At 56.7% G+C, this 57,671-nt stretch carries 50 protein-coding genes and 3 tRNA genes (2 of these 53 running past the window's edge); 26 read left to right on the top strand and 27 right to left on the bottom strand.

From position 1 onward, the window contains the following. Positions 1 to 800, bottom strand: partial view of a DMT family transporter gene (locus tag E5180_RS02035; protein ID WP_138922928.1) — the 5' portion only. Its footprint begins 103 nt before the window's first position; the window shows 800 of its 903 coding nt (coding positions 1-800); it begins with the start codon at positions 798 to 800; its stop codon lies beyond the left edge, outside the window. A 22-nt stretch (positions 801 to 822) separates the two neighbouring features. Next, positions 823 to 2,019: a signal recognition particle-docking protein FtsY gene (ftsY, locus tag E5180_RS02030; protein WP_138922927.1), complete on the bottom strand. Its 1,197-nt coding sequence runs from the start codon at positions 2,017 to 2,019 to the stop codon at positions 823 to 825. A gap of 111 nt (positions 2,020 to 2,130) precedes the next feature. Here ftsY and E5180_RS02025 point away from each other — a divergent pair, with 111 nt between their 5' ends. Continuing rightward, on the top strand, positions 2,131 to 3,015 hold the full coding sequence (locus E5180_RS02025) for a lytic transglycosylase domain-containing protein (protein ID WP_138922926.1): 885 nt from the start codon (positions 2,131 to 2,133) through the stop codon (positions 3,013 to 3,015). A gap of 46 nt (positions 3,016 to 3,061) precedes the next feature. Here E5180_RS02025 and E5180_RS02020 read toward each other — a convergent pair whose 3' ends face one another. After that, positions 3,062 to 4,774 (bottom strand): NAD(P)H-dependent oxidoreductase subunit E, encoded by a 1,713-nt coding sequence (locus tag E5180_RS02020; protein ID WP_138922925.1) that lies wholly within the window; start codon positions 4,772 to 4,774, stop codon positions 3,062 to 3,064. A gap of 169 nt (positions 4,775 to 4,943) precedes the next feature. On the opposite strand from E5180_RS02020, the gene E5180_RS02015 reads away from it, so the two are divergent. Next, the gene (locus E5180_RS02015; protein WP_138922924.1) at positions 4,944 to 5,957 is read left to right on the top strand and encodes an alkane 1-monooxygenase; all 1,014 of its coding nucleotides are present in this window, start codon (positions 4,944 to 4,946) and stop codon (positions 5,955 to 5,957) included. A gap of 32 nt (positions 5,958 to 5,989) precedes the next feature. Continuing rightward, a complete protein-coding gene (locus E5180_RS02010) occupies positions 5,990 to 6,385 on the top strand; it encodes a hypothetical protein (protein WP_138922923.1) in 396 nt (131 codons plus the stop codon). Between the two features lie 4 nt (positions 6,386 to 6,389). On the opposite strand, the gene xseA is transcribed toward E5180_RS02010, so the two are convergent. Beyond that, positions 6,390 to 7,925: an exodeoxyribonuclease VII large subunit gene (gene xseA / locus E5180_RS02005; RefSeq protein WP_138922922.1), complete on the bottom strand. Its 1,536-nt coding sequence runs from the start codon at positions 7,923 to 7,925 to the stop codon at positions 6,390 to 6,392. Between the two features lie 84 nt (positions 7,926 to 8,009). On the opposite strand from xseA, the gene purD reads away from it, so the two are divergent. Then, on the top strand, positions 8,010 to 9,275 hold the full coding sequence (gene purD, locus E5180_RS02000; protein WP_138922921.1) for a phosphoribosylamine--glycine ligase: 1,266 nt from the start codon (positions 8,010 to 8,012) through the stop codon (positions 9,273 to 9,275). A gap of 89 nt (positions 9,276 to 9,364) precedes the next feature. On the opposite strand, the gene E5180_RS01995 is transcribed toward purD, so the two are convergent. Next, positions 9,365 to 10,120, bottom strand: a complete 756-nt coding sequence (locus tag E5180_RS01995) for an FG-GAP repeat domain-containing protein (protein WP_254700512.1) — start codon at positions 10,118 to 10,120, stop codon at positions 9,365 to 9,367. Next, positions 10,117 to 10,440, bottom strand: coding sequence for a 2Fe-2S iron-sulfur cluster-binding protein (locus E5180_RS01990; RefSeq protein WP_005854231.1), 324 nt, complete (start codon positions 10,438 to 10,440; stop codon positions 10,117 to 10,119). The genes E5180_RS01995 and E5180_RS01990 overlap by 4 nt, the downstream gene beginning before the upstream one ends. Positions 10,441 to 10,672: 232 nt before the next feature. Here E5180_RS01990 and E5180_RS01985 point away from each other — a divergent pair, with 232 nt between their 5' ends. After that, positions 10,673 to 11,194 (top strand): peptidoglycan-binding domain-containing protein, encoded by a 522-nt coding sequence (locus tag E5180_RS01985; RefSeq protein WP_254700511.1) that lies wholly within the window; start codon positions 10,673 to 10,675, stop codon positions 11,192 to 11,194. On the opposite strand, the gene E5180_RS01980 is transcribed toward E5180_RS01985, so the two are convergent. Both E5180_RS01980 and E5180_RS01975 read right to left on the bottom strand, forming a co-directional pair. Continuing rightward, entirely contained in the window at positions 11,191 to 11,949 is a 759-nt protein-coding gene (locus E5180_RS01980; protein WP_138922920.1) for an ABC transporter ATP-binding protein, read from the bottom strand. The two genes, E5180_RS01985 and E5180_RS01980, sit on opposite strands and share 4 nt — an antisense overlap. Then, positions 11,946 to 12,938, bottom strand: coding sequence for a FecCD family ABC transporter permease (locus E5180_RS01975; protein WP_138925087.1), 993 nt, complete (start codon positions 12,936 to 12,938; stop codon positions 11,946 to 11,948). Before E5180_RS01975 ends, E5180_RS01980 begins: the two co-directional genes overlap by 4 nt. Positions 12,939 to 13,197: 259 nt before the next feature. Between E5180_RS01975 and E5180_RS01970 the strand changes: the two genes are divergently transcribed. After that, the gene (locus E5180_RS01970; RefSeq protein WP_138922919.1) at positions 13,198 to 14,301 is read left to right on the top strand and encodes an AI-2E family transporter; all 1,104 of its coding nucleotides are present in this window, start codon (positions 13,198 to 13,200) and stop codon (positions 14,299 to 14,301) included. On the opposite strand, the gene E5180_RS01965 is transcribed toward E5180_RS01970, so the two are convergent. The 3 genes from E5180_RS01965 to dctP all read right to left on the bottom strand — a co-directional run bounded on the left by E5180_RS01965 (position 14,287) and on the right by dctP (position 17,417). Then, the gene (locus tag E5180_RS01965) at positions 14,287 to 15,687 is read right to left on the bottom strand and encodes a TRAP transporter large permease (protein ID WP_138922918.1); all 1,401 of its coding nucleotides are present in this window, start codon (positions 15,685 to 15,687) and stop codon (positions 14,287 to 14,289) included. The two genes, E5180_RS01970 and E5180_RS01965, sit on opposite strands and share 15 nt — an antisense overlap. Positions 15,688 to 15,689: 2 nt before the next feature. Continuing rightward, positions 15,690 to 16,319, bottom strand: coding sequence for a TRAP transporter small permease subunit (locus E5180_RS01960; protein ID WP_138922917.1), 630 nt, complete (start codon positions 16,317 to 16,319; stop codon positions 15,690 to 15,692). Between the two features lie 81 nt (positions 16,320 to 16,400). Next, the gene (gene dctP, locus E5180_RS01955) at positions 16,401 to 17,417 is read right to left on the bottom strand and encodes a TRAP transporter substrate-binding protein DctP (protein WP_138922916.1); all 1,017 of its coding nucleotides are present in this window, start codon (positions 17,415 to 17,417) and stop codon (positions 16,401 to 16,403) included. A 381-nt stretch (positions 17,418 to 17,798) separates the two neighbouring features. On the opposite strand from dctP, the gene acs reads away from it, so the two are divergent. Continuing rightward, positions 17,799 to 19,754, top strand: a complete 1,956-nt coding sequence (acs, locus tag E5180_RS01950) for an acetate--CoA ligase (RefSeq protein ID WP_138922915.1) — start codon at positions 17,799 to 17,801, stop codon at positions 19,752 to 19,754. A 66-nt stretch (positions 19,755 to 19,820) separates the two neighbouring features. Here acs and E5180_RS01945 read toward each other — a convergent pair whose 3' ends face one another. After that, complete coding sequence (locus E5180_RS01945; RefSeq protein WP_138922914.1) at positions 19,821 to 20,336, bottom strand: DUF992 domain-containing protein; 516 nt, start codon at positions 20,334 to 20,336, stop codon at positions 19,821 to 19,823. A gap of 255 nt (positions 20,337 to 20,591) precedes the next feature. Between E5180_RS01945 and E5180_RS01940 the strand changes: the two genes are divergently transcribed. Then, entirely contained in the window at positions 20,592 to 21,110 is a 519-nt protein-coding gene (locus tag E5180_RS01940; RefSeq protein WP_138922913.1) for a flavin reductase family protein, read from the top strand. A 110-nt stretch (positions 21,111 to 21,220) separates the two neighbouring features. Here the strand turns inward: E5180_RS01940 and E5180_RS01935 are convergent, their stop codons facing one another. From E5180_RS01935 to acnA, 3 genes are all read right to left on the bottom strand, one after another. After that, positions 21,221 to 25,366 (bottom strand): translocation/assembly module TamB domain-containing protein, encoded by a 4,146-nt coding sequence (locus tag E5180_RS01935; RefSeq protein WP_138922912.1) that lies wholly within the window; start codon positions 25,364 to 25,366, stop codon positions 21,221 to 21,223. 8 nt (positions 25,367 to 25,374) lie between these two features. Next, positions 25,375 to 27,198, bottom strand: a complete 1,824-nt coding sequence (locus E5180_RS01930) for an autotransporter assembly complex protein TamA (RefSeq protein ID WP_138922911.1) — start codon at positions 27,196 to 27,198, stop codon at positions 25,375 to 25,377. Between the two features lie 298 nt (positions 27,199 to 27,496). Continuing rightward, a complete protein-coding gene (gene acnA, locus E5180_RS01925) occupies positions 27,497 to 30,271 on the bottom strand; it encodes an aconitate hydratase AcnA (RefSeq protein ID WP_138922910.1) in 2,775 nt (924 codons plus the stop codon). A 234-nt stretch (positions 30,272 to 30,505) separates the two neighbouring features. On the opposite strand from acnA, the gene E5180_RS01920 reads away from it, so the two are divergent. Continuing rightward, positions 30,506 to 31,204 (top strand): DUF1223 domain-containing protein, encoded by a 699-nt coding sequence (locus tag E5180_RS01920; RefSeq protein ID WP_138922909.1) that lies wholly within the window; start codon positions 30,506 to 30,508, stop codon positions 31,202 to 31,204. A 39-nt stretch (positions 31,205 to 31,243) separates the two neighbouring features. On the opposite strand, the gene E5180_RS01915 is transcribed toward E5180_RS01920, so the two are convergent. The 3 genes from E5180_RS01915 to purB form a co-directional block, all read right to left on the bottom strand. After that, positions 31,244 to 32,146, bottom strand: coding sequence for a lysophospholipid acyltransferase family protein (locus E5180_RS01915; protein ID WP_138922908.1), 903 nt, complete (start codon positions 32,144 to 32,146; stop codon positions 31,244 to 31,246). A gap of 123 nt (positions 32,147 to 32,269) precedes the next feature. After that, the gene (locus E5180_RS01910; RefSeq protein ID WP_138922907.1) at positions 32,270 to 32,794 is read right to left on the bottom strand and encodes a tetratricopeptide repeat protein; all 525 of its coding nucleotides are present in this window, start codon (positions 32,792 to 32,794) and stop codon (positions 32,270 to 32,272) included. A gap of 163 nt (positions 32,795 to 32,957) precedes the next feature. Further along, entirely contained in the window at positions 32,958 to 34,262 is a 1,305-nt protein-coding gene (gene purB, locus E5180_RS01905; protein ID WP_138922906.1) for an adenylosuccinate lyase, read from the bottom strand. Positions 34,263 to 34,516: 254 nt separating this feature from the next. Here purB and E5180_RS01900 point away from each other — a divergent pair, with 254 nt between their 5' ends. Further along, positions 34,517 to 35,665, top strand: a complete 1,149-nt coding sequence (locus tag E5180_RS01900; RefSeq protein WP_138922905.1) for a trans-sulfuration enzyme family protein — start codon at positions 34,517 to 34,519, stop codon at positions 35,663 to 35,665. A 69-nt stretch (positions 35,666 to 35,734) separates the two neighbouring features. Here E5180_RS01900 and E5180_RS01895 read toward each other — a convergent pair. Next, positions 35,735 to 35,820, bottom strand: a tRNA-Leu gene (locus tag E5180_RS01895). A gap of 175 nt (positions 35,821 to 35,995) precedes the next feature. On the opposite strand from E5180_RS01895, the gene E5180_RS01890 reads away from it, so the two are divergent. From E5180_RS01890 to E5180_RS01875, 4 genes are all read left to right on the top strand, one after another. Next, positions 35,996 to 36,664 (top strand): DsbA family oxidoreductase, encoded by a 669-nt coding sequence (locus tag E5180_RS01890; RefSeq protein WP_138922904.1) that lies wholly within the window; start codon positions 35,996 to 35,998, stop codon positions 36,662 to 36,664. A gap of 39 nt (positions 36,665 to 36,703) precedes the next feature. After that, the gene (gene lipB, locus E5180_RS01885) at positions 36,704 to 37,360 is read left to right on the top strand and encodes a lipoyl(octanoyl) transferase LipB (protein WP_138922903.1); all 657 of its coding nucleotides are present in this window, start codon (positions 36,704 to 36,706) and stop codon (positions 37,358 to 37,360) included. Between the two features lie 326 nt (positions 37,361 to 37,686). After that, positions 37,687 to 39,360: a cytochrome c oxidase subunit I gene (ctaD, locus tag E5180_RS01880; protein WP_138922902.1), complete on the top strand. Its 1,674-nt coding sequence runs from the start codon at positions 37,687 to 37,689 to the stop codon at positions 39,358 to 39,360. Positions 39,361 to 39,594: 234 nt separating this feature from the next. Then, positions 39,595 to 39,669, top strand: a tRNA-Gly gene (locus E5180_RS01875). A 765-nt stretch (positions 39,670 to 40,434) separates the two neighbouring features. Here E5180_RS01875 and E5180_RS01870 read toward each other — a convergent pair. Further along, on the bottom strand, positions 40,435 to 41,016 hold the full coding sequence (locus tag E5180_RS01870) for a hypothetical protein (protein WP_254700510.1): 582 nt from the start codon (positions 41,014 to 41,016) through the stop codon (positions 40,435 to 40,437). A gap of 397 nt (positions 41,017 to 41,413) precedes the next feature. On the opposite strand from E5180_RS01870, the gene E5180_RS01865 reads away from it, so the two are divergent. Next, positions 41,414 to 42,358, top strand: coding sequence for a response regulator (locus tag E5180_RS01865; protein ID WP_138922900.1), 945 nt, complete (start codon positions 41,414 to 41,416; stop codon positions 42,356 to 42,358). 3 nt (positions 42,359 to 42,361) lie between these two features. Here the strand turns inward: E5180_RS01865 and E5180_RS01860 are convergent, their stop codons facing one another. Beyond that, positions 42,362 to 42,697 carry a hypothetical protein gene (locus tag E5180_RS01860; RefSeq protein WP_138922899.1) on the bottom strand — a complete coding sequence of 112 codons (336 nt, stop codon included), beginning with the start codon at positions 42,695 to 42,697 and terminating at the stop codon, positions 42,362 to 42,364. Then, positions 42,694 to 42,933 carry an Lrp/AsnC ligand binding domain-containing protein gene (locus E5180_RS01855; RefSeq protein ID WP_093732457.1) on the bottom strand — a complete coding sequence of 80 codons (240 nt, stop codon included), beginning with the start codon at positions 42,931 to 42,933 and terminating at the stop codon, positions 42,694 to 42,696. The genes E5180_RS01860 and E5180_RS01855 overlap by 4 nt, the downstream gene beginning before the upstream one ends. Positions 42,934 to 43,083: 150 nt before the next feature. On the opposite strand from E5180_RS01855, the gene hisB reads away from it, so the two are divergent. Both hisB and hisH read left to right on the top strand, forming a co-directional pair. After that, the gene (gene hisB / locus E5180_RS01850; protein ID WP_138922898.1) at positions 43,084 to 43,671 is read left to right on the top strand and encodes an imidazoleglycerol-phosphate dehydratase HisB; all 588 of its coding nucleotides are present in this window, start codon (positions 43,084 to 43,086) and stop codon (positions 43,669 to 43,671) included. 2 nt (positions 43,672 to 43,673) lie between these two features. Beyond that, positions 43,674 to 44,312, top strand: a complete 639-nt coding sequence (hisH, locus tag E5180_RS01845) for an imidazole glycerol phosphate synthase subunit HisH (protein ID WP_138922897.1) — start codon at positions 43,674 to 43,676, stop codon at positions 44,310 to 44,312. A 15-nt stretch (positions 44,313 to 44,327) separates the two neighbouring features. On the opposite strand, the gene E5180_RS01840 is transcribed toward hisH, so the two are convergent. Both E5180_RS01840 and E5180_RS01835 read right to left on the bottom strand, forming a co-directional pair. Beyond that, positions 44,328 to 44,720, bottom strand: a complete 393-nt coding sequence (locus tag E5180_RS01840) for a DUF2147 domain-containing protein (protein ID WP_254700509.1) — start codon at positions 44,718 to 44,720, stop codon at positions 44,328 to 44,330. Positions 44,721 to 44,851: 131 nt separating this feature from the next. Further along, positions 44,852 to 45,241 (bottom strand): DUF2147 domain-containing protein, encoded by a 390-nt coding sequence (locus E5180_RS01835; protein ID WP_138922895.1) that lies wholly within the window; start codon positions 45,239 to 45,241, stop codon positions 44,852 to 44,854. Positions 45,242 to 45,384: 143 nt separating this feature from the next. On the opposite strand from E5180_RS01835, the gene hisA reads away from it, so the two are divergent. The 3 genes from hisA (at position 45,385) to E5180_RS01820 (ending at position 47,256) form a co-directional block, all read left to right on the top strand. After that, the gene (gene hisA / locus E5180_RS01830) at positions 45,385 to 46,101 is read left to right on the top strand and encodes a 1-(5-phosphoribosyl)-5-[(5-phosphoribosylamino)methylideneamino]imidazole-4-carboxamide isomerase (RefSeq protein ID WP_138922894.1); all 717 of its coding nucleotides are present in this window, start codon (positions 45,385 to 45,387) and stop codon (positions 46,099 to 46,101) included. 91 nt (positions 46,102 to 46,192) lie between these two features. Further along, positions 46,193 to 46,954: an imidazole glycerol phosphate synthase subunit HisF gene (hisF, locus tag E5180_RS01825; RefSeq protein ID WP_138922893.1), complete on the top strand. Its 762-nt coding sequence runs from the start codon at positions 46,193 to 46,195 to the stop codon at positions 46,952 to 46,954. After that, positions 46,951 to 47,256 (top strand): phosphoribosyl-ATP diphosphatase, encoded by a 306-nt coding sequence (locus tag E5180_RS01820; RefSeq protein WP_138922892.1) that lies wholly within the window; start codon positions 46,951 to 46,953, stop codon positions 47,254 to 47,256. Before hisF ends, E5180_RS01820 begins: the two co-directional genes overlap by 4 nt. Positions 47,257 to 47,345: 89 nt before the next feature. Here E5180_RS01820 and E5180_RS01815 read toward each other — a convergent pair whose 3' ends face one another. Together E5180_RS01815 and rlmB are read right to left on the bottom strand one after the other, a co-directional pair. Beyond that, positions 47,346 to 47,765 (bottom strand): CoA-binding protein, encoded by a 420-nt coding sequence (locus E5180_RS01815; RefSeq protein ID WP_138922891.1) that lies wholly within the window; start codon positions 47,763 to 47,765, stop codon positions 47,346 to 47,348. A gap of 554 nt (positions 47,766 to 48,319) precedes the next feature. Continuing rightward, positions 48,320 to 49,096, bottom strand: a complete 777-nt coding sequence (gene rlmB, locus E5180_RS01810; protein ID WP_138922890.1) for a 23S rRNA (guanosine(2251)-2'-O)-methyltransferase RlmB — start codon at positions 49,094 to 49,096, stop codon at positions 48,320 to 48,322. A 127-nt stretch (positions 49,097 to 49,223) separates the two neighbouring features. Here rlmB and E5180_RS15665 point away from each other — a divergent pair. The 3 genes from E5180_RS15665 (at position 49,224) to E5180_RS01800 (ending at position 51,851) form a co-directional block, all read left to right on the top strand. After that, positions 49,224 to 49,307 (top strand) — tRNA-Tyr (locus tag E5180_RS15665). Between the two features lie 122 nt (positions 49,308 to 49,429). Beyond that, positions 49,430 to 50,434, top strand: coding sequence for a hypothetical protein (locus E5180_RS01805; protein ID WP_138922889.1), 1,005 nt, complete (start codon positions 49,430 to 49,432; stop codon positions 50,432 to 50,434). A gap of 124 nt (positions 50,435 to 50,558) precedes the next feature. Continuing rightward, positions 50,559 to 51,851 carry an O-acetylhomoserine aminocarboxypropyltransferase/cysteine synthase family protein gene (locus tag E5180_RS01800; RefSeq protein WP_138922888.1) on the top strand — a complete coding sequence of 431 codons (1,293 nt, stop codon included), beginning with the start codon at positions 50,559 to 50,561 and terminating at the stop codon, positions 51,849 to 51,851. Positions 51,852 to 51,939: 88 nt separating this feature from the next. On the opposite strand, the gene E5180_RS01795 is transcribed toward E5180_RS01800, so the two are convergent. Then, positions 51,940 to 52,653, bottom strand: coding sequence for an SIMPL domain-containing protein (locus E5180_RS01795; RefSeq protein WP_254700508.1), 714 nt, complete (start codon positions 52,651 to 52,653; stop codon positions 51,940 to 51,942). A 223-nt stretch (positions 52,654 to 52,876) separates the two neighbouring features. Between E5180_RS01795 and E5180_RS01790 the strand changes: the two genes are divergently transcribed. From E5180_RS01790 to E5180_RS01780, 3 genes are all read left to right on the top strand, one after another. Continuing rightward, positions 52,877 to 55,549, top strand: coding sequence for a hypothetical protein (locus E5180_RS01790; RefSeq protein ID WP_138922887.1), 2,673 nt, complete (start codon positions 52,877 to 52,879; stop codon positions 55,547 to 55,549). A gap of 259 nt (positions 55,550 to 55,808) precedes the next feature. Next, entirely contained in the window at positions 55,809 to 56,267 is a 459-nt protein-coding gene (locus tag E5180_RS01785) for an Lrp/AsnC family transcriptional regulator (protein WP_138922886.1), read from the top strand. A 45-nt stretch (positions 56,268 to 56,312) separates the two neighbouring features. Further along, a protein-coding gene (locus E5180_RS01780; RefSeq protein ID WP_138922885.1) for a cation:proton antiporter domain-containing protein crosses the window boundary here: on the top strand, positions 56,313 to 57,671 show its 5' portion. Its footprint extends 576 nt past the window's final position; only the first 1,359 of its 1,935 coding nucleotides appear in the window; it begins with the start codon at positions 56,313 to 56,315; the stop codon falls past the right edge of the window.

The raw sequence follows: 57,671 nt of genomic DNA, 5'->3' as shown, positions 1-57,671 counted from the left end.
GCCGCAAACACGGTCGACGTTTCGCGCAGGACTGCGGCCTCGCCCACTTTGTCCAAACGCGTTGCCAGCATGATCGACCCAAAGCTGAAGAACGCGACAAAGCCCCCCGCGACGCCGCGGGTCATCAGCGGGCCAAGGTCGGGACGGTCTTCCATGCGCAGCCAGCGTCGGGAGGCGATCACGGGCATCACCAGACCGTCGATCATGAAAAACCACGCCAGAAAGGTAAACGGATCCCCTGTCGCGCGGATGCCGTATGCGTCAAAGGTCGTGTACAGCGCGACAAACAGCCCTGTTAGTACAGCAAGCCCCAAGGCGGCATTCAGCGTATCGCGTTCGGACACGAGGTACACAAAGTTGTAAAGCGCCAGCCCAAAGATCCCCGCGACGAGCACGCCAACCCCCAACCACTGTACGCCGGTAAAGCTCTCTTCGAAAATCAGATAGGCACCAATGACCGTGAACAAAGGCCCCGTCCCGCGCACCACCGGATAGACGACAGTATAAGCCCCTTTGGTATAGGCCCAAGCCTGCAACAGCTTGTAAACAATGTGAATTGCCCATGCGCCGGCAAAAATGGCCCACATGTGCGGCTCGGGCCATGGCACGACAAAAAGCGCGAAAGGCGCCGCCATCAGGCAATAGGAAAAGTCGATCGCGCCGCGGGTCAGCCACGGGTCATGCCGCCCTTTTTGCAATGCGCCAAACACCGCATGCAAAAGCGCCGCGGCCAACGCCAACCAAAGCGCCGCTTGGTGCCCCGCTTCGGTGCCTTCGATCTGGGTAATCCATTCGGTCATTTTGCCGACCCTTTATGGTGCGTCACTGCGGGTCCAACCCCAACAAGGCATCTGCAAATTCTTGTGGATCAAAAGGCTGCAGGTCATCGATCTGCTCGCCAACACCAATCGCGTGGATCGGCAACCCGAACTTATCTGCAAGTGCCACCAGAACGCCGCCCTTAGCGGTGCCGTCAAGCTTGGTCATGACCAGACCGGAAACATCTGAAATCTCTTGGAAAACCTTGACTTGGTTCAAGGCATTCTGTCCCGTCGTCGCGTCCAACACCAACAGGGTGTTATGCGGCGCGCTTGGGTCTTTCTTGCGGATCACGCGCACGATCTTGGCCAGTTCCTCCATCAGGTCGCCACGATTTTGCAGCCGCCCGGCCGTATCGATCAGCAGCAGGTCCGCCCCGTCACGTTCGGCCTGTGTCATCGCATCAAACGCAAGACTTGCCGGATCGGAGCCCTGCGCCGCCGTCAGCACAGGCACATCGGCGCGTTCACCCCAGACCTGCAACTGTTCGACCGCGGCGGCCCGAAACGTATCGCCCGCTGCGATGACCACGTTCTTGCCTGCAGCCTTGAACTGACTCGCGAGCTTGCCAATTGTGGTCGTTTTGCCCGAACCGTTTACGCCCACCACCAGCACGACCTGCGGCGTATTGGCATAAATCGGCAAAGGTTTCGCGATCGGGTCCATGATCCGTGCGACCTCTGTCGCCAGCAAGCGTTTGATTTCATCGACAGAAAGCCGCTTGCCGAACCGACCCTCGGCCATGTTCGCGGTGACGCGCAACGCGGTATCCACACCCATGTCGGTCGAAATCAGCAGCTCTTCCAGCTGCTCCAGCATTTCGTCGTCCAACACGCGCCGCACCACGGGGGCTGCGGCACTGCGACCCATCAACCGGCCCATCAGGCCCGGCTTTGCCGGTGCCGGCTGTTGTGGCGCTGGCTCCAGATCGGGGCCAGCGGGGGCGATGGTTTCGCGCAAAGGGACCGGTGCGGGGCGGTCGCCCTCATCCGCTGGCAATGGTGCAGGTTCATCAACCACCGCTTCGGGCAGGGCCTCGGCAGCGGCTTCGGGGGCGTCCATCACCTGATCCACAGGAACTTCGTCGATTGTTTCGGGCGTATCCGTGGCCCCGCCGTCTTCGACAATCGCCTCAAGCCCCTCGTCAATCTTGGACGAGGATTTGAACATTTTGGATTTCAGCTTTTGAAAAAAGGCCAAGCGCGCTCTCCGAATTGTCAGGCGTTTTCCATGATCTATAGGCTCAATAGACAGGATGGAAGGGCGACAACAGCAATTGACAGCGCAGAGCATGTCGCACACCAAGTCCCTATGCGATTTTTATGGATGCTCTGTGTGATAGTGTTGGCGGGAACGGCGCAGGCCGAACCGGATCGGCGGTACTGTTCCAGCACCAAATGGGGCCACGCCCACTGCATCCGGCCTGCGCATTTTGTTTATGACACCTGCAACGCGATCAAGGTTTTTTCGGATCGGCATGAGCTGGACAGCGGTTTTTTTGCGCGGTTAATCTGGCAGGAAAGTCGGTTTGATCAAAACGCGCTGAGCCACGCCAACGCGCGTGGGATCGCGCAATTCATCCCTTCAACCGCGGCGCTGCGGGGGCTGAAAGACCCGTATAACCCCGCCGATGCGCTAGAGCATTCGGCACAATATCTCGCTGAAATGAAACAGAAATACGGCAACGAAGGTCTGGCTGCGATCGGCTATAACGGCGGCGAACGACGCGCCGAAGGGTTTCTGGAAGGCAGGGGGCTTGCGCCCGAAACCATCGCCTACGTCCCGATCATCACCGGCCTCACAGCAGAGCAATGGCGCGACAGCCCTCCCAAGGCACCTGATTTCCGATTGTCCAAAACCCAACCCTTCTTGCCTGCCTGCTACGAGATGGCACGTAACCGCCGCGTCACCGCGCTTAGGGTCACGCCCCCTGCTCCGGTGATCAAACCCTGGGGGGTTCAGGTGTCGTTCGGGACCAGCAAAGCGCGTGCGCGCGATAAGGCCAACGCCCAAACCGCAAGTTGCCGCAGCGCGATCAATGGGAAGCGACTGGACTTTATATTCAAGAAAAACCGCGTCTCGCGCCGAAAGGGGTTCTTTTTCGGGCAATATGGCAGCGACACACGCACCGGTGCCCAGCGCCTGTGTGACAGGATGCGGACCACGGGATGCAGCTGTCTGGTGGTACAGAACTAGCGGCCTGCTTGGCTGGCGAGGTCAAGCGGGCCGCCGTGTTGCGTGGTCAAACCTCGTCGGGAAAGTGTTTGATAACCATGCGGATCGGGTTCGGCGCGGCCTGCCCCAGACCGCAGATGGACGCGTCGACCATGGCGGTCGACAATTCCTCAAGCAGCGGCTTATCCCATCGATCTGCCTGCATTAGCTTCACCGCTTTTTCGCAGCCAACGCGACAGGGCGTGCATTGACCGCAGCTTTCATCCTCGAAAAAGCGCAGCATGTTCAACGCAGCACCTTTTGCACTGTCACGGTCCGACAGCACCACGACTGAGGCGGACCCAATGAACGACCCATGCGGCTGCAACGTATCAAAGTCGAGTGGGATGTCATTCATAGAGGCGGGAAGCAGCCCCGATGACGGGCCGCCCGGCTGGTAGGCCTTGAACCGATGCCCGTCGGCCATGCCACCGGCAGCTTCGATCACATCCGTGATGGTTGAGCCAGCGGGCAGTTCATACATACCAGGTTTTGCCACGCGGCCCGACACTGAATAGCTGCGCAGCCCCTTGCGCCCATTCTTTTCCGTGCTGTTCAGCACCTGGGGCCCTTCGCGACAAATACGTGCCACCCAATGCAGTGTTTCGACATTGTGCACCAATGTCGGGCGACCGAAAATGCCCACTTGCGCCACATAGGGCGGACGATGACGCGGCAGCCCGCGCTTGCCTTCGATGCTTTCGATCATGGCGGATTCTTCACCGCAGATATAAGCCCCCGCGCCACGCCGCAGGTCGATATATCCCGCAGCGACAATCCCAGCATCCTCCAGCGCCGTAATTTCCCTGCGAAGCAGCGCAAGCACCTGCGGATATTCGTCCCGCATGTATAAGAACACTTTTTCTGCCTCGACGGCCCAGGCGGCGATCAGCATCCCTTCGAGGAACAGATGCGGTACCCGTTCCAGATACCAGCGGTCTTTGAATGTGCCCGGCTCGCCTTCGTCGCCGTTGACGGCCAAGTAGCGTGGTCCAGCGTTGTCACGGACAAAACCCCATTTCTTACCGGATGGGAAACCGGCACCACCAAGCCCGCGCAAACCGGCCCCCAACAGGCTTTCTTGGACTGCCTCCCAATCGCCATCACGATGCAGTTTCTTGAGCGTGTCATACCCCCCGCCGGCGGTATAAGCGTCAAAGCCTTCGTAGTCAGGCACATGCACATGGGTATCGCCTGCCACGATAACCTGTTTCACCTTGTCCAACGTCGCGTGATCGACAAAGTTATGCCCGATCTCGAGCGCCGGCGCGGTATCGCAACGCCCCATACAAGGCGCGCGTACGACACGTACCGCTGACGCATCCAACCCATCCTCTAGCGCGGCCTTCAGCGCCTGCGCCCCGGCGAGTTCGCATGATAGCGAATCGCAGACCCGTATGGTGAGCGCGGGCGGTGGTGTTTCCCCCTCCTTCACCACGTCAAAGTGGGCATAAAAAGTTGCGACTTCGTAAACTTCCGCCATGCTCATGCGCATTTCTTCGGCCAAAGCCCGCAAATGCGCGGCAGAAAGATGCCCGTATTTATCTTGAATAAGATGCAAATATTCAATCAGCAGGTCTGCACGACGGGGCTTGTCCTCCAGCAAGGCGCGGACGTCTTCCCATGGGCCATCCTGCAACTGACGCCCCTTGGGGTGGCTGCGCCCCTTCCCCTTACCGGATTTCCAGACGCCTTTTCGCGGCGCGTTTGCATCCGCCGTATCGTGATCATCCAACGCCATCGATCTGCCCTCTCGTATCGCTTTGACGTCACGCTACCAAAGCCGTAGCGGCTTGCGCAGGTAAAAAGCGACCAATCCGCTGCGCTTTACGCGGTGGGTGCGGCGCCGGATGCTCTTTTTCACGCGCGGTTTCACGTATATGAAACACATACCTTAGCGGAGCCGCCCTATGTTCTGGTATAGCATCGCCAGCCTGACCCCAGCGATACTTTTGATCGTCGCCTGTCTGCGGGGTGGTCCCTGGCCGCTATTCGCCGTGTTTTCGATCACTGTGGTGGTGTTCTTCCTCGACCGGCTGTCGCGCAGACTGCCAACGCTGGCCCATACAGGTCGCGCGCTCAGCCTAATGCTTGCAGCGGTGCATTTCATCCTTTTACCGCTTGGCGTTTGGGCGCTGGCGGACAGCCCCATTTTGAGTACGACGGACAAGGTACTGATCTATATCGGGCTTGGTCTGTTCTTCGGCCAGATCTCGAACTCCAACGCGCATGAACTGATCCACGCCTCGACGAAATGGCCCAGACGGATCGGCACCGCGATCTATTGCAGCTTGCTGCATGGGCATCACGTCTCTGCCCATCTGCGCGTACATCACATCCATGTAGCAACGGACAGCGATCCCAATTCGGCCAGATTGAGCGAAGGATTCTATGCCTATGCCCTGCGTGCACTGCGCGGGGAGTTCATGGCCGGCTTACATGCCGATAGCCGCCAACGGCGCGGCAAGCGGCATGTGCTGACACACCCTTATGTCGTATATATCTTGGGGGCGATATTTACGCTCGCCGCCAGCCTTGCGCTGGCCGGCTGGCGCGGGGTCGTCGCGATGCTGGCCGTAGCGGCCTACGCCCAGCTGCAACTGCTGCTGTCTGACTATGTGCAGCACTATGGCCTGCGTCGCACCGTCAAAGAGGATGGCAAAACCGAACCCGTGGGACCGCAGCACAGCTGGAATGCGCCCGCATGGTATTCCTCGGCGATGATGTTGAACGCGCCGCGCCATTCCGACCACCATATGCGGCCCTTGCGCGCTTTCCCGGCACTCGACCTGATACCGGGCACCATGCCTATGCTTCCGCGATCCCTGCCGGTGATGGCCGTTCTAGCCCTTGTACCACCGCTTTGGCGTCGGGTGATGGACCGCCGCGTGGCCCGCTGGCTGCCCCTAAGCGATCAAGACTAGATAACGCGCAGGGTTTCTGGCACGCTGCAGCAATGAAGCAATTTGCACTGATACTTGCCCTAGCATCCGCCACCCCTCTGGCCGCGCAGTCGACGATGTCAGCGGATGAGTTTGATACCTATACCCGCGGCAAAACTCTGTTTTATGCGCAGAACGGAGAGACCTATGGCGCGGAGCGGTATCTACGCAACCGCCGCGTCGAATGGTCATTTCTGGATGGAGAATGCAAATCCGGTAGCTGGTACGAAGATGACGGCAAGATTTGCTTTACCTATGACGAACGTCCCACGCCACAGTGCTGGCGTTTTCGCGAAGGGGCAGCTGGCCTGATCGCGCAGTTTGAAGAAGATCCCGCCACAACCGAATTATACGAGGCGCAAAATAGCGGGCAGGATTTTACCTGTTTCGGGCCAAAGGTGGGGGTTTGATCCCTTAAAACAGGCTGCCTTGCTCTGGCGGTTTCTTGGTTGCCTTTTTGGGTGCGGCACCACCGCCGATTTTCATGGTGCCATCGACAAATTCGATCTCAAGCGCTGACGCATCCTGTGCCGCTTGTTTGGTGGTCACAACACCGCCGTCGCCCCGTACCACGGCATAACCACGTGCAAGGGTGGACTTATAACTTAACGTTTCGTGCACACGGTCAAGGCCGGCCAGCTGCTTGTGCCACCCTTGGGTCTGGCGCTGCCCCGCATCTGAAATTCGCTGAGCAAGTGATTGAAAGGCTTCCTCTTTTCTCTTTCGGTCCTGTACCAGCGCATCGGGGCGAAAGCGGGCGACCAATCCCTCAAGACGGCGCTTTTGCTCACGCCCCAAGGCCTCGGGGCGGAAGCGTTCGGTCAGGGCGGCCAGCCTGCGTTGCTCTGCCTGAAGGGTACGCCTCAGGGTCGCTGGACGCAGCGCGCCGGAGATATCAGATAAATGCACTTTGCGTTTTTGAACGCCGGCGGTCAGCGCGGGCCCCAAACGTGCGCCGCGCATATCCAGCCGCTGACGCGGGCCATCAAGCAGACTGTCAGGGCGCGGCAACGCGCGCGCCATGTCGCGCAGACGCTGATCGCGACGAGAAAGACCCTGGCTCAGCGCTTGGGTCATCCGCGCCTCTTGCCCGTCCAGCAAGGCGACAAGCTCGTGCCGCACGGGCACGGCCAGCTCGGCCGCAGCCGTGGGCGTCGGCGCCCGCATGTCAGAGACAAAGTCGATCAGCGTTGTATCAGTTTCATGCCCGACCGCAGAGATCAGCGGGATATCCGACGCAGCAGCCGCCCGCGCGACGATCTCTTCGTTGAAACCCCATAGATCCTCGACCGAGCCGCCCCCACGCGCCACGATCAAGAGGTCGGGACGCGGCAACGCCCCGCCTGGGGTTAGCGCGTTGAAACCCTCAATGGCGCGGGCGACCTCGGGGGCGCATTTCGCCCCTTGTACGGCCACGGGCCAGATCAACACCTTGCGCGGAAACCGGTCGCGCAGACGGTGTAAAATGTCGCGGATCACCGCACCCGAGGGCGACGTTACCACCCCGATCACCTCTGGAAGATAGGGTAGCGGGCGTTTGCGTTCAGGGGCAAACAGCCCCTCTGCCGCCAGCGCTGCCTTGCGTTTTTCCAGCAATGCCATCAGCGCGCCCATGCCCGCCGGTTTAATATCCTCGATCACAATCTGGTACTTCGACTGCCCGCCGAACGTGGTGATGCGGCCTGTTGCGATCACCTCCATGCCCTCTTCGGGCTGGGTCTCAAGGCGGGCCGAAACCCCTTTCCAGATCACGCCGGAAATAACCGAACTGTCATCTTTGAGGTCCAGATAGATATGCCCCGACCGCGGGCGGCTGACGCGGCCCACCTCACCGCGAATCCGCACATGGCCAAATTCGCCCTCGATCACGCGTTTAATCGCACCCGAAAGCTCGGTTACGGTGAATTCGGGGCTGTTCTCCCCCTCGCGCGGGTCGTCGATCAGATCCATCAGCGGTGTCTTTCCGTCTTTATCTTGTGTCGGGCTCAGTCCCAGCTTAGAACGCGCAGCAACCAAGGCCAAGGGAGTGCAACCATGAACATCCTCATTCTGGGCAGCGGCGGGCGCGAACACAGTCTAGCCTGGGCCGTATTGCAAAACCCTAAATGCGACAAGCTGATCGTAGCACCGGGAAATGCCGGGATCGCCGCCATCGCAGACTGCGCCACTTTCGACATCAACGACGGCGCGGCAGTGGTCGGTTTTGTCGATGAAAACAACATTGATTTCGTCATTATCGGGCCAGAAGCCCCTCTTGCCGCAGGTGTGGGCGATGATCTGCGTGCTGCAGGCGTGCTGGTCTTTGGACCGTCGAAAGCAGCCGCGACGCTGGAAGCCTCCAAAGCCTTCACAAAAGAGATCTGCGACGCGGCAAACGCCCCCACCGCAGCCTATGGCCACTTTACCGACGCGGCTTCGGCGCGGGCCTATTTGGCCGACCACCCTGCCCCGATTGTGATAAAGGCCGATGGGCTTGCAGCGGGCAAAGGCGTCATCATCGCCGAAACCGATGACGAAGCCCTTGCCGCAGTCGATACAATGTTTGACGGCACATTTGGCGACGCGGGAGCCGAGGTGGTGATCGAGGAGTTCATGGACGGCGAAGAAGCGTCGTTTTTCGTGCTGTGCGACGGCGACACCGTGCTGCCCATCGGCACTGCGCAAGATCACAAACGTGTGGGCGACGGCGATACTGGGCCGAACACGGGCGGTATGGGTGCCTACTCCCCAGCACCCGTTTTGACCGACGAGATCGCCGAACGCGCTCTAGCGGAAATTATCCGCCCCACAATGGCCGAAATGGCCAGGCGTGGGACACCCTACCAAGGGGTGTTGTACGCGGGGTTGATGATCAAGGATGGTGCACCGAGATTGGTAGAATATAACGCCCGCTTCGGCGACCCAGAATGTCAGGTACTGATGATGCGCCTAGGTGCGCAGGCCTTTGATCTAATGCACGCCGCCGCCGAAGGCCGCCTGAACGAGGCACGCGTGAACTGGGCCGACGATCACGCCGTCACCATTGTCATGGCCGCCCGAGGCTATCCCGGAATTTATGATAAAGGCAGCGTTATCAAAGGGCTGGATGCTCTACCCGAAGACAGCCGCAACATGGTGTTTCACGCCGGCACAGCCACGCAAGACGGTGTCATTACGGCTGTCGGCGGGCGGGTTCTGAATGTCACGGCACGGGGCGACACCTTGGCCGAGGCCCAAGCGCGTGCCTATGAAATGGTCGAGGCGATCGACTGGCCGGGCGGGTTCTATCGCCGTGATATTGGCTGGCGCGCGTTGTCCTGAGAGCGGGCTTGTTACGCATCTCGCTGGCTTAACCGGGGGCTAGCCCCCGGACCCCCAGGATTTTTAACCATTTGGAAACTGATCTGTGCCTAACGTGGGTTAAGCGCGCAGGCTTGGGCGGCTGCCACATTTTTAGCCGTAAAGGGTGCGCTAAAACTATGCGGGCTGAGTGCTGTGCCATTTAGGTGCAAGGCTACCATCTGTGCGGACGATGCGCGGTGCCATGGCATTTGGGCAAGGATCAACTCGGGCTGCGGACCACAGGTGCGGATCCCCCCTGCGATTTCTGCGTCGCCTATGCGGTGGTTTGTATAGCCCTCGGCCGTCGCAATGACGCTAAGTCTGCTGTTCTCGTAGGAAAGCAGTTGCACGGAGCCTGACAAATGCGGGGTAACGACGATTGCAATCTCCAGCCGTCCGTTGCCAGTAAAATCCGCCGCGCCGATTGGGGCCAACCACCGGTTCTTGCGCCCGATATGGGGTGTGTGTGCAACCCGTCCCGATGCGTCATAGACCGCCAGCCGCGCGCCTTGGGTTTGGCTGCTTTCGACCACGATAACTTCGGGACTGCCGTCGCCGTCTAGATCAGCAAGACGAGGCGATGTGTCTTCGAATACAAGAGATTGTGGCAGGATGACACGCCGTGTGGTGCCGTCAGTCAGTACGAACGTGAGGCTGCCCCATTCCACCGCGTCACCCAAAACACCGTGATCATACCGTGTCGTCGGGTCGCCGAAACTGGCGCGGGCTATCACGTCGGCAAACACAGGAACCGCGCTGATGGAACCCGCCACCAGAATGGGCAGAAGGCGCGACAGGGTGTATCGCGCCAACATCTGCATCATATCTGCTTTTCGGGCATTTTGACGCGCAAGCCGTCCAAGGCGTCGGTCACCTTGATCTGGCAGGTCAGGCGCGACGTGGCGGGGTCAGGCTCGAACGCAAAGTCGAGCATGTCTTCTTCCATGTCATCCTTCGCAGGGACTTTTTCGACCCAATCGGGGTCCACATAGACATGGCACGTGGAACAGGCGCATGCACCGCCGCAGTCGGCTTCGATCCCGGGGATATTGTTGTCGCGGGCCCCTTCCATGACGGTCAGGCCATTGGCCACATCGACGACATGTTCGGTGCCATTGTGTTCTACATAAGTGATCTTGGCCATCTGACTGCCCCTTCGATTTTAGAATTTCGACATGTGTACCCAGCAGCTCGCGGCTTCGCCAGCCCCCTTTTTTTCCCAACTACGGCATTGCCGCATTATTCAGATCGCGGTCGGCCTATCAGCTAGGCATTGCTGCGAAAACCCGCTAGCCTGCGGCGGACCCTATGACCCGCAAGGCCCGGCTGTGCAGTATTTTCGACGATCACATTTAGTTCAATTTGCCTGCATATTCATGGTTCTTGCAACGCTAAGCGCCTGTGGTGCCCCCCCCGAGGAATCAGACCTGCCCGAACCCGGCGTCCGCGAGGCGACGACGAACGGCCCTGCAGGGGCGGCACCGGGCAGCTGTTGGGGTCGGACCGTTTCACCAGCCGTGATCGAGACCGTGACGGAACAGGTACAAGTACAGCCGGCGCAAATCAGTTCCACCGGTGAAATCCAGTCACTGCCGATCTACCGCACGGAAACGCGCCAAAAGATTGTCAGCCCGCGGGTGGACAACTGGTTCGAAACCCCCTGCACCAGCGCACTTACGCCTGACGTGATCGCCACGCTGCAACGCGCGCTAGAGGCGCGGGGGTTCTATGGCGGGGCCATTTCATCGCAACTAGATGACGCGACCCGCAGCGCGATGCGGGCGTATCAAGTGAGCACCGCAGGCCCCGACAGCCCCGTGCTGGCGCTGGCGACAGCGCGGTCCTTGGGCGTGATTGCCGTGTATATCCCCGGCGTCGACACGAAGACCGAAGGCTAAGAAGCCAGATCAAGCGCCTGAAAAACAAAACCTTTGTCGGTGATCTCGCTATAGGCTGTAATGCCGAAGACGGTTTTTACGGTGCTCGGGGTCAGCGTGTCTTGGGGCAGCCCATCCGCGGCGATTTTCCCGTTGTGCAGCACGACCAACCTTGTGCAATGCCGTGCGGCCAGCCCTAGATCGTGAAGCGAAACCAACACACCACGCCCCTGTGCTGCTGCTTGGGTAAAGCTGCGCATTGCGGCAATTTGATGGGCCGGGTCAAGTCCCGCGGTCGGTTCATCCGCGATCAGCAGCGGGGCCTCTTGGGCAAGGCTACGGGCGATCAGCACCCGCGCTTGTTCACCGCCAGATAGCTGCGTCGCGGGGCGATCACGAAACCGGTCCAAGCCCATCTGCTCTATCGCGCGGTCAACCGCTGCCTGATCTTCTGGCCGCTGCTTTTGCCCCGCACGTAAATGGGGTGTGCGACCCAAACGGATGACGGTTTCGACTGTCACCGGCCATGCAATTTCGCGCGATTGAGGCATCCACGCGACCGCCTGCCCCCGCTTCCGGGCGGAAAGCCCCGCGAGCGAGCTTTGCCCGTCGGCGGGGATAAGTCCCAATGCAGCGCGCATCAATGTCGTCTTGCCTGCGCCGTTAGGGCCAACCAACCCCACCACCTCGCCTTCGCCGAGCGTCAGGTCAACTCCGGATAAAACCGTCTTATGCCCCCTCCTGACCGATAGGTTTTGCAATGAAAGCAATGTCATACCCCCTCCTTCCGCGTGCGGTATATAAGATGGAGGAACAACGGCGCGCCGACCAATGCAGTCACAACGCCGAGCTTGAGGTCGCGGTCCGGCACCACAAGTCGGACCAGAATATCGGAGGCGAGGATCATCGCCGCGCCCCCAAGCGTCGCAGCCCACAGCAAAGCCCCGGGTCGTGCACCGACAAATCCGCGCAGTAGATGCGGCATGACCAGCCCGACAAATCCAATCGCTCCCGCAACGGCGGTAGAGGCGCCCACGACCGCCGCCGTGCCAAGGATCACAGTCAGCCGTAGCCTTAAAAGGTTGATCCCCATCGCTTCTGCCGCATCTTCACCTAAGGTTAGCGCATCCAGCCCGCGCCCAAGAGACCCCAGCAGAAGGCCGCCCCCCAGCAGGAAGGGCAGCGCAATCCAGACGTGGGTCATCGACCGGTCCGCCAACGACCCCATCATCCAAAACACGATCTCATTCGCCGCATAAGGGTTTGGCGACAGGTTCAACACCAACGACGTCAAGGCTGCGGCAAAAGCGGATATCGCGATACCAGCTAGGATCAGCGCCAGTGACGTGCCCCGCGGGCCCGCCAGTAGTAATACCAGCAGTACACCCAATAAAGCACCGCCAAGCGCCATCGCGGGCAGCGCCAAAGCGGCAATTGCCGCCAGCCCCGTCTGAATCGCCAACACAGCGCCCAAAGCCGCCGACCCCGACACGCCGATCAATCCCGGGTCGGCCAACGGATTACGCAGGTAGCCCTGCATCGCTGCACCGGAAAGCCCCAAGGCACCGCCGATCAACACCCCTAAAAGCGCACGAGGAAGCCTGATTTCGCGCATGACGATGGCCAAGGGGCCGCCCTGACCCGATATCAGTGCGTTCATGCTATCGCCCACCGATGCCGTCGACGGGCCTATCAGCAGAGATACGACAAACAGCCCGAGCACCAGCCCGATTAGACCAAGCGCCAAGATAGCTGATCGCCCCATCAGCCGCGCCCCAAAAGGGGCCAGCACGCAATATACCCCTGTGCATAACCATTAAGAATTAACGTCGGGTGAATAGACCTGCTCATAATTTTCCTTGGTCTCATGCTCTTGCTTGTTCAACCCCGTTCGATTTCACCACATTTTCAGGCGCGCCGCGAGGGGCGTTCGGCGGTGGGGTATAACTTAAACTTTGCAGCACGTGAACTTTTCCGCCGCCTTGTGCGTTAGCCTTTAAATACATTAGCGTCTGGAGCTTTACTTGGAACATTTGCCTTCAATTCGGCGCTCGCTTCAGCTGATAGTTTTGATTTCTCTTTTCGTTACAGCCTATTTTGCTAAGGATCTGATACTTCCTATTGTTTTGGGATTTTTACTTGCCCTGACCCTATCGCCCGTCGGGCGTGCCCTAAATCGCGTCGGTGTGCCACATCCGGTGTCAGCATTTCTACTGGTGACCGCGACAACGCTGGTGATTGCGGCCGTGGTCCTCTTATCGGCTGGTACCGTCGCAATCTGGAGCGATGAAATCCCGCAAATGGGTCGCGAAATTCAGATAAAGCTCAGCGGAGTCAGCAATGCTGTTGAAACGATGCGCTCTGCATCCGAAGAAGTTCAGAAACTGGGAACAGACTCCAACACCGCTACCGCGCCGCAAGAGGTGGTCGTGCGCCAACCTGGTCTGCTTGATACTGCGATGGATACCGTAAGCAAGACCGGCGCTTCGCTGGCTGTGATCCTTATTCTGGCGCTGTTCCTTTTGGGGTCCGGAGAGCTCTTTTACCTAAAACTTGTACAGTCCATGCCGACGTTAACGGAAAAGAAACGCGCGTTGCATACAGTTTATGCAGTGGAAAAGCGGGTGTCTCGCTATTTGCTTACCATTGCTACAATCAACGCGGTCTTGGGGGTCCTCGTCGGCACCTACCTGACGATCTTAGGTCTGCCGTCCGCTTATATCTGGGGCATTGCGGCGTTCATGTTGAACTTCCTGCCCTATATTGGCGGGTTCGCGGGTGTCTTGCTGGTTGCTGGCTTCTCGCTTGTGACGTTTGATACCGTCGGTTATGCGATGCTCGCCCCGATCGGCTATTTGACCCTGACCCTGCTTGAAGGTCAGATCATCACCCCATGGCTGGTAGGCCGCCGGCTTGAGATGAACACGGTGGCCGTGTTCCTTACTGTGGTTTTCTGGGGGTGGTTATGGGGCATCCCCGGCGCGTTGGTCGCGGTGCCCTTTCTTGTGGTGTTCAAAGTGGTCTGCGAGAACTTTGAACCGCTTCATACCATCGGGAGCTTCCTGTCCGCAGAGCAGGTCAAACCCGATGATATGAGGGATCAAGCAGTGATGTCAGCCAGCGAGTGATGGCAGCCAAAGCACGATAGACGGGAACGCCACGAGTAACGCGATCGTCACAGCATCTGCGATGAAGAACGGCGTTACACCTTTGAACACGTCCTGAACGCTTAGATCAGGGCGCACACCGGCGACGACGAAACAGTTCAAGCCAATGGGCGGCGTGATCAGACAGAACTCTGCCATCTTCACCACCAAAATCCCGAACCAGATCGCACACATCGGACCCGACATGCCAAAGGCACTATCCGCAGCAGAGACGAACTCTCCGCCATTGAGCGCCATCACCGCGGGATAGACAACCGGAAGCGTGAGCAACAGCATGCCGATAGCATCCATGAACATACCCAAGACTGCATAGGCCAACAGGATGCACACGAGGATCAGGACCGGCGACGCCTCAAGCCCTGAAATCCAGTCGGCAAACGCGCCGGGCAGATCGGCAAAGCCCAAGAAACGTACATAGATCAGCACGCCCCAGATGATGGTAAAGATCATCACGGTCAGCTTGGCAGTCTCAAGCAAAGCGTCTTTCAACTCTGCCCACCGCATGCCACGATACAGAGCCATCAGGAACACGATGAACGCACCCACAGCCCCACCTTCGGTCGGGGTACCCCACGCGTCGCCGAACGGGTTATAGACGAAGAAGATGATGATGATCACTACCGCAAAGATCGGCATGGCTGCAGGAAGCGAGGCGAAACGCTGTTTCCACGTAAAACCGGTGACAGGAGGACCGACGTTTTTCCAGATGGAGGCGATGCCAACGATCAGGATCGCATAGACGATGGCCGAAAATGCACCGGGGATAAAACCTGCCAAAAGCAGTTTGCCAACGTCTTGTTCAACGATGATCGCATAGATAACGAGGATCGCAGACGGCGGGATCAGCGACGCCAATGTGCCCCCTGCCGCGACAACGCCCGCGGCGAATTTCTTGTTATAGCCGATCGCCAGCATTTCCGGGATCGCAATGCGCGCGAACACAGCCGCGGTTGCGACGGACGCACCAGAGACGGCCGCAAAACCCGCCGTCGCAAAGACGGTAGAAACAGCAAGCCCACCTGGCAGCCAAGCGATCCAGCGCTTTGCCGCTTCGAAAAGGGCGCGGGTCAAACCGGCATAATAGGCCAGAAACCCGATCAAGATGAAGGTCGGGATCAGGCTCAGCGTCTGGCTAGACACTTTGGAGTGAGGCACCTGCCCCGCGGTTTTGATCGCAACGGTCAGCGCCCAGTCCAGTTCAGACCACTGCATCCCTTTTTTAGCCCAAAAGATCCAGATCAGGCCAATCAAGCCTGCCATCGCTGCGGCAAACGCCACACGCATACCGAGCACCACCATAAGCAGCAGCCCGCCCGAGACCCAAAGGCCAATTTCAATAGGGTCCATTATCAGTCCCGCCCGTCTAGATGTTCAGCTTCCGCCATGGCCTGTTCGGCTGCGGATTGTACCAAAGGTACGGCAACGGGGCTTTCCAACCCCAGTACGAATGCGCGTCCATATCCCCAGATTTGCAGCAACAACCGCAAAGCCAGAACCGAGAACGCCATCGGCACGATCAGTTTCGCAGGCCAGATCGGCAGCCCGATGTCGATAGAGCTATCGCGGCTCCACATGGGGGCGGAAAAATCAAAGCTGCGCTGGAAATGCGCCCACGATCCCCAGATGAGCGCGATCATCAGGATAAAGATCAACAGAACCGAGAACGTCTCCGCGGCCCATAATGCGCGGCCTTTAAGCTGGCCGATCAGGATATCCATGCGCACATGGCCCCCGTTCCGCTGGGTATAGGAAATGCCCATGATCGCGATCAGTGGCATGGCGAATTCAATCCAGTCGACATAGCCGGGAAGCGGCGAGGCAAAGAACTTACGCCCGCCGACGGACCAGACTGCAAGCACCATCAGCATGAAGACGGCAATTCCGGAGACAAGGGCAAACACGGTTTCAAGGCGTAACAGCCCTTTGTCGATACGGCTGAGCAGACTGCCGTCTTCGAGCACGGCGGAGGAACCGGCCATGATGCTTTCCTTTCAAATGAGTGGGAGGGAGGTATTGGAAACAAAGAGGGCCTGAAAAACAGGCCCTCTTCACCGTGCGGCTTAGTTAGACGCGCGTTTTTCTTCGAGTGTTTTGATAACCAGATCGTACAGCTCTTGGCCAGGGATGCCTTGGGCTTCCATGTCTTTGATCCAGGCTTCACGTGCAGGGTCGGCAGCTTTGGCTTTGAACTCGGCCAGCACTTCGGGCGAGAACATAACTTTTTCCACGCCTTTTTCTTCCAGCACGGTATCCCAGCGGCCCAGCAGCTCGCCGTAGTTCGCCAGATAGTGATCCAGCGCCTCGTCAACGGAACCGTCCAGCGCTTCTTTTTCTGCGTCCGACAGGGCATCATAGGCGTCGATGTTGACCACAACAGGGCAGTTCACAGTGCCGGGGTTCAGGTTCGCCGTCCACCAGTCAGCCTTGTTGATCGTGCCAAAGCTGAGGTGTGCGTGCTGTGCGAAAGCCACTGTATCGACAACACCAGATTCCATCGCGTTATACGCTTCGGAAGAGGTAACGGAGGTCGGAACACCGCCAACGGCTTCAAAGGCTTTGCCCAAACCGCCTGTCGCACGTACGCGCATGCCTTCGAACGATTCCAGCGTGTCGCGCGCTTCGCCCGTGCCCACAAGGTTGTACTGTGGCATCGGCGAGGTCATCAGCATTCTGGCATTCCACTGCGCCATTTCCTTGGCCACGGCGGGGTGCGCATAAACGGCACGGGAAACAGCGACTTCTTCTTCGAGGTTCTGAACACCGAGGAATGGCAGCTCTAGCACGGTGATCGCGCGGTTCTTATCCGCATGGTAGCCCGCGCAGAATTGAGCCATCTCGAAGGCGCCGATCGAAATACCATCAAGGTTGTCAGAGTTCTTGGACAGACCGCCATAGCTTACATTAATGGTGAATTCGCCGTCTGTCTTTTCCGAGACAAGCTCGGCGATCTTTTCAACGTGCTCTGTAAAGGCGCGACGCTTACCCCAGACGGAGGCACTCCATTCCGTTGCGGCTGCTTGCGAGGCAAAAGCAAAAGTCAGGGCGCAGACAGCTGCGCCGTTTAGTAGATTATTCATTGTTATCTCCCTTATGCGGACTGTTGGTGGCCCGCTTGGGCGAAATACTACCTTCAGGGGGGCGGGCTGCCAACCCCCCAAGACAGGTCGCAGCCGCGGTTGCAGGAGCCTTCGGCGAGGATTTCAGGCCATTTGGAAGCACGCCCTGTACGTAATGCGCACCCGTTGACAGGCAATCGGCGAAGTTTGCTAGGGATTTTGCATCGCGAGCGGTGAAATTTACTGATTTGTGCGGAATGCGGAAAAATATTTACAGACAAACCGCGTGTTTACATATGCTTATTTCCTTCTTTTCACTTCGCGTTATGATCTGCCGAGGGAGAGCCGCCGCGCGCAAGCGTCTGTACGGCAGCAAACGAACAGAGTTCTGAGGGAGGAACCATGTCCAACGTCGCAACACAAACCTATCCGCCGTCCGACAAAATCGCCGACGCGGCCCATGTGAACGCCGCCAAATATGATGCGATGTATGATACCTCTATCTCGGACCCCGAGGGGTTCTGGAAAGAACAGGCGCAACGCGTTGACTGGATGACACCGTTCACCAAGGTCAAAGACGTCGATTTCACTTTTGGGCAGGTCAAGATCAATTGGTTCGCCGATGGCGCGCTGAACGTCAGCGCCAACTGTATCGACCGCCACCTTGAAACGCGCGGCGATCAGACCGCGATCATCTGGGAACCCGACAGCCCTAAAGAAGAGGCGCAGCATATCAGCTATCGCGCCCTGCACAGCCAGACGTGCAAAATGGCGAATATCCTGCGCGACATGGGCGTAGGTAAAGGCGACCGTGTAATCATCTATATGCCGATGATCCCCGAGGCCGCCTATGCCATGCTGGCCTGCGCGCGCATTGGTGCGATCCACTCAATCGTGTTTGCCGGGTTCTCTCCTGATGCGTTGGCAGCACGGGTGCAAGGTTCGGACGCAAAGGTCGTCATCACCGCAGATTTTGCGCCGCGCGGTGGCAAGGCTACCCCGCTGAAAGCCAACGCCGACAAGGCGCTGGCGTCCTGCGACGCTTCGGTCAAATGTCTGGTGGTGCGTCGGACCGGCGGCGATGTTGCGTGGAACGACACGCGAGATGTGGATTATACTGCACTGGCCAAAGAGGCGTCAGACAGTTGCGCGCCAGAAGCGATGAACGCAGAAGACCCGTTGTTCATCCTCTACACCTCCGGCTCGACCGGCCAGCCCAAGGGGGTTGTGCATACCACGGGCGGCTATCTGGTCTATGCTGCACTAACCCACGAGGTGACCTTTGATTACCACGACGGTGACGTCTATTGGTGTACCGCGGATGTGGGTTGGGTGACGGGTCATAGCTATATCGTCTATGGCCCACTTGCCAACGGGGCGACCACATTGATGTTTGAAGGCGTCCCCACCTACCCCGACGCCAGCCGGTTCTGGCAGATCTGCGAAAAGCACAAGGTCAATCAATTTTACACTGCGCCGACCGCCATTCGTGCGTTGATGGGCAAAGGCCGCGCATTCGTAGATGGATGCGACCTGAGCAGCCTGAAGCTGTTGGGCACCGTAGGTGAACCGATCAATCCCGAAGCCTGGAACTGGTACAATGATGTGGTTGGCAAAGGGAATTGCCCCATCGTCGATACGTGGTGGCAGACCGAAACCGGGGGTCACCTTATGACCCCGCTACCGGGGGCACATGCAACCAAGCCCGGCGCCGCGATGAAGCCGTTCTTTGGTATCAAACCGGTCGTACTTGACCCGACAACGGGTGCCGAGATTGACGGGAATGATGTCGAGGGTGTTTTGTGTATTGCCGACAGCTGGCCCGGCCAGATGCGCACAATTTGGGGCGATCATGAACGGTTCGAGCAGACCTATTTCAGCGACTACAAAGGCTATTACTTCACCGGCGATGGGTGTCGGCGCGACGCGGACGGCGACTATTGGATCACCGGCCGCGTGGATGATGTGATCAACGTGTCTGGCCACCGTATGGGGACGGCAGAGGTGGAAAGCGCCCTTGTCGCACATCCGAAGGTAGCCGAGGCCGCGGTTGTCGGCTTTCCACATGATATCAAGGGTCAGGGCATTTATTGCTACGTATCCCTGATGAGCGGCGAAAGCCCGAGCGACGAGCTGCGAACCGAATTGCGCAACTGGGTCCGCACCGAGATTGGGCCGATTGCATCGCCAGACCTGATCCAGTGGGCCCCCGGGCTGCCCAAAACACGCTCGGGTAAAATCATGCGGCGTATCCTGCGCAAGATTGCAGAAAACGACTATGGCGCGCTTGGCGACACCTCGACCCTTGCAGAACCAGAAGTCGTCGACGATTTGATCGCAAACAGAATGAACCGCTAGGGAGCGACAACGAAAAAGGGGCACCACGCGGTGCCCCTTATGTCTTAAATTACCTAGATATCGAATTTAGCCTTCGACACGTTGCAAGGTGATTTCACCCACACCGATAGCAAAGTTCACACCATTTTGGGTGTTCAAGCTAATCGGCTGCAACGCCAGTGTATCTTCAGAACCACCGACCATCACATTGGCCCCAAGTCCGACGCCAAAGGTCGCTTCTGCCGATATGCCCTGATAATCGCCGGTTAGACCACCCTCGTAATATTCGGACTCAGTCGGTGCCAGAACAAGCCAAGACATTTGGCCGTTCTGTGTCTTGCCGATATCGATGCCATAACGCTTGATATCGCCGACATATGTCTCGTCTGCCAGACCTTCCTGCACGGGGTTGAAGGTACAGGTCAGTTCACGGGTAGAACCGAAGATAAAGCCCGTGCCATCACCGACATCACAGCTCAGCGAGCCGACTTCAGTGTGGTCCACAGTCTCGCCGTCATCTGCCAAGGCAGGCGTGGACAACGCAGCGCCGGTTACAAGTGCGGCTACAGTCAGCTTGAGGGGTGCAAAACGATTCAGTGTCATAATCTATCCTTCCGGCGGGAAAACCGCCTGTATCAGTCGTGAGCGTCGGCATTCGGGTGCCCGTTGGCGGTGGATGGAACGTCATGCTCCAGCACCCCTTTTCCGACAGGCATTCCGGTATGTTACGGTCACGCCTCTCAGTGAAGGGACAACACGTTGGGGACGGTTCGGTTCCACCAAACCGCTATTATCGGCGGCCAAGGCACGGGGGTTTGCCGTCTGGACAAATCCAGCGTCGCGTGGCACCGCTGCGATATGGCTGACAATATGCACCACTTCATCCCCCTGCCCGACGCAACAGTCGAATTGCGCCGCGCTTTTGGCCGGTTTGGCACAGGCGTGACGATCATCACGGTTCAGACCGCCGATGGCCCCTTGGGGATGACCGCGAATTCATTCTCCTCAGTTTCGCTCGACCCGCCGTTGGTGCAATGGTCCCCCGCGCTCAGCTCCAAACGCCATGACGCGTTTACACAGGCTGCGCAGTTCGCCGTGCATATCTTGGACTCACGCCAACGCGCGCTTGCGGATGCTTTTGCTGTTTCCGGCGATGCCTTTGGCGCATTCGACTGGTCAACAGGCCCCAACGGCGCCCCAACGTTGTCAGGCTGTCTTGCAAGCTTTCACTGCGACACCTACGCCGTCCACCCGGCGGGCGACCATTCGATCATCCTTGGCCAAGTCACCCACGCTGCCTATGCAACAGACGAAAACGCTTCTGGCTTGATGTACGATCAGGGCCGCTACGGCCGCTTCACGCCGAGGGTAGGGTAGCAGGCTAAGCTCTTCCAAATGGATCAAATCCCGGGGGTGCCTCGGCCACGCCGAGGCGGGGGCTGGCCCCCTTCGGGGTTCCCCCTGTCTTTGCAGCCTCTCGGATCAGATCAATAATCTTTTTCAAAGAAAATACCGATCCCGGTATTCCCGTCGGACCCCACCGTTCCCTTGGCCGTCAAGTTTTTGGTTAGATCGAGGTTAATGGACACATCGGCCGTCCCATCCGAGGCTGCGGTGACATCCGTATAGACATTTTCCGAGATGTATTTCCCTGCGCGCACGGCCGTGGCCCCGCTGTCAGTGGTGGTCACATCCAGATCATCCAGTCCGAATCCTGTGCGCAAGTTAGCAACGATCCCCGCGCCTCCACGTCCGGCCAGGGTCGCAACGGCACTGGCCAATTGCAGAGCTTGAAACGCCGAAATCTCCGAGATGTTTCGCCCAAAGAGCAACTGCGCCAGCACCTCATCTTGGGGTGAGTCAGGGGTCGATTCAAACGAGACTTTGGGCGACGTGGCTTTTCCCTCAATGATGACGCGCACCTCTCCTGTGTTGGTAGAGGTCGATGTGGCAAACCGAAGATAGGGCACCAAATCGCCTTGAAAGCGTACGGATCCCTCGTCCAGCTCAAACCGCTTGCCAAGAATATCGAGCCGCCCGCGGATTAGATCAAACCGACCGGCCGAGATGATTTGGTTGGTCGATCCTGTCAACAACAGGCTGCCCCCCAATTCAGCATCCAGCCCGCGGCCCCGCACAAAGATACGGCGCGGCGCGTTGATACGAATATTCAGGCCGAACCCAGGCCCACTGTCGCTGCTGGCCGCAGGGTCGGTTCCGGTGTCGGCACCGGTCAACCCGGCCTTGCGACGGGTAGCGATGACATCGGCGGGTGCCCCGATAAAGTCGATCTGCGGAATATCCCCGATGCTCGTCATACCGGTCGACGGCACGCTGACTTCGGTCTCGCCCACATCGATCTGGCCGCTGATACTTGCACCCCCCGCGAGGGGACCTGACAGTCGAAGATTGCCATCCAGCGACGTTCGGTAGAGCGACGGATCGATCAGCACGAGACTATTCAGACCGATCTGGATGTCGGCTGGCAGCGATCCCGTCAGGGTCACCCCACCTCCGACCTTGATCTGCCCACCATCGGCACCGCGAGCGGACAGATCGATCTGCGCACGGTTATTGCCCAATCGGATATCCGCAGCAATATTCTGTAATGACACCCTCAGATTAGGTGCCGATAGTGACGCGTCAGAGGTTTGCAATGTCCCCGTAACAGACCCAAGCGCAGGAGGACCGTTTACCATCAGGTCAAACCGGGCTTGGCCCTGCAATATGCGCGGCGCGATGAAGGGGGCCGACAGGCCCAGTGGCACGTTCCCGTTCACATCAAGGTTCAGGTTTCCATCATTCCCAACAAGTCCAGCAATTGTGGCGCGGGTGCCTGCGGGTCCGGTGGCATTGGTATTTACACGCCAGCCTGTGTTTTCCTGCTGGGCGGTGCCAGTCACATTCAGCGGACCGGAGAGTTTCGGCACCACCGCCCCAAGATTGGGGATAGTGATATCGTAGGTCAACGCGGGCGCATCCCCCGTGACCACCCCCCGCACCGACGCACGTGCAGCATAGGGACCGGTCGCGTTGGTGTTCACGACGATGCCGGCGGGCGTTTGCCGCACCGTTCCCTTTGCCGCAAGCGGGCCGGACACGCCCGGCACCAAGGGCTGCACATTGGGCACCGACACGTCAAAGGTCAGTGACATCTCGGGGCCTGTGGCCAATCCTTCAACCATGGCGCGCGCACCATATGGGCCGGTCGCGCTGGTATCGACAAAAAACCCCTTTTCCGTCTGGCGCACGGTCCCGGTCGCAGCAAGTGGCCCGTTCACCTGCGGCACCACCGCTTGAAGATTCGGGACCGATGCGTCGAAAGAGATATCAACCATAGGTGTTAACATACCTTGAACGGCGACCTTCGCCGCGTAAGGACCGCTGGCTTTGGCATTGATCTGGAAGCCTTCGTCTAATTGCTTGAGCGTCCCCGATGCCTCGACCGCGCCTATGACCTGAGGGGCAAACGCCTCCACCCGCGGGATCGACGCGGTAAAGTCTAGATCAAGCGGCGTCAGCAAGCCCTCGACAGTGGCGGTAACCTCCTCGGGCGCAGTGGCTTTGGTGTCCACTTGCCACCCGTCCGGCGTCTGGCGCAGCAAACCGGCCAAGGAAACCGGACCTTCCACGGGGGCTTCGGGTACAAAATCGCGCAGCTCGGGTACATCGGCTGTGAAATTGAGCAAAGCATTTTCGCCTGTCGCGAGCCCCTTTGCTGTTAGTGCGGCTCCGTAAGGGCCGTCTGTCACTGCATCGACGGTCCAGCCGCGGCTGTCTTGGTCGGCCTCGGCCTTGATCGTGATCGGGCCGGAGTATTGTGGCAGCACCATCGAGATATCATTCAATTTTGCTTCAATTCGTGCCTGAGAATTATCGCTTCGCAATTCAACACCGCCGCTGGCGGTCAGCGCGTCGTTCTCAAGCATCAAATCGCGGACAAATGTACCCGTCTCATCCCGCGACGCGCCAAGGCTGAGCGTCGTTTCCCCAGCAAGCAAGGCATCGGCCTGTTCGATTCCGACCTTCAAATCTTGTGTCAGGCCAGAGATATTCAGATCAAACGTCCCATCCAAAGGCGTAATTTGGCCGACGATATCGACATTCGCCGCACCGTCCATCTCGCGTCCGGCAAGAGCGGAAAAGCGACTGATGTCAGTGGCTTCTAATCGTGCTTTCAACTGGGTCAGAAAACTTTCACCTGGGCCGCTGATCGTTACGTCCCCCGTCAGACCGTAGTCTGTGCCCGACAGATCAAGACCGGAAATCTGAACCGGTGTTCCTTCGGTGTAGACGATTGTCGTGTGACCGCTCAACGACTTGCCGACAGCTTCGGAGACGGCAGCATTGGTTAGCGACAGCCCCTGTGCCGAAAACCCGAGGTCGCCCATGAATTCGCCGACCGATCCCGCATCGCCTTGCAAGGTACCCTTCAATGTCACTTGGGTCGTTTCGGTAGCGAGCGCTTCGGTGGCAAGCTCGGCGACGTCGAAAGTAGCATTGATCGCGTCGCCGTCTTGCGCGTCGTAGTTCACGTCCAACCCAACGCGACGCACATAAGTATTGCCACCTGCGACAGGCAGCAGAACAAGGCTCCCGTCGGCGCTGGCGACGGTACCGGTGATGTCGATCAGGCTGGGCCAATTGTCACTGTTCAGCGTGATCTTGCCTTGCAGCTCGGCTGACTGCGCCTTGAGAGCGAAGTCGCTGACATCGACACCGCCTTCCGCCTTGACCAGCGCGTCGAGAGACAACGCCACATCGGTTCCGAAGAATTCGCGGTATTGCGATAGGATCAACGCGGTCACGTCACCCTTCAGATCGGCCCGAATGCGGCGGTCCGGCGTGGTGTTATCCCCTTGAGCCGCCACAACAACCCGACCGGCCAGACGCTGTTCGCCATCCGTGGAAAGGTCAATATCCGTTTCAAAGTCCGACAACGGCCCGCGACCCGCAATAACAAGATCAACCGAGGGTTCATCCGGCAGTTTCAGCGTGCGCGAGATAATGCCCTTGGCTTCCTCAGAGAGGGTCACGGCCATTTCCAGCAAGCTATCGTTGCGGTCAAGGTCCGCAGTAATCTTGAACTCACCCTTCTTGCCATCGGTCCGTGCAGCAAGAATATCGACGGTCGCGGTATCTTCGTTCAACAGCGCGGTCGCCTGCACAGTCAGCTGTGCCGGTTCGCCCAAAATCGGCGCGCCCAGGTTGATCTCGTCGACTGAAAAATCCGCCACGTCGATGGAGACGGGCAGATCAGGGATCGCAGGGAAGCTAAAGGGCTTGGCTTCCGGATCGGGAAGCGCTTCTTCCTCCGAGACAGGCAGCCGCGGCACGTTCAACCGCTTTGCCGTCAGCGCCTGAACCTCTAGCCGCCCGCGCAGCAAGGCAGAGCGATTCCAGTCCAGTTCAACCTCTTCCAGTGTCAGCCAAACCCCTTGTTCATCAGCGATCGTCATCCTGTCAAAACGCGCACGCGAACTCAGCGCACCGGCAAAACCGTCGATGCTGACCGTGCGGCCTGCCCCGCTCAGGGCGTCTTGGATCGTGCGGGTAAGGAACCCTTTGTCATCCTCCTGTGCCGTGGCGACAGTACCGACAAAGATCAGGGCCGAAACCAGAAAACTGCGCATAAAGTGAATCAAAACGATTGTCCAATACCGATATAAACTTGAAAATTCTCATCTGTCTCGGGGCCTGAAACGGGTACCGCGAGGTCCACGCGGATCGGACCGATGCCTGTCGCATAGCGCAGGCCAAGGCCCGCCCCAGACTGCCATGTCCCTGACCCGTCATAGAACTCTTCCGCGCCGATATAGCCCGCATCGGCAAATGCAACGACGCCGATTTTGTCGCGGACCTGCCAGCGTGCCTCTGCGGATAGGCCCGCAAAGCTGCGCCCGCCCACTGTGTCACCACTGGCCAGATCCACGCCGAGCGATTGATAAGGTTGCCCCCGCACTGTGCCCCCGCCGCCCGAATAGAACAGGTAGTCTGCCGGAGATTCCGACAGCGTCGGGCCGTAGACCGACCCCAACTGACCGCGCAGCGCAAAGGTGACCGGCCGAGTGGTGCCAAAGGTTTTGTAGCCGCGCACATCGATATAGCTGCGCACGCCGTTATCCGACCCGGCCAGCGCGACAAATGGCGTCACGCTGGCCTTGGCATAGTATCCGTCTTTGGCATCCAGCCGGTTATCGCGATAATCATGCTCCGCGCTTAGCGGCAGGGTCAGCAACGTATATTCGTTCTCGCCAAAAGCATCACGGGTTTGCGCGGTGCGCAGTCCCACACCCAGACTGTAGGTACGTTCCTCGCTGGCGATGCGTTCGATGCCGGCTTCGAGGTCAAGTTGACGCGAGAAATAATTCACCTCGTCCAGTTGTTCGATTTCAGCCAGCGCATAGAAATTTGTGTCGGCGTTAAATGTCGCGGGGCGTTCAAAACGCGTCCCGAGGCTATAATCGGTACCGCCTGAATCGCCACCGATACCGGATACCTCCCCCTCGACGCGCAGCCTTTCGGCCCCGCCCAGCAAGTTGCGATGCAGCCAATAGGAGCTAACGCTCAGACCATCGAGCGATGAAAGTTCGGCGCCGAAACCAAAGCGACGCTTGGGCGCGTCAGTCACCTGGACGGTGATCGGCAGCACGTCTGGCGCTGTAATCTGATCGGCCTCGATCATGGCAACCGAACTGAAAGCACCCGTGCGCCGCAGCCGCGTTGCCGAGAGATCAAGCTGCTCTTGCGAATACACCTCTCCCGTCGGCAAGCCTGCGATCTTCTTGATCCGGCGCAGGGTCACGTCGCTTTGGCCCTTTACGACCAGCTCACCAAACCGAAGACGTGGGCCTGGGCGCAGCCGCAGCGTGGCAGCCAAAGTCGCGTCAGGAACACGGGCCGTCAGCTGTTGTTCTGCCAATTCTGCTTTGGCGTGACCTTGATCGCGCCACCCCTTTATGCCAGCGGCAACGGCTTCCTTCATCACGCCCAACCTCGCAGTTTCGCCCGCGGCAAACTGTTCCGGCAGTTCGGTTTCCGGCGCCACAGGGGCAATCTCTGCCTTGGAAAAGCTGAACTTTCGCCCCGTCTCGATATCGATCACTGCACGGTTGATCTGTTTCGGCGGTGCCACCGGCGCAATGGCCGAAGCGTCTACACCGTCGATGGTGATCTTGATGACGGCTGCGAAATACCCTTTGTCATAAAGCACGGCCAGCAGCCGAGCGTAATCAGCCTGAGCGGCAGCCAGCAACTCTTGGGTTGTGGGATCAGCGTCTTCGGCGGTTTCCTCGCGCAGCAGTGACCCGCCTGAGACCGTTTCGTAAAGATCAGAGGCCTTGTCGATGCCCGTGATATCAAGCGTCGCGGCGAAACTAGCCGTGTATCCTCCCCAGACCAAAGCCGCCGCAGCCGTGGAGGCGCGCAGAAACGTCTTAAAATTGTCTGAATAAAACTGCGCCATGCGGTGCTCCCTGTACTCATGGTACGACGTGTCGTTGGGTGAGACTTAGAGCGCGCGACCGCAACGTCAGAAAACAAGTTTGTTATTAGCTTATGCATAGCGGAAACCGCCTGCTTTCGGCAAACAGTCTGTTGGGCAAAATCAGGATTGTGAACCGCAAAACGCGCCGGATTGCGTCATTTCACGCATGACAGCGGAACTTTGCCGTGATGGCGTGGGCCTGATATGCAAAACGCCCGCCAAGCTGAAACTTGGCGGGCGTTTTTTAGGGTCGCACACGGCGGCCCGTGGCCTGTGATCAGGCCGATTTCGCGAGGTTGCGCAGCACGTAATGCAGAACGCCACCGTGTTCGATGTATTCGATCTCGATCGCGGTATCGATGCGGCACTTGATCATGATCTCTTTGACCGAACCGTCTGCCATGGTGATTGTGCACGGCACTTCTTGCAGTGGCTTGATGGTGTCGAGACCGCTGATTGATACGGTTTCTTCGCCCGTCAGACCCAGGCTTTTGCGCGTGTCACCGTTGGTGAATTCGAACGGGATGACACCCATGCCAACAAGGTTCGACCGGTGAATACGTTCAAAGTTCTCTGCGATAACAGCTTTGACGCCCAGCAGAGCCGTACCCTTGGCCGCCCAGTCACGTGACGAACCTGCGCCGTATTGCTCGCCACCGAAGATCACCAGCGGCGTGCCGTTTTCCTGATGCGCCATCGCTGCATCAAAGATCGACGTCTGTTCGCCATCGGGGCCTTTGGTATAACCGCCCTCGACGCCATCCAGCATTTCGTTCTTGATCCGGATGTTGGCAAAAGTGCCGCGCATCATGACTTCGTGGTTACCACGACGGCTGCCGTACGAGTTGAATTCACGCACAGGCACCTGACGTTCAACCAGATACTGACCCGCAGGTGTGGTTTCCTTGAAGGAACCAGCAGGCGAGATGTGGTCGGTTGTGATCATGTCACCCAGAACGGCCAGAACTTTGGCGTTTTCGATGTTTGTGATCACGCCCGGCTCTGGCGACATGCCTTGGAAGTACGGCGGGTTCTGAACATAGGTCGATTGCGGTGGCCAGTCATAGGTCTTGGCGTCGGTGGTTTCGACGGACTGCCACTTTTCATCGCCTTTAAAGACGTCGGCATATTTTTCCTGGAACGCTGCGCGGGTCACGGTCTGCTCGACCAGATCAGCGACTTCCTTGGACGTTGGCCAGATGTCTTTCAGATAGACGTCGTTCCCGTCTTGATCCTGACCCAAAGGCGCACTTGCCAGATCGACGTTCATGTCACCGACCAGCGCATAGGCCACAACCAAGGGAGGCGACGCCAGATAGTTGGCACGTACGTCAGGCGAAATCCGGCCTTCGAAGTTCCGGTTGCCCGACAGGACCGACGTCCCGATCAGGTCGTAATCGTTAATCGCCTTGCTGATCGGAGCCTCAAGCGGACCGGAGTTCCCGATACAGGTGGTGCAACCATAGCCGACAAGGTTAAAGCCGATCGCATCCAGATCTTCTTGGAGGTTTGCGGCCTCAAGGTAGGCGGACACAACTTGGCTACCAGGGGCAAGCGATGTTTTGACCCAAGGCTTGCGGGTCAGACCCAAAGCGCGCGCCTTGCGGGCAACCAGACCGGCACCGATCATCACATAGGGGTTGGAGGTGTTGGTACACGATGTGATCGACGCGATCACGATGGACCCGTCATGCAACTGATAGTTGCCATCCTCGGTCTGAACATAACCGCGTTTGTGGTTACCTTCGTCCCCGGGGATGTCGCGAGGTTCAGGCTGGCCGCCCTCGCCTTCCCAACGGATTTCCGAATTGGCAGAGGTGTCTTTGCCCTCGCGCACGCCTTTGACGTATTCTGCAAATGCCGTGTGTGCCGACGTGAGTGCAATGTAGTCTTGTGGGCGTTTCGGGCCGGAAATCGCAGGTACGATCGTGCCCATATCCAGCGACAGCGTGTCGGTGTAGATGGGCGCATAGCCTTCGTCACGCCACATGCCGTTTTCCTTGGCATATGCTTCGACCAGCGCAATGCGGTCTTCGTCGCGGCCGGTTGTCCGCATGTAGCGCAGGGTTTCGGCATCGATCGGGAAGAAGCCACAGGTCGCGCCGTATTCGGGGGCCATGTTGGCAATAGTGGCACGGTCGGCCAATGGCAGCGTATCAAGGCCAGCGCCGTAGAATTCGACGAATTTGCTCACTACGCCTTTTTTGCGCAGCATTTCAACGACCTTCAGCACCAGATCGGTCCCGGTGGTGCCTTCCATCATGGCACCGGTCAGCTCGAACCCGATAACTTCTGGAATCAGCATCGAGATCGGCTGCCCCAGCATCGCGGCTTCGGCTTCGATACCGCCAACACCCCAGCCCAAAACGGCCATGCCGTTAACCATGGTGGTGTGGCTGTCGGTCCCTACAAGTGTATCGGGGTATGCGACTTCGACGCCGTCTTGGTCCGTGTCTGTCCAGACTGTTTGCGACAGATATTCAAGGTTCACCTGGTGGCAGATGCCTGTGCCTGGGGGAACAACGCGGAAGTTGTTAAACGCTTTTTGACCCCATTTCAGGAAGGTATAACGTTCGATGTTGCGTTCATATTCGCGGTCGACGTTCATCTGGAACGCGCGTGGGTTGCCAAACTCGTCGATCATAACCGAGTGGTCAATAACCAGATCAACGGGGTTCAGCGGGTTGATCTTGTCGGCGTCGCCGCCCAAGGCCACCAGCCCGTCACGCATCGCAGCAAGGTCAACAACCGCAGGCACGCCGGTGAAATCCTGCATCAGCACGCGGGCGGGACGATACGCGATCTCGCGCGGGTTCTGACCGCCCTTGGCACCCCATTCGGCAAACGCCTTGATGTCGTCGACGGTGACGGTTTTGCCATCCTCGAAACGCAGCATGTTTTCCAGAACCACCTTAAGCGCGGCTGGCAAGTTCGAGAAATCACCCAGACCGGCTTCCTGCGCTGCAGGAATCGAATAATAAGCGATGGATTGGCTGCCCGCAGAAAGTGTTTTGCGGGTTTTGGCGGTGTCCTGGCCAACGATAATGGTCATGGATGGCTCCCTTTATGGGTTAAAAAAGGTCGGTGACTTGGGGTCTAAATGCCTTATTGCGCAGGTCGTTTCAACTGCAAACACGCGTTTCGACCGCTTTTGTATACCGTTGTGTACTGGAGTATGGCATTTTTCACATTGCACCATAACGTTTCAATGCCTCAACAAAGGTTGAGTGGTAATTGCAATACGCCCAGTCTACGAATTGAACATCCAAACCGAAAGTACCCTGCGATGTCCCGCCTGCTCACGTCCCTCATTGTTACCAGCTTGCTGTCCGTCGCACCTGCTTTTGCACAAGACCGTCCTGTCGTGGTCGAACTCTTTACGTCGCAGGGGTGCTCTTCCTGCCCACCCGCGGACGAGCTGTTCGCGGCGCTTTCCGAACGGGAGGACGTGATCGCGCTGGCGTTTCATGTGGACTATTGGGATTACATTGGCTGGAAAGACCCGTTCGGTGCGCCTGCGCACGCTGAACGGCAACGTGCCTACGCGATAACAGGGGGACGCACATCTATCTATACGCCCGAGATGATTGTGAACGGCGAGACAGATGTTGTCGGAGCCAAGCCGGTTGAACTGATGGAAGCCATCAACAAGCATAAGTCCGATGCCCCCCAAGTTGACCTGAGGATTGCACGTGACGGCGACATGCTGGAAATCAAAGCACACACGCTGTCCGGCGCGTCGGGTCCATTTGACGTGTTTATGCTGCGGTATCACCCCATCGCTGCGACGCAGGTCAAGCGCGGCGAAAACGCAGGCCATACGTTCGAGAACCGCAATATTGTCGCAGGCTGGCAGGCACTTGATCAATGGAGCGGGCAGGCACCGCTGTCCCTCACGGCGACTGTCACCGGAGACATGCCGAGTGTTGTTCTAGTCCAGCGCAGCAATGCCGGAGAGATCGTCGCCGCGGCGCGCATCAGGTAAAAAGACGCGCGACGCCGGTAGAATATCGTAAAATTGGATTTACTTGCCCCGATTGCGCCAGCGCCGATGGACCCAAAACCATTGTTCCGGATCCGCCTCTACACGCGCCGTCAGGCTGTCATTCAATGCTTGCGTCATCGTAGCCGCGTCGCTGTGCGGCACCGGAGCCTCAAGAACGGTCTCGAACGACACGCCATCCGGTTGGCGAATGCCGTAAAACGGGATAAGCAAAGCATCATAGCGTAGCGCAAGCTCGGCGGCGGAGAGCGCGGTGTTTGCGGGCACGCCCAGAAAATCCAGCATCGGCGCACCAAATACATGCTGATCGAACAACAGCACCAACTGCCCTCCCTCCTTTAGATGACGCACAAAACCGGCGGTACCGCGGCGCCCTTGGGGGAAAACCGGACCGCCGAATGCTTCCATCGTCTGGACGTAGTGCGCGTTGAAGTAGGGGTTTTTCATATTGCGATAGAGGCCGCCAACGTCATACCCCCGCGCCACAAGACAAGCGCGCGTCGCCTCGTAGTTGCCGTAGTGGCCGGTCACGAGAATGACGGGCTTGACGTTTTTAGCGGCCGCCTCCAGCGCAATGAAGCCTGGCCCGATCAGTGTATTTTTAGCCATGCGCTTAGGGAAGTCACGCGCCGAGTAGTTTTCTATGAAGCTGCGCCCGACATTATTCAGACATTTTGAAGCAATCTCTTCACGTCTCTCTTTGGACGTCTGCGGCCAGATCATGGCTAGGTTTTTTAGCGCTCGCGCCCTATATCCCGCCACCGGCCCGATAACGCGCTGAACAATCCAACCAACGAAAGCCAACCGCGCCTCATAGGGCAGCAACAGGGCTAAACGGATGACACCAACTATAAACGCATTGGTTACATAGTGACCAATGCGCCGTTTAAGCGGAACATTTGAAGCGTACTTAGGACTGGCCATGCGCGTCTGCCTGCAAGGAAAAGCGCCCCAAAGGAGCGGGGCCTGCCGTTCATACCGTGCAGGGCACCGCGCAACAAGCGAGTTTCACCCGGCAGGCAATGCGTCACCGGGTGGAATGCGATTTCAATAGCTGAATGTCTGACCGGTAGAGATAGCTGTGCGCAAGGAGGCTTCGGCCCACGTCCCTGCCCCGCCATGCGCACGAATGGCACGCAGCTCAGACAGCGCGGCGGGGATATTACCTTGCTCAACCAGCGCCTGCCCAAGATAGGACCGTGCAAGAATGTTGGCAGGATTGGCTTCAAGAGCACGCGCGTAAAATGTCATGCTACCCGATAGATCGCCCATCTTGCGGGTGGTGAAACCCATATAGGTAAGACGCCGGTCGTCATATTCTGGCATAGCGGCAAGCACGACTTGCGCGTCCTCATAGGCCCCGGCATAGGCCAGTTCACGGACAGCTTGATATCGGTCGTCCGGCGTCAGGCGACTGTCTTTTGCATCGACGCAAGTTTTGGATTTCTTTTCATACACCTGCCCGTCTTCGCATTTCACGACAGGCTTTGGCGGAGACGTATTACCGGAGCCCGCCGCAAAGGCTGCAATCGGCAGCGCCAATGACAGGATGGACGCAAACACAACACGCATACTCAAACGCTCCTGAACTAATCACACTGTAGATGTTAGCCGATCTGGACCACAGGTAAAGCGTAGCGTCACGATAGCGAGAGCGATAGGGCTAAAATGCGCACCCTTTTAATCAAAAAAGCTGCACCGTCGCAACGATGCAGCCTAGGATGTCAGCGCCAGATCAATCTTTGAAAACGCGCTTGAAGATCGTATCTACATGCTTCGTATGGTAGCCAAGGTCGAACTTTTCTTCGATCTCTTCAGCACTTAGCGCAGTCAAGACTTCGTCATCAGCCAACAACTCCGTTTTGAAGTCCTTGCCGTCCTCCCAAACCTTCATCGCGTTACGTTGCACGAGCTTATAGCTGTCTTCGCGGCTGACGCCGGCCTGCGTCAGAGCAAGCAAAACACGCTGAGACATCACCAAACCGCTGAATTTGTTCATGTTGGCCAGCATGTTATCTGGATAGATCAGCATATTGTCGATCACGCCGGTCAAACGGTGAAGTGCGAAGTCGAGTGTTATCGTAGTGTCCGGCCCTATCGCCCGCTCTACGCTGGAATGCGAAATATCGCGCTCGTGCCACGTGGTAACGTTTTCCATCGCAGGGATTACGGCCATGCGGATCGTGCGGGCCAGCCCGGTCAGGTTCTCAGTCAACACAGGGTTCTTTTTATGCGGCATTGCCGAAGAGCCCTTCTGGCCCGCCGAAAAGAACTCCGCCCCTTCAAGGACTTCGGTACGCTGCATATGGCGTACTTCGGTCGCGACGTTCTCAATCGAGCTGGCGATCACGCCGAGGGCGGCAAAGAACGCGGCATGGCGGTCGCGAGGGATGATCTGCGTGCTCACCGGCTCGGGCGACAGGCCGAGCTTTTCGCACACGTGCTCTTCAATGCGCGGATCGATATTCGCAAACGTGCCTACCGCGCCCGAGATGGCACCGGTCGCGATTTCGGATCGGGCCGTTTTCAGGCGTGTCAGGTTGCGGTCCATCTCTGCATAGAAGCGCGCAAAGGTAAGGCCCATCGTCGTTGGTTCGGCGTGGATGCCGTGGCTACGCCCGACGCGCAGCGTATTCTTATGTTCCATGGCACGGCGTTTCAGCGCGGCCAGCAGCAAGCCCATGTCATCAATCAGAATATCGGCGGCACGGGTTAATTGTACGTTAAAGCAAGTGTCTAAAACGTCAGAAGAGGTCATCCCCTGGTGCACAAACCGGGCCTCGTCACTGCCTACATGCTCTGCCAGGTGGGTCAGAAATGCGATAACGTCGTGTTTTGTAACGGCTTCGATCTCGTCAATCCGCGCCACATCAAACTCGACATCTTTGGCTTTCCAAACTGCTTCAGCGTTTTCGCGCGGGATCACCCCAAGGTCGGCCATTGCGTCACAGGCATGCGCCTCGATCTCGTACCAGATGCGGAACTTGGTTTCAGGGGACCAGATCGCAACCATCTCGGGGCGGGAATAACGGGGAATCATGTGGTGATACCTTTGTTTTGGGGTGTTTTGATGTAGCCGCGGGATAGACCGCGGGGGGGTAAAGAACAAGTCTGAACCCCTATAACGCCATTTCTAGATCAAAAGCGCGCCTTGATCATAGGCGCCTCCGGCGGGAGTTTACCGGCAAAATGAAGAAGCGGTCAGATTATCGCTTTCCGGGCTGGCAGTTTTTGTCGCGGCGGGCAAAGGTGCCATAAATTGAAAGAACTGTACCATTAGGGAATCGTTAAGAAATGTCTGATACGTCTCGTTTAAGCCCCGCTACAATCGCTGCCCAAGCGGCGGGTGCCATTGATGTTCAAACCGGCGGTGTCGTCCCAGCATTGCCAATGGCCACGACATATCTGCGGGACGCAGCATACCAGCCGCTACGTCCAGACAATATCTACCTGCGCGATCAAAGTGATATTGTGCGCGTCGCGGAGAACGTACTGGCACAGTTAGAAGGCGCAAAGGAAACGCTTTTGTTTCCATCAGGCATGGCAGCGCTGGCAGCTGCGTTTCGGACGGTGCCTAATGGTGGCCGCGTATTGGTACAAAGCCAGATCTATTGGGGCACAACAAAATGGATACGGGACTTCTGCACCCGCCGTGACATTGAAGTACGCGAGGTCGAAGCCTCGGATACTGATGCATTTAAAGAGAATTGCGCGATCTTCAAGCCAACACTCGCATTGATTGAGACACCGTCGAATCCTTGGCTTCGTGTGGTTGACATCCAGGCCGCCGCTGATGCGGTTCACGCCGTCGGCGGGTTGCTTGTGGTCGATAGCACCGCCGCAACGCCGGTATTGCAACAGCCGCTGCGCCACGGCGCTGATATCGTAATGCACTCGGCCACCAAAGGGATCAACGGACACTCGGACGTATTGGCTGGGGTATTGGCAACCAACGACGTGACCGGGCGCGTTTGGGAGGATATTAAGATTGACCGTCATGATGCCGGCGCGGTCATCGGCCCATTCGAAGCATGGCTTCTGGTCCGGGGAATGCGTACGCTGCCACTTCGCGTTAGAGAGATGTCTTACAATGCGGCGAAATTAGCCGTGTTCCTGCAGGATCATCCGAAAATCGAAACCGTATTTTATCCAGGCCTTCCATCCCATCCCGGCTATGAGCTGGCGCAAGCACAAATGACCGGCGGATTTGGTTCGCTTTTATCGTGTGTGGTCAAAGGTGGTGCAGAGGCCGCGCTAACGGTCGTTAGCAAGCTAGCTATCTTCCACCGGGCAACCTCGCTCGGTGGTGTAGAAAGCCTGGTCGAGCATCGCCACACAATCGAGCCACATACCGGGATACCAGAGGGGTTGCTACGACTGTCGGTCGGTATCGAAGGCATTGATGACCTGAGAAACGACTTGATACAAGCGCTTGACACATAACGAGAATTCGGGGCGTCCGCGTCCCGGAAGTCTTCGTCTGTGGTGAAATATGATGGAAAATCAAACCAGTGGTGCGGTCGGAGAGACTCGAACTCTCACGGGTGTTACCCCACAGCGACCTCAACGCTGCGCGTCTACCATTCCGCCACGACCGCACGCCATGGTTTGTGAGGCTCGTTTAGACAAAGTTTTTCGCAAAGTGAAGAGCTAAAATGCGCTGGCTTAAGGGCTTGTTCAGATTCATGTGATTTACCACTCAATTAGGCAGCATGACTTGAAAATCAGCGCAAGGACGTAAACTTAAGGGAGGATATGAATCAAGGAAGAGATATGACCCAAGCGAGCCCAACCACCCTTGCCCTTCAGATCGATATTGTCTCTGATGTCATGTGTCCTTGGTGTATTGTCGGGTATCGCCAGCTAGAACAGGCGTTAGCTGCCTTGAACATCGGTGCTTTCATTCGCTGGCATCCGTTCGAGCTGAACCCCCAAATGGGCCCAGAGGGTCAAAACCTAGTGGAGCATATTGCCGAAAAATATGGCGCATCGCCCGAGCAGTCCGCTCAGAATCGTGCCCATCTTACTCAAATCGGTTCTCAACTTGGGATTGATTTTCAATTTGATGCGGAGAGCCGTATCGTCAACAGCTTTGCAGCCCACCAATTGCTGGATTGGGCACAAGATCAAAACCTTCAGCATCCACTGAAGCTCGCTCTGTTCGAAGCACATTTCACCGCGGGCTTGGATGTCTCTGACCCTAAAGTGCTTGTCGACGTTGCAGCTCAGGTTGGACTGGACCGTGATGAAGCGCGGCAGGTTCTGGACGGCAAAAGCCACGTTGAACGCGTTCGCGAGCGGCAATCGGTCTGGACATCCCAGGGAATCTCAGGCGTTCCGTCGATGGTTTTCGCCGGAAAATACCTGGTTACCGGTGCGCAGGGTGTCGATAACTATGTGCAAATTCTAGAAAAGGTCGTCAAAGAAATGAGTGCCGCATAATGCGCGCTCTGCCATTCCCTCCTAGCCGGTGCATTTAGTATGGTTGAATGGATCACGTCCAAAGAGCTTGTTGATTTCCGCGAAGCTGAAGCGTGGATGGAGGAACGCGCCTCCCTTATCGCCTCGAATTGCGCTGACGAGTGCATCTGGCTCGTAGAGCACCCCCCGCTATATTCAGCCGGCACTTCTGCCAAGATTGAAGACCTGACCGATCCAACGCGGTTTCCGGTATTTGAAACAAGGCGCGGTGGACAATACACCTACCACGGCCCAGGCCAACGCGTTGTCTACGTAATGCTAGATGTAGGTAAGCGCGGCCGAGACGTGAGACGATTTGTGCAAGACCTTGAACACTGGGTCATCGCAACGCTAGCAAGCTTTACCGTCAGCGGAGAAATCAAAGAAGGTCGCGTCGGCGTCTGGGTGGAGCGCCGCGACAAACCGCTGAGTTCGAACGGGGATATTCGTGAAGACAAAATTGCAGCGATTGGCATTCGGCTACGAAAGTGGATCAGCTTCCACGGAATAAGTATAAATGTTGATCCAAATCTGGAACATTTTTCCGGAATCGTTCCATGCGGCATTCAGCAACACGGTGTGACATCGCTCGTCGATCTTGGCCTGCCGGTTACGATGGAAGACGTCGACATCGCGCTGAAAAATCAATTCGCTAACATCTTCCCTGATCTATCTTGACCTAGCCCCTGAAATACTGGGCTCTCTTCTTGGCCGCTCCACGCCAGAGCGGGAGGCGTGAAATCCATGAAAGGTTCATGCTTTATTCATTACTACATTATATGCCTCTACTCATACTACCTAACTTAGGACCAATGCTCACTCCCCGGGGCCACGTTCACAGGTCCATATGCCCCGGTGCTACCGTCGATAGATCGGTCTTTTTTCCTGCCCTGCGTCAAACGCGGCCATTGCCCATACTGGCAAGCCGCACTAGAACGATCTTTAATTCAATGCGCGTTCCCTGCCGGAGCGTGAGTTGACAACCCAATCTCAGGAGGCACCGCATGGCAGACGCAGCCATTCACGGGCAAGACCATCACGACGAGCGCGGCTTTTTCACGCGCTGGTTCATGTCCACAAACCACAAAGACATCGGGCTTTTGTACCTGATCGTTTCAGCCTTCGTTGGCTTTATATCAGTTTGCTTCACCATATATATGCGTTTGGAGCTTATGCACCCAGGCGTGCAATATATGTGTATGGAAGGCGCGCGGTTTATCGCTGATAGCGCTGCGACCTGTACGCCAAACGGGCACCTCTGGAACGTGTTGATCACGGCGCACGGCATCTTGATGATGTTTTTTGTCGTCATTCCAGCTTTGTTCGGTGGTTTCGGTAACTACCTGATGCCATTGCAAATTGGCGCGCCGGACATGGCGTTCCCGCGGATGAACAACCTGTCTTTCTGGCTCTACGTCGGCGGCACAACACTCGCCGTGTGTTCGGTGTTGACGCCAGGCGGCAGCGGCCAGCTTGGGTCTGGCGTGGGTTGGGTTCTGTACCCACCGCTGTCCGTTCGTGAAGGCGGTATGTCGATGGATTTCGCAATCTTCGCTGTACACGTATCGGGGGCGTCTTCGATCCTTGGCGCCATTAACATGATCACAACCTTCCTGAACATGCGTGCCCCCGGCATGACGTTGTTCAAGGTGCCGCTGTTCAGCTGGTCGATCTTTGTAACAAGCTGGCTCATCCTGCTATCCCTGCCCGTGCTGGCTGGTGCCATCACCATGCTTCTCATGGACCGCAACTTTGGATTCGCGTTCTTTGACCCTGCGGGCGGTGGCGATCCGGTTCTGTACCAACACATCCTGTGGTTTTTCGGTCACCCCGAAGTGTACATCATCATCCTCCCAGGGTTTGGCATTATCAGCCACGTCATTGCGACCTTCAGCCGCAAGCCTATTTTCGGCTATCTTCCAATGGTCTGGGCGATCATCGCAATTGGTGCGCTCGGCTTCGTTGTCTGGGCACACCACATGTACACCGTTGGCCTATCCCTGAACCAACAAGCCTATTTCATGTTGGCGACAATGGTTATCGCCGTGCCAACTGGCGTTAAAGTGTTCAGCTGGATCGCAACCATGTGGGGCGGATCGGTCGAGTTCAAGACACCTATGCTTTGGGCGTTCGGGTTCCTATTCCTTTTCACCGTTGGCGGTGTGACAGGTATCGTTCTCTCCCAAGCAGCGGTCGACCGCTATTACCACGACACATACTATGTCGTTGCACACTTCCACTACGTAATGAGCCTTGGTGCCGTCTTTGCGATCTTCGCAGGTATCTATTTCTACCTGCCCAAGTTTACTGGCCGCATGTATCCTGAATGGGCTGGGAAACTGCACTTTTGGGCGATGTTTATCGGTGCGAACCTTACCTTCTTCCCTCAGCACTTTTTGGGTCGTCAAGGTATGCCGCGTCGTTACATCGATTATCCTGAAGCATTCGCTTACTGGAACCTTTGGTCCTCGATCGGCGCGTTCCTCAGCTTTGCATCCTTCATATTCTTCTTCGGTGTTATGTTCTATACACTGACCCGTGGCGCGCGCAGCCCAGCTGCCAACCCATGGAATGAGTATGCGGATACGCTTGAATGGACGCTACCAAGCCCGCCACCAGAGCATACCTTCGAAATTCTTCCAAAACAGGAAGAATGGGACAAGCAACCCAGTCATTAATTGGCACCATAAAAAGCGAAAGGCTCCAACGGCGGTTGGGGCCTTTTTTTTTGTCTGCGCATGGCTACACTCAGCGTAAAAAAGCCAATCATCAGATGTAGTTACGCCCCGGACTCGCGAAAATGCTCGCTTAAGATAAATGTGTGAAAGCTTCGCTAAATTAATTTTGAAAAAACTTATTTTTCTGCTTGCGGCTCACCGCTGCTATAGGTATTCCAAGCCTTACCAGATGATGCGGGCGTAGCTCAGGGGTAGAGCATAACCTTGCCAAGGTTAGGGTCGGGCGTTCGAATCGCCTCGCCCGCTCCATCTGGATTACTGCCTACCCAGCAGTACAGCAAGGCCACCTTCGGGTGGCCTTTTGCTATTCCGGTATCCTGCAGGAATCTCTGATCCTTTGAGGCAGCATCGTGGGCACGTCGTCAATATGCCTCCAACTAGAGGGCAATTCGACGGCTAGATTTCTCCATTTATTTTAGCAGTCTATTCAACGTCAGCCAAAGAAACTCGTGCGCCTGAAATGCGGCGATAAAAATGCCGGCGCGCAGCCATCGGATCAACTGCACTTGGCTTTGGCTCTGCCTCATTCAACCGGCATTCCAGACGGTGACAACGCAACCAATTCATCGCAAACGGCCGCAGGAGGTTTGAGTACACGGGCTCCCACCTCCCCCCCATCCGAGGTTGAACATGAGCGCATAGACCGAGCAACTGCGCAGTGTAGGTAAAGTCGTCAAACCTATTATCACCGAGATTTTGAAGCACTCGATAGGAAGTGCAAAATGCCTTAGTCAAAGCTTTTAGAAATGGGATGCTAAAGGCGTGTTGTTAAGTTGGTATATCCTGAAGCTACATCATGAACTGATCAAACATGGGCATCGGCCCCGATCTGAAAGAGAGGATGAAATGGGTTATGAGCGCTCGGAGGCTTGGCCAGCTAAGGGTGGGAGGATCGCCTGGTGAACAGCATATAGGTTACTACCGCGTCGACATTTTCCGGTACCCTTGGCTGCACCCCAGCCAAGGGTACTGCAGTTTGGGATCGCTTCCCGCCGGACGAACCTTAGCGATTTATCACAGTAAAGAGATCGTTGACCGTGCCGACAGTGTGTCGCGCTCCAACTGCTCAATGGCACGAATGTGCCACTCTAGACCTGTTTGGCCCTGCGCTGCCGCATCGGCAAGGTTGTGCTGCGCCAGTGTAGCTTGCTTGGAGGACAAGATAAGCGCCTCAGCGACTTCTGCTCTACTGGCGCGAATATGTGCCACTTGGGATTCATACTCATCCTGTGAGAGTTCGCCTGAAGCCTTGCGATGCCCCAGTGTCGCGACGATATTTTCTTGCCGTGAGAGCATCTGCGGTAGATCGGTCATGATATGATCCAGCTTCTCGTTCGATTTACGAATGCTCCGCACCAGATCATTTGCCGACACCAGCTGCATTCGCCGAGCGACTTCGCGCCTGCCCGCCAAGTTACCGCTGACTGCACCGACAACGCCTCCCGCCGCGGCTGACCGTAGGCAACCTGACGCGTTGGCCGTGGCAAGTACCGAAATGCCGCACCCCAGCGCGGCACCAACCGCAGCATGCTTCACCGTCGAGCTGCGCACAATATCGCGCATCAACGCGTCAAGAGCCGCGGTCTGTTCGAGCATTGCAGCGTCGCTCTCATGAGTTTCTTGAAACCTCAGGGCCGCAATTGGGGAGCCAGTTTGCCCCGGAGAACCCACGGTGGACGAGCCACACCCTGAAACCAGAACGACGATTGCAAATGAAATTGGCAGGGCGGTAATTTTCATGAGATGTATCCGATGGGCTAGGCACTTTCCCCATAATTGAATTAAAAATAAGCCGATTTTACGGCAACTGTCATGCGCTGTTCTTTCGATAGCCAAAGTTACCTATTCACCTTCCCTGAACAAAAGCGCATATTTCCCGCACAAGGCGAAACTTGCAAAAAGTCATATTGTTGCCGGTTTTGTTTACTAACGTTAAGGGAGTTTGACGTAGGTTGCTTCGAAACGTCGATGCAATTCTCGGAAGGAGACAAATGTGAAAATTTTAGCCGTTGATGACGATCCGTTCATCCTTGAGCTTCTTCCTGCAATGTTCGAACAGGCGGATTTGAACGACCTGCACACAGCCCCTTCAGGCCCCGCAGCACTCGAGATGATCGGGGCAGCAAAAGTGCCCTTTGACTGCCTTTTGTTAGACGTTGATATGCCTGAAATGGACGGCATCGAGCTTTGCGGCAGGATTCGTACGCTTCCAGGGTATGAAAACAAGCCGATCCTGATGCTGACAGCGAAGACTGATTCCATCTCGATCGAAAAAGCCTTTGCCGCAGGTGCAAATGACTACATCGCAAAGCCTTTCAATCTTAAAGATATTTATAACAGAATTCGCGTGGCCGAGCGTTTGCTGGTCTCCTCAAAAACGATAAAACGCATTGATACCAGCGACTTATCAGAAGATGGTACGCTGATACCCGCGGATATCAACCTCGCCGATAAACTATATTTGGCGAATGTGGGTCGCCTGATTCTATCGTTCTCACTGGGGAATTACATCACCCAGCTTGAACGCAGCGAATTGGATAAATATCAGGTATTTTGCGTTTCTATTGACGATGCTGAACATCTGTTCGATCAAATATCCCATCACGACTACGTCCACGTTCTGACCAGCTTGGCCGATACGTTGTCGGACCTTATTACCTGCCCCCACCTGCTTATGTCGTACGAAGGCAATGGTGCATTCCTGTGTATCACGCGCGATCCAAACCTGCCCGAATGGGACCGGATGGAAACAGGGTTACAGGCGAAAATGGACGTATTGAATTTGCTCCAAGGCGACGCCAACGGCAAATCCATCAGTCTGTCAGTCGGCACCCCCATCCCACCGAATGCGAACCGAACTCAGCGGGTTAAAAAGACTTTTGAACGGGCGCTGTCGCGCGCCGAATCGCGCTATGCAACGAAATGCGCAGCGGCTTAAGGTTCAGTTGATCGGGAACTGAACCAAACAATGCGCGGCATGCTTGCGATAGTCTTCAAGCGTCTGATCGATCGTGCGACGGTCGCGCAAAATGGTCATGGCCATCTTTTTCTGCCCGCGCGTTCCGCTCACATGCCGTTCTAGAATAAGGACAGTAACCCCGAGCATAACCGTCTTTTCGTCCTCACCAATCATTTCTGCCCGAGCCAATGTGACCGCCGTATGGGCGATCATATTTGCGCAACGCAAAGCTGCAGCTTCCTCGCCCTCATAGGTAAGGGCCAGCACGGCACCGGACAGTACAGACCAGACGATAGCAGTCGAGATCAGAAGCTTCAAAACGCTTTGAACGTCATCGTCGTGAGCGAGCGCTCAATGCCGTCGATGTCCAGAAGGTTATCATTGATATAGACGCCGATGTCTTTGCCCGACGGAATGTACAGCTTCATCAAAAGATCAAAATCGCCAGATGTTGAATACAGTTCGGAGTGTATTTCCCGCAGAGCGACCTCTTCGGCAACGCGATAGGTTGTGCCCGGCCTACACCGAATCTGAATAAACACGCAGGTGGACATGGGGAGACTTTCGACTATTTGCGACAGGCCCAAGCTGACATAAGGCGGGTATCGCCGCAATCGCTGATTAACCCAGACCTGACTAAAGACGCTTGGACTTGGCGCGACGGTTTGCACTGCTATAAGATACCGAAAGACAAGGATACTCACGTGCGCAAGACCACCATCAATCGCTCCACTGCTGAAACCGAAATCAGTGTCGAAATCAACCTAGACGGAACAGGTTCCTATGCCAATGAAACCGGTATTGGTTTCTTTGACCATATGCTCGACCAACTGGCACGCCATTCGTTAATCGACATGAAAATCTCCGCGAAAGGTGATTTGCATATTGATGACCACCACACAGTGGAAGATGTGGGGATCACACTTGGGCAGGCCCTAAGCACTGCCCTTGGCGATAAGCGTGGAATTCGTCGTTACGGTGCCTGTCTGTTGCCAATGGATGACGCGTTAATCCGCACGGCGCTGGACCTTTCAGCGCGTCCCTTTCTGATCTGGAACGTCGATCTGCCCACCGCGAAAATTGGTAATTTTGATACCGAACTGGTACGTGAGTTCTTCCAGGCACTCAGCACCCATGGCGGCATCACGCTCCACATCGACATGCTGCACGGCATTAATAGCCATCACATCGCAGAGGCTGTATTCAAGTCCGTTGCCCGCGCTCTGCGCGACGCAGTTGAGACGGATCCGCGTAAAGCGTCCGATATACCATCTACCAAAGGTGCGCTTTGACGATGTTGACAGCGATAATCGACTACGAGTCGGGTAACCTTCACTCGGCCCACAAAGCGTTCCAACGGATGGCGCAGGAATGTGATGCAGGTGATGTCATCGTTACCGCGGATGCCGATATTGTTGCCCGCGCTGACCGTATTGTGCTGCCGGGTGATGGTGCGTTTCCGTCGTGCATGGCAGCTTTAAAGGGTCAAAGCGGGATCTATGCCGCTATGATCGAAGCAGCCGTAGAGAAGGGGCGCCCTTTCCTTGGCATTTGTGTCGGCATGCAGTTGATGGCATCCATGGGCCGTGAATATGAGGATACGGCAGGGCTCGATTGGATTGAAGGTGAAGTGACCAAAATCACGCCGCGAGACCCCTCTTTGAAGGTGCCGCACATGGGCTGGAATGATTTGGTCATCGACCACCCTCACCCTGTTTTTGATGGTATCAAGACTGGCGATCATACCTATTTTGTACATAGTTATCATATGGACGTGCGTCATAATTCAGAACGTCTGGCCCATGTCGATTACGCAGGCGACGTCACCGCAGTCATTGGTCGCGACACCATGATCGGCATGCAATTCCATCCTGAAAAGAGCCAGACGACCGGTCTTCGCATGATCGCAAATTTCTTGAACTGGCGCCCCTAACAACGGGGATGCCTTCTATCGGAGGCGCGTCCAGATCATCTCGTTGCAAGCATCGCCGATACAGGTCTGTAGCCGCATCGCATTGCCATGGACTAACATTGTCGCCTTGCGCATTTCCGAGGCAGAAGTCCCCAGCAATGTGCCGACATAGCTGCCATCAGGCTGCGGTTTCATATCCCAGAATACCCGCTTACCAACCGCGGTTGAGCGCTTGTCATATCCACGCCGGTCTTTGGCACGTTCAACTGTCCCACACAGTGCTCGCCCACAGGGCTTTGCGCGTACATGAACAACTAACCCATTAACATCCGGTGTAGATTTCCAAACACCTTCGACGACATCAGCAAATACAGTGGTCGAAGAAACTGCAAAAATAGCAGCACAGTAAATATATTTTAATAAAAACATCGTATCACTCCCCCAAGCGACACATGCCTTACAGCTTTTTAGCAACGCACCAAAAAACCAAGGCGCGAGTGCATCCTACACCCGCGCCCCGATTCGTGCAAATTTAGCCAGATTACGGTACGCTCAGAGGTTTATTTAACCCGCTGCCAGTCCTGTTTAGAGCACAGCAATCCGCCAGCCACACAACCAGAAAGCTTTAGGCTGTTGCCCGCCACCGTCATCTTGCCGATGTATATTTTGTTATTCGAAGGCCGCCAGACTTTACCGGCGTACTTACCGCTACCGTCAGGCTTCATGTCGATAACCAGCTGCTTGCCAATATTCTCGGATTTATACTCGCCAGACGCATTGAACGTCCGCTGGATCGTCCCACACACCGCGGCACCACAAGGGCCTATTTTGACATGTGCATAGGCCCCGTCATCCGGTTGCGTCTGCCAAACGCCTACCGCGGGATCCGCTGCCATCGCGACCCCGGCAAATCCCAAGCTCGCGATGACCGCAAAAATCGTCTTTTTCATCATATATCCTCCCGATATGACCGTAGATTGAAGCGATTATGACGATTCAGGCAAGCTTGACGTAGGGGACACCTCTGCCGCGTTGCAATAGAGCGCGCAGCGTGGCAATTGAAGCCAACTCCCCCAAAGCCAAGGGCAACGCTATGATCCTCTACCCCGCTATCGACCTCAAAGATGGGCAAGCCGTACGTCTCGTGCACGGCGACATGGAAAAGTCTACTGTTTTCAACGACGACCCCGCGGCTCAGGCGCAGTCTTTTGTTGATGCCGGTTGTACTTGGCTTCATCTCGTGGACCTAAACGGCGCTTTCGCCGGCACGCCGGTTAATGCTGCCCCAGTCGAAGCCATATTAAAGTCCTGCAAGGTTCCTGCCCAGCTTGGCGGTGGAATCCGCGATATGGCGACAATCGAAGCCTGGTTGGATAAAGGCCTAGCACGCGTGATTTTGGGCACTGTCGCTGTCGAGAACCCAGCACTCGTGCGCGAAGCCGCCCGCGCTTTTCCAGGCAAGGTTGCGGTTGGTATTGATGCTAGAAACGGTCGCGTGGCGACGAAAGGCTGGGCTGAAGAAACCGATGTAATGGTTACCGATCTTGCTAAATCGTTCGAAGATGCCGGCGTCGCGGCGATTATTTATACGGACATCATGCGGGATGGTGCCATGGGGGGCCCTAATATCGATGCGACCGCCGCATTGGCCCGCGCTGTAAACATTCCCGTCATCGCCTCCGGCGGCGTAAGCTCTCTTGCTGATCTTCAAGCGCTGAAAAAAACCGGCGTGATTTCCGGTGCCATTTCCGGCCGGGCGCTTTATGATGGTGCAATCAACCTAACCGAAGCATTGAAGGCGCTTGCCTAAGCTTCCAACTGGTTTCAAATTCTCGGGTGGTTTGTGGGGGGCGGACAGCCGTCCAACCGCTTTCGCCCGCCCCCGTCGCGAGAAAGATCACATGCTAAAGACCCGTATCATTCCTTGCCTCGATGTCGCTGATGGTCGCGTTGTCAAAGGCGTTAACTTCGTTGGTCTTCGCGATGCAGGCGATCCCGTGGACGCAGCAATCGCGTATGACGCCGCGGGGGCCGACGAGCTTTGTTTTCTTGATATTCATGCAACCCACGAAAACCGCGGCACAATGTTCGATCTCGTGACGCGTACTGCCGAACACTGCTACATTCCGCTAACAGTTGGCGGTGGTGTCCGCGCTGTCGCAGATGTGCGTGCGCTGCTCTTAGCCGGGGCCGACAAGGTTAGCTTTAATTCTGCCGCAGTGGCCGACCCAGATGTCATTGCACGTGCTGCCGATCAGTTTGGCAGTCAATGTATCGTATGCGCGATCGATGCGAAAACCGTCGCTCCCGGAAAGTGGGAAATATTCACCCACGGCGGTCGTAAGGCCACGGGCATCGACGCGGTCGAGTTTGCAAAGACCGTCGCAAAAAAAGGTGCTGGAGAGATTCTTCTTACTTCCATGGATCGAGACGGTACCAAACAAGGATTTAACATTCCGTTGACGCGAGCCATCTCCGATGCAGTTTCCGTTCCTGTGATCGCTTCCGGCGGGGTGGGCACCCTGGATCACTTGGTCGATGGCGTGACCAAGGGCGGCGCTTCTGCAGTCCTAGCAGCGTCAATTTTTCACTTCGGCGAATTCACGGTCGCTCAGGCTAAACAACATATGTCCGATGCCGGTATCCCTATGAGGCTCTCATGATGCTCGAAGATTTATTTGCGACGATCCAGTCTCGAAAGCATTCGGATCCCTCTAGCAGCTGGACCGCCCAACTGCTCGCCAAAGGGCCTGAGAAGTGTGCTGAAAAGTTCGGCGAAGAGGCCATCGAAGCAATTATCGAAGCCGTTAAGGATGACAAAGCAAAGCTGACCTCAGAGGCGGCGGATGTGCTGTATCACCTGCTCGTCATGCTTGCGTCGCGAGATGTGGCGTTGTCCGACGTATTCGCCGAACTGACCCGCCGCCAACACCGAAGCGGTCTGGCTGAAAAAGAATCTCGCTGACGCGCACCAAACTTAGTGGCGCAGTGCCGCTCATTTACGGCATCACGACCTAGCGCAACATCTTTGATCGCGACGGGTTCAAGCGAGCTTCATCCAAATAGCCTCTGAAACTCGATTTTCGGGCATCTATTCTGAATCACAGCTACACCCTTTGCTTCAGCCTTTGCCGCAGCGACAGGATGCTGGACCCCAATTTGCATCCAGATAGTGCCAAGATCGGGAAATACCTCCAATGCCTCGTCAACAATTTCGGGGACCGCTTCGAACCGCCGAAATATATCGACCATATCGACTGGCCCTTCTATATCGGACAATCGCGCCAATACAGTCGCATCAAACAAGGTCAGTCCCGCATGCGCTGGATTGACCGGAACGATATCGTAGCCTTTCGTTAGCAAATACTGCGCGACATAGTAGCTCGGCCGCGACGGGTTCATTGAGGCCCCGACAACAGCAATGCGTTTCGTATTCTTAAAAATCTTCGTCAGCTGAGTGTCTGAGTAATGCATATGTCTTACTAAACTTTAAATGCGCCCAAAAAAAGCGCCCTTCACGTTAAACGTGAGGGCGCAAAGGTACGGAACGAGGGACAGTTAGGTGATCAGCAGGAGTTCCAAGCCTGCCGTCATGAAAGACAAATAAGAATGATTTGCTTCATTCAAAGAGCTTCTGACATATCCGTGAACAAACTATGAAGACATCAGCTGTTTTTTGCCATCCCCTTTAGCAACGATTAAAATAACTCAAAAAAGTTCCCGTTCTTATCCGCCACTTCATTCGCGATTTTCGAACGTCATGTTGTCTTTTTCTTAAGTTTTTGGGTTTAGTCACACGGTCATCGGCACGGGCTTAAGCCGAATGAAATTTTTACACAGCGCTTTTACATTCCTGCGGCTGGCGGGAAGATACAGGAGGTTGATACGTCGGGACCCGTTTTTTAATCGTGCAACGGAGCCCTATATTAAGCACAGGCCAGCTCGCGCCGCCCTGTGCCTAAATTAAGGGCCGCTTTGCTGCCGCGATAACCGCAGCTTGCAATCCCTACAGGAGGCTAAAAGAAATGCTAGCTATGGTCGCGCGACGCATACAGCGCGATCGCAGCTGCGTTTGACACGTTGAGAGAGCCAAACCCGCCCGTGGCGTCTATGCGTACCAAGGCATCCACCGTCTCTTTGGTCTTCTCGCGCAAACCCGGCCCCTCTGCCCCAAGAACAAGCGCGACGGGGCGGTCTCGCTTTCCTTCAAGTACGGATTCAACCGTTGCTTCGGCTTCGCCGTCTAGACCAAGAACGAGATACCCCATGGACTGAAGCTCTTTTATCGCGTCGGCCAGATTCCGAACGCGCAAATAGGGCTGTCGCTCAAGCGCCCCGCTCGCAGTTTTCGCGAGTGCGCCGGTTTCGGGCGCGGCATGGTGGCGCATCCCAACAACGGCGGATGCGCCCAATACCTCTGCTGAACGCAGAATTGCGCCAACATTATGGGGGTCCGTCACCCGATCAAGCAACAATACCCGCGGGGCCTCTGCACCGATGCAGACATCCTTCAGTGAGCCCCAGCTTAGTGGCTTTACTTCAAGCACGGCACCCTGATGGACCGAGCCTGGATCAAGCGGAGGACGGAATTTCCGGGGGTCAACGACTTCAGGCTCTATGCCAGCTTTGACGATTGCCTCTTCCAACTTGATTTGCGCGTTGGGGGTCACCATCAATTTTATTTTTTCTCGCTTAGGGTTTTCGAGCGCATCACGCACCGCATGAAGCCCGAACAACCAAACTGTTTGGTTCGCATCCGCCTTCTTTTCCTGCTCTTTTTGTACAACCCACTTAGGTTTTTTCATGACCGAACCTTCTATCTTTTTTCGCAAGGCAAAATTCACTGCAGTTTACACAGGTTTTCGCCTTGACGCTTATACTGCCCGCTTGTAATCACGCCTTCACAGCCGGTGCAATGCACTGGGTTAAAGTGGGCGACAGGCCGCAAGGTGTGGCAGGGGACTGTAACTCCCTCGCGGAGACGCACGCCTGGTTCGATTCCAGGGTCGCCCACCACTTTATCCTCAAATTATATGCTGAAGTATAGCGACATACTCTTTTGTCGCGTTGTGTTTGAGCATGGTTTTGTGACACACGTTAGCTGTTGAGTTTGCTTACGCAGAAATAGGGGTGTGCGTGTGGCCCAAGCTTCCGAATCGGATCAGATATTCAATATCGCTATTGTCGGCCAACACGGGCGGCTAGCGTATGAGGCACTTCTTTTTGCCGCTTCGCTGCGCCACAACAGCCCAGATTTCAAAGGCAAACTTTATGTAATGGAGCCTCAGCCAGGCCCGTTATGGTCCACTGATCCGCGGATCAAAAATCCTGATATTATTTCAGCTTTGCAGCATCTCGGCGCTAGCATCGTCCCCTTTGAAACGCATCACTTTGGAGACGCGTATCCCTATGGCAATAAAATCGAAATGCTCAGCGCGCTTCCCAAGGGGGAGTCGTTTGTGTTCTTTGACACAGATACATTGCTCACGGGTGATCTCGCCTCAGTTCCGTTCGATTTTGACCGCCCGATGGCCTCTATGCGCCGCACCAACACTTGGCCCGTTCCTCAGCTTTATGGGCCCCAGTACGGGGGCCTGTGGAAATCTCTCTATGATAAATTTGATCTAGATTTCGATAGCAGTCTCGATCATGGCCAGCCCGATGACTATTGGCAGCGCTATTTATACTTTAACGCAGGTTTCTTTTTTTATCGCTGTCCCCATGAATTTGGCGCAAAGTTTCTTGAGTACGCTTTGGCAATTCGGGATGATCCGCCGACAGAGCTCTGCGCGCAGTCCTTTGACCCCTGGCTCGATCAGGTTGCTTTACCGCTAGTGATTCACGCGCTTGGGGGAGGACGAGACACTTTGCCAGATGGGATGATAGATGGGTCAATCAGCTGCCACTATCGTTTTATCCCGCTGCTTTACGCGCGTGAACCAGATTATGTTGTTGATCTATTAGAAAAGATTGCGGCACCAAATAAGCTTAAAAAAGTTCTTAAAGGATCTGAGCCGATTAAGCGGATGGTCTATAATGGGCGCGGCCGCAAAGCTCGGGCTCTGTTTGATCAGGCCAACCTGCCACGCAAAGAACAAGCCATTCGAAATCGTCTAAAATCAAACGGCTACTGGCTTCGGTAGGCATAATCGAAGGTTAGACCCACGCCAGCCAGAAGCATCATAGCCGGTGTCCCTGCGACCTACGGCTTGTGCGCCTACATCGGTTCACCTAACCATATTGCAGACGATTTAAGGGAGAATACTGATGACAGATAGCAGCAATTATGGTTTCGATACCTTGCAGATACATGCAGGGGCCAAACCTGATCCGGCGACCGGTGCGCGACAGACGCCGATCTATCAAACAACAGCCTATGTGTTTCGAGATGCTGACCACGCAGCAGCATTGTTCAACTTGCAAGAGGTGGGATTTATCTATTCCCGCCTGACAAACCCGACCGTTGCGGTCTTGCAAGAACGGATCGCGACGCTTGAGGGAGGCGTTGGGGCTGTTTGTTGTTCTTCTGGGCATGCGGCACAGATCATGGCGCTATTTCCGCTCATGGGGCCGGGTAAGAACATTATCGCCTCTACCCGTCTGTACGGCGGCACGGTGACGCAGTTCAGCCAGACGATCAAACGTTTCGGCTGGTCCTGCAAGTTCGTGGATTTTGATGATATCGATGCCGTCAAGGACGCGGTTGACGACGATACACGCGCCATCTTTGGCGAGGCGATCGCGAACCCCGGCGGCTACATTATGGACGTACGGGCAATTGCAGACGTTGCAGACGATGCGGGGGTACCGCTGATCATCGATAACACAACGGCGACGCCATACCTGTGTCGTCCGATTGAACTTGGGGCAACGCTCGTGGTCCATTCTACGACCAAATACCTCACCGGCAACGGAACAGTTACTGGAGGTTGCATCGTCGACTCGGGCAAATTTGACTGGTCGGCGAATGACAAGTTTCCGTCGCTTAGCCAGCCCGAGCCGGCTTACCACGGGCTCAACTTCCACGAGACGTTTGGCGGGCTGGCCTTTACGTTTCATGGCATTGCCATCGGGTTGCGCGACCTTGGGATGACGATGAACCCCCAGGCTGCGCATTACACGCTGATGGGCACCGAGACGTTGTCGTTGCGGATGGAACGGCATGTTGAAAACGCACAGAAAATCGCGACTTGGCTCGAGAACGATGACCGGGTCGACTATGTCACCTATGCGGGGCTGCAATCATCTCCCTATTTCGAACGCGCGAAAAAAGTGTGCCCCAAAGGGGCCGGTGGTTTGTTCACCTTTGCTGTCAAAGGCGGGTACGATGCCTGCGTCAAACTGGTGAACGCGCTGGAGATTTTTAGCCACGTCGCCAACCTCGGTGATACGCGGTCGCTGATCATCCACTCCGCCTCCACCACGCACCGCCAGTTGAGCCCAGAGCAGCAAGAAGCTGCCGGTGCCGGGGCAAATGTCGTGCGGTTGTCGATCGGGACCGAGGATGCGGTGGACCTGATCGCCGACCTTGATCAAGCTTTGTCCATAGCCACCGCTTAACCATAAAAAACCCCGCCAAAGCCTAATGCTGGCGGGGTTTTCCTTAACCAGAGCAACCTATGGTACGCCCTTGGTCTATCTCAGACGGTTAGTCTGCTTCGACGATCTCAAACTGCAAGGACACCTGAGCGCTAACGTCGACCTCTCCGGTTTCGATGGGCATATCCATGCTTTTCATCTGCGCGCTGCGCATCTCCATTGGGCGAAAACCTTGGCTGGTTTCGGACATGCTAATCACTTTACCAAGCTTAACCCCGGCAGCATCGGCAAGTTGTTGCGCCCGCGCCATAGCATCTGAAACGGCATCTTTACGAGCCTGCTCTAACGCGGCTTCGTTATCCTGCAACCCGAATTGCAAACCATTAAAGTCATTCGCTCCTTCGGCCACCACGGCATCCAGTAGCTGCCCCAGCTTGCTAAGATCGCGCACTGTCACACTCACGGTATTCCCCGCTTCATACCCCGAGACTTGCACAGGCGTTGTGTCGCTGCGAGACCCATTGTCGTATACTGGACGCAGGTAGAGTCCGCTTGTCTGACGGTCGAGACCAGCGATTTTTAGTGAATCTAATTGATCTAAAATTCCGCGCACTTTTTCGGACGTTTGCGCCATTGCTTCCGCTGCAGACGCGGCGCGTTCGCTTACCCCCAGGCGGATCGTGGCCGTATCCGGAGCAATCGAAACGACACCCTGCCCGTTCACGGTGATCCCTTGCGGGGCTTGTTGCGCCAATGCACCAGAAGCAAAACCCGCGCAAAGAATTGCAGCAAATTTGAAAATTCTCATATTTAACATTCGCATATTGTTGATCCTTTTCCTGATAATATCCCCTAGGCTACTGTGTGGCCTTCCGCCAAGTTCGCTGCAAGTCCCCTGTGCGCTCGACTCTTTTCATGAGCAAACTACTGCTCTATTCCTTTGCTCTGAACGGGCACACTGTTTTGCTGGCGATCCACGTGGTATTGGCAATCTACTGCTGTCCTGAATGTTTCACCGCCTCCAAGCCTCTAGTAAAAGCGTATCCATGAAGCCTAACTTTGCACTGTCTCTCTCCTTTCAAGGAATTCGCCTGCTGCACCGTGTCCCTAGCGGCTGGCGGCAAATTGGCGAAGTCGCGGTCGACGCCGAAGATATGGCCGCCGAACTGGCGACCCTGCGCGCCACCGCCACCGCTCTTGAACCAGGCGGTTTACGCAGCAAGGTTCTGATCCCTAACGATCAAATCAAGTTCATGTCGATCAATACGGCTGGGCTGGACGATCAGGCGCGACGTGAAAAAGCCAAGCGCGCGCTGGACGGGGCCACGCCCTATGCCGTTACGGATCTGGTCTTTGACACACGCGACGATGGCCCCCTCACCCACATTGCCGCCGTCGCGCGCGAAACCTTGATCGAGGCTGAAGCGTTTGCGACGGAGCACCGGTTTCATCCCGTCAGTTTCGTTGCGCAGGCTGACGATCATGATTTCAAGGGCGAGGCGTTTTTCGGGCCGACAGACACGGCCTTCCAATGGCTAAAACCGGGCGAAGAAGTGGAGCCCGATACACAGCCTCTCGTTATTTTGGACGATGTTGCGCCGCCCGAGGAAAAACAATCGCAATCTGACCCTATCGCTGAAACCTCTGTCGCACCTCCAAAGACCGATCTGGGGCGGACTGCGCCGATAATCCAAGCCGAAGCCGAGGCAACGCCCCTCCCTCCCAAAGCCGAAAAGCCAGCGCCGAAGGCCTCGGCTGCTCCCGAACGGACGAGTCAGCAGACCAACAATACCTCTGTGGGAACGGCCGCACCGGGTGCGCACCCCGTCGCCCAATCGGTCACGCCGCCGTTGGCGAAACCGTCGGCCACCGCGAAAGCACCGGCGATCTCAGGTGGCAAAACGTCTACAGCCTCGGTCGAGAGCAAAGTCCCCCCTGCCCTCGGCGCACCAACAGCAGCGCCGTCGAAGTCGACACCTGCGGCCCCTGCTGCAACGAAAGTCACTGCAGATTTTTCCAGCCGCCGAAGCGCACCACGGGTGGCAGCCGCGGTCGGCCGCGGCCACGTGCAACCACTTGAAAACGCCGGCGGTCCCGTACCAGATAGCAGCTCTTTGACCGGCGCAAAGCCAGCCCGCGAGACCAAAGCCTCGCCCTTTGCATTTCTGAAACGCCTCAGGTCTCTCCCTGTACCTCCACCGTCCAAACGAACAAGCGCGAGCGTGCCTGCGGTCACCGGCAAAACCCGCGCCAAAGACGAAAACGAAGCCGACCGGATGACTGTCTTCGGGGCACGCAACGACCAAACTGTCGGGGGCAAGCCCCGCTTTCTGGCACTGGCACTAACAGCGGCTTTGCTGGTGTTTCTGGCAGGTGTTGCGGCTTGGGCTTCCGTGTTTCTTGACGACGGGCTAACGCTTTCGCGGATATTTGGCAGCCGTGACACCACTCAGACGGCATCGTCAGCTCCCACACCAACGGAGGAGCGCACGCAGGCCGTAAAGCGCGTTGCAGCCCCCCCTGCGCCGACAAAGCGAGCGACCGATACGACAGTCGCGGCACTTGCCCCCCCGCAGCGCGATGAAAGCGGCCCCGTTCTTGATGCGACGCCTGCGCCACAGTCCCTTCGCTCGGTTGAAATGACCGCGCAGGAAATCGAGGCGAAATACGCCACCACGGGCATCTGGGCCCTTGCGCCCAAAACACCTCAGGTCCCTGCGATTTTGAGCTTGGATAACGTGCTCGCAAGGGGTCTTGATCCGGTCAGCACCTCGAATAAAGCAATGGCTTTGCCCAAGCTTGCGTCGTTTGGCGGCGATGTTGTCGACATCATATCGGCACCGCCCGCGACCGCGGGCACAACCTTCAAGCTGGATGATCGCGGTTTGGTCATTCCAAGCGAAAAAGGTACGTTGAATGCAGATGGGGTGCTTGTGTTTGCCGGCCGGCCAGCCCGCGTTCCCCCTGCCACCTTAGCGCGGCCTGACGCACCTAAGGCCGCTGAAGTGATCGAGGCCTCTGTAGCTTCCGCTCCGCCCAAGTTCAGGCCCAAATTGCGCCCAGAAGAGCCCGCTGAAGCGACAGACAGCACCAATCCAGAAAACATCAACCTAGATAGCACAAACTCGGACAGCTCTGACACGGATAACTCTGACAGCGCGATCCGGAACGAGCTCGCCGCACTCCGCCCAACGGCACGGTCCGCTCAGTTGATCAAAGCCGTAGCTGTCGCCCAACAGGCCGAAGTTGACGCTGCAGCAAAAGCGGCGGCCGAGGCGCTCAAGGCTGCGCTTCCTCAGGAACCGGTCAACAACGCCACCCGATACGCGACCGATACCTCCAAACGCCCTGACCTGCGCCCGGGCAATTTTTCCCGCCTCGTGCGCCGTGCCGAACGCGCGCAACCGATGCCGGTAACTGTCGCCAGCGCGGCAAAAGCGGTGACGCCGCAGGTGGTCAAGCCGGCCGTTCCCTCCAAAACATCGGTTTCAAAGCAAGCGACCGTAAAAAATGCGATCAAACTTCGTTCGATCAATCTGATCGGGGTTTACGGCAAACCTTCCAGTCGGCGCGCACTGATACGGCTTAGCAACGGGCGCTATCAGAAAGTCGCAGTCGGAGATCGTTTGGACGGCGGCCGCGTTTCTGCCATCGGCGAAAGCGAGCTGCGCTATAACCGACGTGGGCGCGATGTTGTACTGAAGATGCCGCGCGGATAACGGCTTGCCGCTTGGGTCCCCCCTTTGTCCCATCCACGGACCGAGTATATCAGGTGCAGCGGCGTTCCCTAGATCGACCGAGGTCTCACACCGCCTAAAATTTGAGCGGTAAGAGGCGAGCGTCACTTCGCCCATGCTCGCTCTAGCCACAGGTACGAATTTGCGCGGCGATTCCGTAGTATGCGGCCAAATTCCAGACCCAAACGGTAATAGGTGCGGGGTTGACGCATCGTTCCTCCGATCTATGTAATATTCTCGCATGGCATTGGATGAGACAGATAAACGCCTTTTGGCTTCGTTGCAGAGTAACGCCCACCTCACCGCGCAAGAGCTCGGAGAGACGTTGAATCTATCGCCTTCCCAGGCAGGCCGACGGCGACAACGCCTTGAATCCGAAGGCTATATTCAGAACTATACCGCGCAGCTCGACCCCCAACAACTGGGGCTTATGGTCCAAGGATTTGTGCAGGTGCATCTAAGCACACATCAACCCGAACATTCAGTCAGCTTCGCGCAGCTTGTAACGACGCACGCTGAAATCGTTAGCGCCTGGACGATGACCGGGGATGCGGATTATTTGCTACGCGTCTACTGTACAGACCTGTCTAGCCTAAACCGCCTGATCCATGAGGTGCTACTGCCCCACCCGGCTGTCGCGAAAGTGCATAGCCAGATTGTTATGGATCAGCCTAAACGAGACGGGCCGCTGCCCATCTGATTGACCCGTTCGGGACCAGCCCGACAAAATGAAAGTTTGCCCCTTATGGAAGGTTTCTTGTTCCAAGCCTCGATCTATCTCGCCGCGGCGGTGATAGCGGTTCCGATCGCGTCACGCTTGGGGCTGGGGTCGGTGCTGGGATATCTCGCGGCGGGCATCCTGATCGGACCAGCCTTTGGGCTGGTGGGGTCAGAAACCAAGGACCTTCAGCATTTCGCCGAATTTGGCGTCGTGATGATGTTGTTCCTTATCGGGCTAGAGCTTGAACCCCGCGCCTTGTGGAACATGCGGCATCGATTGCTGGGGCTTGGTGGCATGCAGGTCGTGTTAAGCGCTGCGGCCTTGATGGGCATCGCCATGGCCTATGACCAGCCCCTGGGTGTGGCGATCGCGATTGGCTTGACGCTGTCGTTGTCATCGACGGCGATCGTGCTGCAAACCCTGTCGGAAAAGGGACTGATGCAGACGGCCGGCGGGCGGTCGGTATTCTCGGTCCTGTTAACGCAGGATATCGCAGTAATTCCGATCCTGGCCTTCCTCCCCCTGCTCGTTGCGCAGCTTCCCGCACAAATGCGGCCCGACGGATCGATATCGATCAACCCAGAGGATGTAGCCCATGGGGCGGAGGCTGCCTCGGGACACGGGCCGGCGGCTGCCGGTCAAGGTGCCGAAACAGCACAGGCAGCGATCTCGCTGGTGCAAGGGCTACCGGGGTGGGGGATTACACTGGTGACCCTCGGGGCGATTGCGGGGATCATCATCACCGGCGTGTTTTTCACCCGACCCGTCTTTCGCTTTATTCACGCGGCCAATCTGCGCGAAATGTACACCGCGCTGGCGCTGCTGATCGTCGTAGGTATATCGTTTTTGATGATGCTGGTGGGCCTGTCCCCAGCCCTTGGGGCCTTTCTCGCGGGGGTGGTTCTGGCCAGCAGCGAATTCCGACACGAGCTTGAAACCGACCTTGAACCCTTCAAGGGGCTGCTGCTGGGGCTGTTCTTTATCACAGTCGGCGCAGGCATTAACTTTGATTTACTGTTCGCCGACACCACCATCATCGTAGGCATGGCGCTGCTCGTTATTCTGGTGAAAGGGCTTATCCTGTACGGGTTGGGCACCCTATTCAAACTACACGGCCGCGATCGATGGCTCTTTGCACTTGGTCTGGCACAGGCGGGTGAGTTCGGGTTTGTTTTGGTCAGCTTCTCGGTGGCCACAGGGGTTATTCCGAATGATGTGGCTGAGACCCTGCTGCTAGTGGTTGCACTGTCCATGCTGATCACGCCACTTTTGTTCATCCTTTACGACCAGATCAGCAAACGAATGGACAAGAAATCCGGCCCGATCGTTGCCGACGAAATCGACGAGCAAGGAACCGTGATCATCGCCGGTGTCGGACGGTTC

It is taken from the genome of Sulfitobacter sp. BSw21498 (assembly GCF_006064855.1).
Classification (GTDB): domain Bacteria; phylum Pseudomonadota; class Alphaproteobacteria; order Rhodobacterales; family Rhodobacteraceae; genus Sulfitobacter.
The sequence above is the reverse complement of the archived record's forward strand: the minus strand, read 5'-3'. Positions and strand labels throughout refer to the sequence as shown.

Bases quoted from the DNA above. Each gene is read 5' to 3' on its own strand.
- E5180_RS02020 (WP_138922925.1), bottom strand. From the start codon at position 4,774: ATGGCGTTGGATGATCACGATACGGCGGATGCAAACGCGCCGCGAAAA.
- E5180_RS01820 (WP_138922892.1), top strand. From the start codon at position 46,951: ATGATGCTCGAAGATTTATTTGCGACGATCCAGTCTCGAAAGCATTCG.
- acs (WP_138922915.1), top strand. From the start codon at position 17,799: ATGTCCAACGTCGCAACACAAACCTATCCGCCGTCCGACAAAATCGCC.
- purB (WP_138922906.1), bottom strand. From the start codon at position 34,262: ATGATTCCCCGTTATTCCCGCCCCGAGATGGTTGCGATCTGGTCCCCT.
- dctP (WP_138922916.1), bottom strand. From the start codon at position 17,417: ATGAATAATCTACTAAACGGCGCAGCTGTCTGCGCCCTGACTTTTGCT.
- E5180_RS01870 (WP_254700510.1), bottom strand. From the start codon at position 41,016: ATGCTCGAACAGACCGCGGCTCTTGACGCGTTGATGCGCGATATTGTG.
- hisA (WP_138922894.1), top strand. From the start codon at position 45,385: ATGATCCTCTACCCCGCTATCGACCTCAAAGATGGGCAAGCCGTACGT.
- E5180_RS01960 (WP_138922917.1), bottom strand. From the start codon at position 16,319: ATGGCCGGTTCCTCCGCCGTGCTCGAAGACGGCAGTCTGCTCAGCCGT.
- E5180_RS01965 (WP_138922918.1), bottom strand. From the start codon at position 15,687: ATGGACCCTATTGAAATTGGCCTTTGGGTCTCGGGCGGGCTGCTGCTT.
- E5180_RS01795 (WP_254700508.1), bottom strand. From the start codon at position 52,653: ATGCGAATGTTAAATATGAGAATTTTCAAATTTGCTGCAATTCTTTGC.
- E5180_RS01890 (WP_138922904.1), top strand. From the start codon at position 35,996: ATGACCCAAGCGAGCCCAACCACCCTTGCCCTTCAGATCGATATTGTC.
- E5180_RS01995 (WP_254700512.1), bottom strand. From the start codon at position 10,120: ATGATGCAGATGTTGGCGCGATACACCCTGTCGCGCCTTCTGCCCATT.
- E5180_RS01900 (WP_138922905.1), top strand. From the start codon at position 34,517: ATGTCTGATACGTCTCGTTTAAGCCCCGCTACAATCGCTGCCCAAGCG.
- E5180_RS01910 (WP_138922907.1), bottom strand. From the start codon at position 32,794: ATGCGTGTTGTGTTTGCGTCCATCCTGTCATTGGCGCTGCCGATTGCA.
- E5180_RS01815 (WP_138922891.1), bottom strand. From the start codon at position 47,765: ATGCATTACTCAGACACTCAGCTGACGAAGATTTTTAAGAATACGAAA.
- xseA (WP_138922922.1), bottom strand. From the start codon at position 7,925: ATGGATCTGATCGACGACCCGCGCGAGGGGGAGAACAGCCCCGAATTC.
- E5180_RS02015 (WP_138922924.1), top strand. From the start codon at position 4,944: ATGTTCTGGTATAGCATCGCCAGCCTGACCCCAGCGATACTTTTGATC.
- E5180_RS02025 (WP_138922926.1), top strand. From the start codon at position 2,131: ATGCGATTTTTATGGATGCTCTGTGTGATAGTGTTGGCGGGAACGGCG.
- hisF (WP_138922893.1), top strand. From the start codon at position 46,193: ATGCTAAAGACCCGTATCATTCCTTGCCTCGATGTCGCTGATGGTCGC.
- rlmB (WP_138922890.1), bottom strand. From the start codon at position 49,096: ATGAAAAAACCTAAGTGGGTTGTACAAAAAGAGCAGGAAAAGAAGGCG.
- E5180_RS01980 (WP_138922920.1), bottom strand. From the start codon at position 11,949: ATGACATTGCTTTCATTGCAAAACCTATCGGTCAGGAGGGGGCATAAG.
- E5180_RS01940 (WP_138922913.1), top strand. From the start codon at position 20,592: ATGGCTGACAATATGCACCACTTCATCCCCCTGCCCGACGCAACAGTC.
- E5180_RS01930 (WP_138922911.1), bottom strand. From the start codon at position 27,198: ATGGCGCAGTTTTATTCAGACAATTTTAAGACGTTTCTGCGCGCCTCC.
- E5180_RS02010 (WP_138922923.1), top strand. From the start codon at position 5,990: ATGAAGCAATTTGCACTGATACTTGCCCTAGCATCCGCCACCCCTCTG.
- E5180_RS01800 (WP_138922888.1), top strand. From the start codon at position 50,559: ATGACAGATAGCAGCAATTATGGTTTCGATACCTTGCAGATACATGCA.
- acnA (WP_138922910.1), bottom strand. From the start codon at position 30,271: ATGACCATTATCGTTGGCCAGGACACCGCCAAAACCCGCAAAACACTT.
- E5180_RS01840 (WP_254700509.1), bottom strand. From the start codon at position 44,720: ATGTTTTTATTAAAATATATTTACTGTGCTGCTATTTTTGCAGTTTCT.
- E5180_RS01790 (WP_138922887.1), top strand. From the start codon at position 52,877: ATGAAGCCTAACTTTGCACTGTCTCTCTCCTTTCAAGGAATTCGCCTG.
- E5180_RS01975 (WP_138925087.1), bottom strand. From the start codon at position 12,938: ATGGGGCGATCAGCTATCTTGGCGCTTGGTCTAATCGGGCTGGTGCTC.
- E5180_RS01835 (WP_138922895.1), bottom strand. From the start codon at position 45,241: ATGAAAAAGACGATTTTTGCGGTCATCGCGAGCTTGGGATTTGCCGGG.
- E5180_RS01945 (WP_138922914.1), bottom strand. From the start codon at position 20,336: ATGACACTGAATCGTTTTGCACCCCTCAAGCTGACTGTAGCCGCACTT.
- ctaD (WP_138922902.1), top strand. From the start codon at position 37,687: ATGGCAGACGCAGCCATTCACGGGCAAGACCATCACGACGAGCGCGGC.
- E5180_RS01935 (WP_138922912.1), bottom strand. From the start codon at position 25,366: ATGCGCAGTTTTCTGGTTTCGGCCCTGATCTTTGTCGGTACTGTCGCC.
- E5180_RS01785 (WP_138922886.1), top strand. From the start codon at position 55,809: ATGGCATTGGATGAGACAGATAAACGCCTTTTGGCTTCGTTGCAGAGT.
- E5180_RS01915 (WP_138922908.1), bottom strand. From the start codon at position 32,146: ATGGCCAGTCCTAAGTACGCTTCAAATGTTCCGCTTAAACGGCGCATT.
- E5180_RS01990 (WP_005854231.1), bottom strand. From the start codon at position 10,440: ATGGCCAAGATCACTTATGTAGAACACAATGGCACCGAACATGTCGTC.
- E5180_RS01920 (WP_138922909.1), top strand. From the start codon at position 30,506: ATGTCCCGCCTGCTCACGTCCCTCATTGTTACCAGCTTGCTGTCCGTC.
- purD (WP_138922921.1), top strand. From the start codon at position 8,010: ATGAACATCCTCATTCTGGGCAGCGGCGGGCGCGAACACAGTCTAGCC.
- lipB (WP_138922903.1), top strand. From the start codon at position 36,704: ATGGTTGAATGGATCACGTCCAAAGAGCTTGTTGATTTCCGCGAAGCT.
- E5180_RS01855 (WP_093732457.1), bottom strand. From the start codon at position 42,933: ATGTCCACCTGCGTGTTTATTCAGATTCGGTGTAGGCCGGGCACAACC.
- hisH (WP_138922897.1), top strand. From the start codon at position 43,674: ATGTTGACAGCGATAATCGACTACGAGTCGGGTAACCTTCACTCGGCC.
- E5180_RS01985 (WP_254700511.1), top strand. From the start codon at position 10,673: ATGGTTCTTGCAACGCTAAGCGCCTGTGGTGCCCCCCCCGAGGAATCA.